This window comes from Pseudoalteromonas luteoviolacea NCIMB 1942, assembly GCF_001625595.1.
In the GTDB taxonomy this organism is placed as follows: domain Bacteria; phylum Pseudomonadota; class Gammaproteobacteria; order Enterobacterales; family Alteromonadaceae; genus Pseudoalteromonas; species Pseudoalteromonas luteoviolacea_A.
This window is the reverse complement of record NZ_AUXT01000164.1, coordinates 1-46,263: the sequence shown is the minus strand read 5'-3', so window position 1 is coordinate 46,263 and position 46,263 is coordinate 1. Positions and strand designations below refer to the sequence as shown.

At 41.5% G+C, this 46,263-nt stretch carries 35 protein-coding genes, 1 other RNA gene and 1 CRISPR repeat array; of the genes, 4 read left to right on the top strand and 32 right to left on the bottom strand.

Annotated elements, in window-relative coordinates; genetic code table 11:
- Nucleotides 1-118: 118 nt before the first annotated feature.
- From N482_RS12885 to N482_RS12845, 9 genes are all read right to left on the bottom strand, one after another.
- Nucleotides 119-1,192, bottom strand: a complete 1,074-nt coding sequence (locus N482_RS12885; RefSeq protein WP_063377421.1) for a hypothetical protein — start codon at nucleotides 1,190-1,192, stop codon at nucleotides 119-121.
- A gap of 32 nt (nucleotides 1,193-1,224) precedes the next feature.
- Nucleotides 1,225-2,706 carry an antiviral reverse transcriptase Drt5 gene (gene drt5, locus N482_RS12880; protein WP_063377420.1) on the bottom strand — a complete coding sequence of 494 codons (1,482 nt, stop codon included), beginning with the start codon at nucleotides 2,704-2,706 and terminating at the stop codon, nucleotides 1,225-1,227.
- Between the two features lie 200 nt (nucleotides 2,707-2,906).
- A CRISPR array of direct repeats spans nucleotides 2,907-3,174; the repeat unit is 28 nt; unit sequence ATTTCCAGCTGCCTATGCGGCAGAACAC.
- 122 nt (nucleotides 3,175-3,296) lie between these two features.
- Nucleotides 3,297-3,887, bottom strand: a complete 591-nt coding sequence (cas6f, locus tag N482_RS12875; RefSeq protein WP_063377419.1) for a type I-F CRISPR-associated endoribonuclease Cas6/Csy4 — start codon at nucleotides 3,885-3,887, stop codon at nucleotides 3,297-3,299.
- A complete protein-coding gene (csy3, locus tag N482_RS12870) occupies nucleotides 3,884-4,906 on the bottom strand; it encodes a type I-F CRISPR-associated protein Csy3 (protein WP_063377418.1) in 1,023 nt (340 codons plus the stop codon). Before csy3 ends, cas6f begins: the two co-directional genes overlap by 4 nt.
- Entirely contained in the window at nucleotides 4,906-6,957 is a 2,052-nt protein-coding gene (locus tag N482_RS12865) for a type I-F CRISPR-associated protein Csy2 (RefSeq protein ID WP_063377417.1), read from the bottom strand. Before N482_RS12865 ends, csy3 begins: the two co-directional genes overlap by 1 nt.
- Before the next feature lie 3 nt (nucleotides 6,958-6,960).
- Nucleotides 6,961-8,139 (bottom strand): TniQ family protein, encoded by a 1,179-nt coding sequence (locus tag N482_RS12860; protein ID WP_063377416.1) that lies wholly within the window; start codon nucleotides 8,137-8,139, stop codon nucleotides 6,961-6,963.
- Between the two features lie 90 nt (nucleotides 8,140-8,229).
- Nucleotides 8,230-8,520, bottom strand: coding sequence for a hypothetical protein (locus N482_RS12855; RefSeq protein WP_063377415.1), 291 nt, complete (start codon nucleotides 8,518-8,520; stop codon nucleotides 8,230-8,232).
- Nucleotides 8,521-8,555: 35 nt separating this feature from the next.
- Nucleotides 8,556-12,614 carry an NACHT domain-containing protein gene (locus tag N482_RS25660; RefSeq protein ID WP_063377414.1) on the bottom strand — a complete coding sequence of 1,353 codons (4,059 nt, stop codon included), beginning with the start codon at nucleotides 12,612-12,614 and terminating at the stop codon, nucleotides 8,556-8,558.
- Between the two features lie 29 nt (nucleotides 12,615-12,643).
- Nucleotides 12,644-12,973 carry a helix-turn-helix domain-containing protein gene (locus tag N482_RS12845; RefSeq protein ID WP_063377413.1) on the bottom strand — a complete coding sequence of 110 codons (330 nt, stop codon included), beginning with the start codon at nucleotides 12,971-12,973 and terminating at the stop codon, nucleotides 12,644-12,646.
- 151 nt (nucleotides 12,974-13,124) lie between these two features.
- Here N482_RS12845 and N482_RS12840 point away from each other — a divergent pair, with 151 nt between their 5' ends.
- Entirely contained in the window at nucleotides 13,125-14,798 is a 1,674-nt protein-coding gene (locus tag N482_RS12840; protein WP_063377412.1) for a hypothetical protein, read from the top strand.
- 71 nt (nucleotides 14,799-14,869) lie between these two features.
- Here the strand turns inward: N482_RS12840 and N482_RS12835 are convergent, their stop codons facing one another.
- The 8 genes from N482_RS12835 to N482_RS12800 form a co-directional block, all read right to left on the bottom strand.
- Nucleotides 14,870-16,714, bottom strand: coding sequence for a hypothetical protein (locus tag N482_RS12835; protein ID WP_063377411.1), 1,845 nt, complete (start codon nucleotides 16,712-16,714; stop codon nucleotides 14,870-14,872).
- Between the two features lie 5 nt (nucleotides 16,715-16,719).
- The gene (locus N482_RS12830) at nucleotides 16,720-17,148 is read right to left on the bottom strand and encodes an ABC-three component system middle component 2 (RefSeq protein ID WP_063377410.1); all 429 of its coding nucleotides are present in this window, start codon (nucleotides 17,146-17,148) and stop codon (nucleotides 16,720-16,722) included.
- Nucleotides 17,141-18,157: an ABC-three component system protein gene (locus N482_RS12825; RefSeq protein WP_063377409.1), complete on the bottom strand. Its 1,017-nt coding sequence runs from the start codon at nucleotides 18,155-18,157 to the stop codon at nucleotides 17,141-17,143. Before N482_RS12825 ends, N482_RS12830 begins: the two co-directional genes overlap by 8 nt.
- 147 nt (nucleotides 18,158-18,304) lie before the next feature.
- Nucleotides 18,305-19,318 (bottom strand): TniB family NTP-binding protein, encoded by a 1,014-nt coding sequence (locus N482_RS12820; protein WP_063377408.1) that lies wholly within the window; start codon nucleotides 19,316-19,318, stop codon nucleotides 18,305-18,307.
- A 2-nt stretch (nucleotides 19,319-19,320) separates the two neighbouring features.
- On the bottom strand, nucleotides 19,321-21,162 hold the full coding sequence (locus N482_RS12815) for a Mu transposase C-terminal domain-containing protein (RefSeq protein WP_063377407.1): 1,842 nt from the start codon (nucleotides 21,160-21,162) through the stop codon (nucleotides 19,321-19,323).
- On the bottom strand, nucleotides 21,152-21,781 hold the full coding sequence (locus N482_RS12810; protein WP_063377406.1) for a TnsA endonuclease N-terminal domain-containing protein: 630 nt from the start codon (nucleotides 21,779-21,781) through the stop codon (nucleotides 21,152-21,154). The genes N482_RS12815 and N482_RS12810 overlap by 11 nt, the downstream gene beginning before the upstream one ends.
- A 131-nt stretch (nucleotides 21,782-21,912) precedes the next feature.
- Nucleotides 21,913-22,009: signal recognition particle sRNA small type (gene ffs, locus N482_RS12805), an RNA gene on the bottom strand.
- 147 nt (nucleotides 22,010-22,156) lie between these two features.
- Nucleotides 22,157-23,080: a DUF3014 domain-containing protein gene (locus N482_RS12800; RefSeq protein WP_063377405.1), complete on the bottom strand. Its 924-nt coding sequence runs from the start codon at nucleotides 23,078-23,080 to the stop codon at nucleotides 22,157-22,159.
- A 357-nt stretch (nucleotides 23,081-23,437) separates the two neighbouring features.
- On the opposite strand from N482_RS12800, the gene N482_RS12795 reads away from it, so the two are divergent.
- Nucleotides 23,438-24,583 (top strand): patatin-like phospholipase family protein, encoded by a 1,146-nt coding sequence (locus N482_RS12795; protein WP_063377404.1) that lies wholly within the window; start codon nucleotides 23,438-23,440, stop codon nucleotides 24,581-24,583.
- Here the strand turns inward: N482_RS12795 and N482_RS12790 are convergent.
- Nucleotides 24,580-26,592: a cation:proton antiporter gene (locus N482_RS12790; RefSeq protein ID WP_231100862.1), complete on the bottom strand. Its 2,013-nt coding sequence runs from the start codon at nucleotides 26,590-26,592 to the stop codon at nucleotides 24,580-24,582. The two genes, N482_RS12795 and N482_RS12790, sit on opposite strands and share 4 nt — an antisense overlap.
- 181 nt (nucleotides 26,593-26,773) lie before the next feature.
- Here N482_RS12790 and N482_RS12785 point away from each other — a divergent pair, with 181 nt between their 5' ends.
- Complete coding sequence (locus N482_RS12785; protein ID WP_063377403.1) at nucleotides 26,774-27,670, top strand: GGDEF domain-containing protein; 897 nt, start codon at nucleotides 26,774-26,776, stop codon at nucleotides 27,668-27,670.
- Between the two features lie 47 nt (nucleotides 27,671-27,717).
- Here the strand turns inward: N482_RS12785 and N482_RS12780 are convergent, their stop codons facing one another.
- Both N482_RS12780 and tilS read right to left on the bottom strand, forming a co-directional pair.
- The gene (locus N482_RS12780) at nucleotides 27,718-28,053 is read right to left on the bottom strand and encodes a hypothetical protein (RefSeq protein WP_063377402.1); all 336 of its coding nucleotides are present in this window, start codon (nucleotides 28,051-28,053) and stop codon (nucleotides 27,718-27,720) included.
- Nucleotides 28,040-29,365: a tRNA lysidine(34) synthetase TilS gene (tilS, locus tag N482_RS12775; RefSeq protein WP_063377401.1), complete on the bottom strand. Its 1,326-nt coding sequence runs from the start codon at nucleotides 29,363-29,365 to the stop codon at nucleotides 28,040-28,042. The genes N482_RS12780 and tilS overlap by 14 nt, the downstream gene beginning before the upstream one ends.
- A gap of 713 nt (nucleotides 29,366-30,078) precedes the next feature.
- Between tilS and accA the strand changes: the two genes are divergently transcribed.
- Nucleotides 30,079-31,038, top strand: coding sequence for an acetyl-CoA carboxylase carboxyl transferase subunit alpha (gene accA, locus N482_RS12770; RefSeq protein WP_063377400.1), 960 nt, complete (start codon nucleotides 30,079-30,081; stop codon nucleotides 31,036-31,038).
- 97 nt (nucleotides 31,039-31,135) lie between these two features.
- On the opposite strand, the gene dnaE is transcribed toward accA, so the two are convergent.
- The 12 genes from dnaE to N482_RS12710 form a co-directional block, all read right to left on the bottom strand.
- On the bottom strand, nucleotides 31,136-34,627 hold the full coding sequence (dnaE, locus tag N482_RS12765; RefSeq protein ID WP_063377399.1) for a DNA polymerase III subunit alpha: 3,492 nt from the start codon (nucleotides 34,625-34,627) through the stop codon (nucleotides 31,136-31,138).
- 2 nt (nucleotides 34,628-34,629) lie between these two features.
- Nucleotides 34,630-35,223: a ribonuclease HII gene (rnhB, locus tag N482_RS12760; protein WP_063377398.1), complete on the bottom strand. Its 594-nt coding sequence runs from the start codon at nucleotides 35,221-35,223 to the stop codon at nucleotides 34,630-34,632.
- Nucleotides 35,213-36,367 (bottom strand): lipid-A-disaccharide synthase, encoded by a 1,155-nt coding sequence (lpxB, locus tag N482_RS12755; protein ID WP_063377397.1) that lies wholly within the window; start codon nucleotides 36,365-36,367, stop codon nucleotides 35,213-35,215. Before lpxB ends, rnhB begins: the two co-directional genes overlap by 11 nt.
- Nucleotides 36,368-36,488: 121 nt before the next feature.
- On the bottom strand, nucleotides 36,489-37,259 hold the full coding sequence (lpxA, locus tag N482_RS12750) for an acyl-ACP--UDP-N-acetylglucosamine O-acyltransferase (RefSeq protein WP_063377396.1): 771 nt from the start codon (nucleotides 37,257-37,259) through the stop codon (nucleotides 36,489-36,491).
- Nucleotides 37,260-37,261: 2 nt separating this feature from the next.
- Nucleotides 37,262-37,714, bottom strand: coding sequence for a 3-hydroxyacyl-ACP dehydratase FabZ (gene fabZ / locus N482_RS12745; RefSeq protein ID WP_063377395.1), 453 nt, complete (start codon nucleotides 37,712-37,714; stop codon nucleotides 37,262-37,264).
- 11 nt (nucleotides 37,715-37,725) lie between these two features.
- Nucleotides 37,726-38,766 (bottom strand): UDP-3-O-(3-hydroxymyristoyl)glucosamine N-acyltransferase, encoded by a 1,041-nt coding sequence (gene lpxD, locus N482_RS12740; protein WP_063377394.1) that lies wholly within the window; start codon nucleotides 38,764-38,766, stop codon nucleotides 37,726-37,728.
- Nucleotides 38,766-39,284 (bottom strand): OmpH family outer membrane protein, encoded by a 519-nt coding sequence (locus tag N482_RS12735; RefSeq protein WP_063377393.1) that lies wholly within the window; start codon nucleotides 39,282-39,284, stop codon nucleotides 38,766-38,768. Before N482_RS12735 ends, lpxD begins: the two co-directional genes overlap by 1 nt.
- 10 nt (nucleotides 39,285-39,294) lie before the next feature.
- Nucleotides 39,295-41,766: an outer membrane protein assembly factor BamA gene (gene bamA, locus N482_RS12730; protein WP_063377392.1), complete on the bottom strand. Its 2,472-nt coding sequence runs from the start codon at nucleotides 41,764-41,766 to the stop codon at nucleotides 39,295-39,297.
- 71 nt (nucleotides 41,767-41,837) lie between these two features.
- Nucleotides 41,838-43,190, bottom strand: a complete 1,353-nt coding sequence (gene rseP, locus N482_RS12725) for an RIP metalloprotease RseP (RefSeq protein WP_063377391.1) — start codon at nucleotides 43,188-43,190, stop codon at nucleotides 41,838-41,840.
- Between the two features lie 2 nt (nucleotides 43,191-43,192).
- Nucleotides 43,193-44,398, bottom strand: coding sequence for a 1-deoxy-D-xylulose-5-phosphate reductoisomerase (gene ispC / locus N482_RS12720; protein WP_196763596.1), 1,206 nt, complete (start codon nucleotides 44,396-44,398; stop codon nucleotides 43,193-43,195).
- Nucleotides 44,395-45,261: a phosphatidate cytidylyltransferase gene (locus N482_RS12715; RefSeq protein WP_063377390.1), complete on the bottom strand. Its 867-nt coding sequence runs from the start codon at nucleotides 45,259-45,261 to the stop codon at nucleotides 44,395-44,397. The genes ispC and N482_RS12715 overlap by 4 nt, the downstream gene beginning before the upstream one ends.
- An 11-nt stretch (nucleotides 45,262-45,272) precedes the next feature.
- Nucleotides 45,273-46,046: an isoprenyl transferase gene (locus N482_RS12710; protein WP_063377389.1), complete on the bottom strand. Its 774-nt coding sequence runs from the start codon at nucleotides 46,044-46,046 to the stop codon at nucleotides 45,273-45,275.
- Nucleotides 46,047-46,263 lie beyond the last annotated feature (217 nt).

Sequence of the window (46,263 nt, the reverse complement as noted above, 5' to 3'; positions counted from 1 at the left end):
GGCAAACCCGGGGCGATTCAATACACCAATTTGATATAACTGCTGAATTTCTCATTTTGTTCACTTTATAAGTTACGGAGCCTGGGTTTCAATATGTTTATTTGACTATAAACTGTACTTAAGGAGTCGCTAATCTTTTATACTCTTCATCTACAGAGGTTCTTAAGGTAAGCATATACTCATTGTCATTATTTTTTGAACGGTAGGCTTTTCTTTGAGGATGTTCTGGATTTTCCATCCAAAAAGTAAGCCGTTTAAACAACTTTCTACCACCTCCAAACTTTTTCCCCCACATGAGTGAAAATTCATATTGAAGCCGCTCGAAGTAGTCTTTTTCTGTCTCCGTTGATTTAATCAGCATCAAATTGGCGACTTCTCTTATAGCTTTATCCATAGTTGCTAAATACCACGCCTGCCCAGTATCATTATTAGCTAGACTTATCCACTGTTGGAGTAAAGCCAAATCCCATGCCGCATTTCTCACATCTAACACCGATTGGGACTTCAACATTTTCGGAATTCTCTTGTGACTGAAATAAATAGCCATGAAGTAAAACCCTGGAGCACAGAACACATACTCTTCAAACATCCAATCTAGCAACATAACCACAGCTTCGTAGTCATTTTTACATTGTGCACGGATACATAATGCTTTCTTGATAACCACAATATTAAATTCAAAACCTTTGACTCGATACGACTCATCGAAGCTTATCAGCTCACCACTTTCAAACGTTGGGACTATGGTTTTGGGAATGCTTGATATCTTATTCAAACAAATATCAAGATAGTAATTTGCGTCAATATTATCAGCCGAGCGAAAATAACTAAGATCCAAATCAGCAGCTTTCACAGAGGTTCTCTCTATATATTCATGATAAGAAAGCCCCGGTTCTGATGTAATTTTAGCCGCATTGAAAAAAGCTTGGAGTCCAGCTGCTAGCCTATGACACCGACTTTGCTCGAAATTATCAGAAAGTTGTATACCTTTAGCGAGATCTATAAGGTAAGAAACGATGTTCCTATCTAACAAGCAACTCACTCTCTGTCCTGGATTTAAAAGATAATTTTCAAGTTTGTACGTTTCTTCAGACTCTATTGCATAGGGATTCATTAATACTTTTGCATCCACTAAAAGTGACTCGACTTTTTTAAATTCGTAAAGCCTTTCATGAAAAATAATTGCTTCCATTTTCATCCTTATTCACAAATATCTTTTAATAATCAAGGAAGCTCCCTTACAGAAGATGCAACTAGAAAATTCATTTGGGAAACATTGCTAAAATACTTTAACAAGTGATTCCTATTGTTGCGACTCATCCCTCTGGTGCCCACCGCTGAAGACCATGCTAGCCAATCGGCTCTTCCTAAACGTAAGTATTGTTCTCGTATATCAGGCAGTCCAAACCTTTGCTCGGCAGACTCTAACACTTTACTTTTTGATATATCGCTAGCGTAGTTATGTTCGAGTAACTTTATTAAAATCGAACCTATCTCGGGGGTTTCCGACAAATGTTCTTCTGCAATTTTTCCGAACCAAAATAATTGCTCCTCAGTGACCACTTCAGAGTTGTCTAAATGACTCTCCATAACCTGAGCTAAGCCACTTTTGTCATCGATGTTCTTACAGAAATAAAATACTTTTTTACTTAAGTTAGGAAATTTTTCAAAGAAAACTGTCAAGTACTCAAGAACATCCTCACCTTTTTCGCTCATGAATGTGAGTATCAGTTCAGCATCCATTTCCTCTAAGTCAGGAGTGTGGAGTAAGGAGTAGAGATATTCTTCTTGTTCGGGCGCGAGTGTAAGCTCTTCCTCAATTTCAACCTCTTCTTCTCCATTGTAGGTTTCAACTAATTCCGTTCGAACATGCAGCAACTGCTTTCTCACTTCTTCAATTTGCTCATCTACATCTGACAACGCGACTTTACCCTGTTTAGTTTTTGAATTATTGAAGCTTAACCCCTTTTCACCTGCTAAGTGCTGAATCAATAAAAAGTCATGCTGTATCATTTTTTCTGCGTCGGAAAAAATATAAATATCATCCATAAACCGTAATGTCAGCTCTGATTTCAAAAGCCTAGAGTTATCAATGAATTTCAAAAACTCAGCGCCGATCACCTTACATGGGTGGATTCCTTGAGGGAGACAATCTACGCTACGACCAGAATTTATTTCCCTCAAAAACTGGCCTATACCTTCTACATCAGACTGATCTCGACCATTATCAAACCACTTGACTAAGTCATGATGATAAATTGAGTTAAAATACGAGGCTATATCGAGTTTTAAGCCATATTCAAACTCACTGTTAGCCTTAGATACCGCCCTCTTAAATTTACGATAAGCGGTGCTTAAAGGGATAGGTTTTCCATCTTGAAAGCGATGCCCAAAACTTAATCTATTTTCAGAAAAATCTTTCCTAAATGACGATTTATTCCTGTATACCAGATCGTAAATGTAAAATTCTGCAACAGGGTCAAGCTTAAAAGTTCGTCTTAGATGCAAACCATGCTTCGCAGCATGACACCTTGCTTGAGGAAGAAAATGCTCTTTAGTAGAGCTTGAGTTAAGCACTTGCTGGTAGACATAATCACTGATCGCATTAGCATTATTCGTGATCACTATTTTGTTTGTATCTAGTGGGAACAAACCTTTGGAGAAGTCGTCTTTGAAATACTCTATTGTGTTGCTAATTGATGACATATCTTCCCTAATATTAATGGCTTGTTGATAGTAACTGATACCTGTCCTAGTTAACCCTTTTAGTCTAATCTCCGTCAACCTGAAAAGTAAAATATATGTTACTAGAACAAAAAGCCCCAGTAAATTCTGGGGCTTTTGAATTGGCCTCTGCCTTTTCGGCAGTTTTATGTCATACGATGTAGTTGTTTACTTCCAGGCCTAATTTCAGCTGCCTATGCGGCAGGTCACAAAAAACAATCTTATCGCTTTTCGACTACTCAATTTCCAGCTGCCTATGCGGCAGAACACGAGCAAAGACAATGGCGCTGATACTTTATTTCATTTCCAGCTGCCTATGCGGCAGAACACCGGTTGGTATGGGGTCTTTCGCTACTGGGTTGATTTCCAGCTGCCTATGCGGCAGAACACCGCAGCTTCTCCAAGCGTCATATTCAAAGCAAATTTCCAGCTGCCTATGCGGCAGAACACTATTAAAATTAGCTTAAAACTTCATAAGTTCCATACGATTATCCTAACTTTTAACGAATAACCTTTGTTTTACCGACGGCTCGTAACTCTCTGATATACAACACTCCTAAAGCTATTGAGATTTAAAAGGTTAACAACGGTACACTGCCTTTGTATTCTTTGTTTGTTGCAAAGCCATAGCTGTTATACGTGTTTTGTATTGAATTTGTTGGCTCTAACCTTAGATGCAGTACAAAGTCGTTTTGATTGCTTTTGCTGGCAATGGGAATTTTATGAAATGTGCTAATCTCTGTATCGTTCGGCACGTACTGTGGAATGTACTCCTCACCACGTGCTTCGGCTCTGCGTTTTGCGCGTTCCATTCGGCGGCGCTTTTCACCCATAAACAATTTACCTAAGCTTTGGTCGCGGATAATCTGTACTTCAGGGGCATCGACTGGTACTGGCTTTATAGCTGACATTTCAAATAGTTTGTCGTGGGCCATCATTTCAAAGTAGTTTTGCTGACTTAGGTTTTTAAGTGCGGCTTTATCTTCACTTACAAAAGCTATCTGATTACCTAAGTGTTTGTCGGTCCATTCAGGGAAGCTTACACCAATGTTGCTGCTTCGCTTGTTCATAAAACCGTGCAATATGCCAATGCAGCGGCCTGCTAATAGGGTTACATCACAATTTTCTGGTAGGTAAGTAATGGTAAAATAAGCTCGGCTCATTCTTTGGTCCTTTGGAATAACCCGCCTTTGATTAAAACGGCTGCTATATAGTGAATATGGCTGGCTTGCTCTTGGTTTTTTAGGCCGTTTTGCTCCATTTCTTTTACATATAGCGCCACTTTTTTTAGCAGTGAATAAAAGTCTAAACTGTTGCTTGGTGCACGTCTGGCAATCACGTTTTTGTAATCTGCGCCGTATTCGTGAATTCTTAACCGCTTACTTGCGTCTTCATCGTACCAGTCATCAATCATTTGAATGGCCGCCCCCACCTTTTGAGAATGAAAGCAGGCTGCGTCTTTACCCGCTACTTGGGTGTAAGCGTAGGTTCTTGCTACGTCATCGTTTTCTGCAAATGACTGGCTTGGGTAAATCTCTTGCCCAAAGTAGGTGTCGAGCTTGGCGGTTACTTCTAAAAAGCAAAAGCTATATGGGTCTTCTAGCCCTGTTTGGATCACTTCTGTGAGTGTATGCAACGCATCTTCAGCCTCGCTCCATTTACCATCCCAGCGTAAACGGTTCGCTTTGGTGAGGCTGATAGGGTCAAATCCTTCTCCAACTATCTCTAAGTCCACATTGGGTGATGTTTTGTTTCGCCATAGCCACTCACACATAAGAATGTTTTTGGCATAGCGTTTTGCCAACTCCCCAAAGCCACCATGTTGCTTATAGGTGCTCATAAACCGTGTAAGCCAGTAACTTACTTTTGGCTCACCACATACGTTAGGCTCTAGGCTATTTGCTTCGACTCTGAGCGAAAACCGGCAATAGAGTTGCTGTACCGTAGGTGGTACGTAGCAAAGCTCTATGGTGTGCGGGTTACCAAAGGCCAAGTCTTGTGGCGCTAGCTCTTTGGGTGTGGCTTCATTTTTATAGGCTTCGGCGAAGCCTGACTTTTGTCCACGAATTTTTTGTCGTTCAATTTGTAGTGGTTCAAAATCGCTTTCAGGTGTTTTATAAAAAAATACCGCCTTACCTGGCGAGAGTGAGCGGGTGTATGAGAGCTGGCGCGGGAGTTTCATTAGTCGTACTCAAACTTGGCTTTTTTCATAAGCATAGATGCTTTTTTGCAATGCATGGCCCAAAACCCGTGATTAAAAAAATGCCGAGCACCAGATAGCCGAACTGTGACCGCATCTACACATTCAAGCAACCCAATAACAGGTTCAACATAGCAATGTAACTTCGTGATTGAGCCTTGCCTTGACTGTGGTTCTTCAAGGGCTAAGTAACCCAGTGCCGCTGATCGCATAGTGGGCCGCAGCGCTAACTGCTCAGCCAATTCTTCAAAACTGCTCACTTCAACCAATGTGGGATATAGCCACGAACCACCTTTAGGCAGCGAGCGGATACGCTCATACAATGCCAGTGGCTTTGCATAAACTTGGCACCAATCAACTTGATCATATAACGATGGCGGATGAAGCGTCCCACCCGCATAGCGCGATGGAAATGCTGCTTTTAGCAAGTTTTCAGACAAGTCGTGAGCAACAGCTTGATTGTCAGTTTGCACCCTAAATACCAAATCAAAACATATATCACACTTAGGTATTTGCATAATTGCCGAACGCAGTGGCACACGCTTTTGACCGTCTTTTTTGAGTTTATTAGGCTCTGGCAACTGCTTATTGTTGTGCAATTGATAAGAGCGAACATACGCAGCCACACCAATCACATGTATGCCACCGCCTAACAGCTTTTGCAGCTTGCGTTGAAATTGATGCCCCAAACCTTCAAGCGCGGTGATTGAAGGCATACCCATAAGGTAAGGGTTCGGCATTGCCTCGGCGTTGTAGACACGTAAATTCTGACAATGCACGTACTGAATATGCTCCACCTCAAACTCGTCCTCTTGATTATTTTGATGCGATAGCACATAGCTAAGTTGCGTTTTTAAACTAGGCATTAGTTCTGGGTGATAAGCATAACGTTTTAAGTATTTAAGCCCGCTCATTTGCTTGTTGAGCTCTTGGCTTAAAGCAAGCTCTAATTGTTTGTATTCTTGCGTGGCTAAAAGCTTTACTAGCTCAGAGTCTGAGTCATTTATCGCTTCGCTTTGCGCCAACTTTATGAGTTTTTCTAACCATCCATAAAGTGCTGTTCGTAACGCCTTAGTTGCAGCAATACGTGCTAAGCGCTTTTGCCTAAGCGTATTAAACGGCTTTGACTTTGATAGCACCAGCAAAGCCTCACTCACTGTTTTACTATTTAATGCCGACACATTAAAAAGCCGTTGCTCGTCTTGGCTGTAGTAGTTGTTAACGGTTGTCGCACTGTAAGTTTTAGCAAAGTACTTAAGCACGTTCATTCTGCCTCCCAGTGCGCTTGGCAGCTCTCCCACATTTGCAGGTCGATTGTGTTCAATGATCCCGCGTTTAAGCAAACCGCTGCGCGTTGCCACTTGCATCGCAGCTAAAACGGCATGGCTCACAACGGGCGATACACTCAAGTAGTCATGCTCTATTGGAATAAGCAACTGAGGGGTGTAATTACTAATTTTCTCAGGTACATCTTCACAGGGGAGCTGCGCGGCTATTTGCTCACACACTGCTATAACATCCCTTTTTAGTAACCCTAGCGCTCTAAACTGTGCTACCCAAAAACTCTCTTGTTTTACAAGCAGCTGAGCCAAACTCACATATTCACCACGCCAAACAAAGCCTGTTAAAAACAACTTAGCATGATTGATTTTAGCGCTGTCGTGCGACCAGCCAAATTGCGTTGGGTAGCTTCTACTACTGACTACCTTAAGCCCATCATCAACTACTTGCGCCAATAGCCTTTGGTGGCTAACTCGAATATCAGGGTATTTTAAATTATGAGTGTGATACCACTTAACTTCATCAATACAGGTTTTAAGGTGTTTTTCATCACGCAGTGCGGCTTTGGCGGCACTCACACTCGTTAAGTCTTTAATGTCTTTTCGCTTGTAAGTGAGATTAATTAAAATCACCAACGCTTGAGGCTCACTCCCTGTAATATCAATATATTCAGAGTATGGTGCAAATGCAGCTCGTAGCGTTTGGGTAAGCTCTTTACTTGGGGTATTTTGAAGTAGTGTGTGCAGTTCCATTGATCACCATGGTGGTACAAATTGTTGTTGGTTATTAGGTATGTTTGGTGCAAAAGACTGTTGTAATTCAATAATCTGTCTGAGGTAAAATACATTATCGCTCGGATTTAAAAACGCATTCTTTTTAGGTGGCTGAGCAGCTGCTAAAAAGCCCTCTTCGTATAACCTAAACACTTGCTCGGTACTTGTACCAAGAATTACGGCGGCATCGAGCATAGAGAGTAGTAGATCACCTAAGTTTGGGTGTTTTTTCTTTGGGTTTTGCTCAACGAGCTTGGCTAAAAATGCAATGATGGCCAACTGCACCATGTTGTAGCCTTGCGAGCCAGCGCACGCCAGTTTGCTGTCTTTAAGCAAGCTACCGAATACATCATTAAATGGGGTGTGATTAAACGGCCTAAGCTGTTTTACTTTTGCAAGTTCGGCGGTGTTACTTAGTTCACCCTCAAATCCACGGGGCCAGTTAGAAAAGTAACTAACAAACAGCTCGCTAAACTCATCGTCATCATAGCTGATTGATTGCCATTGGCTAAGCCAAGTCATAAGCCCAACAAGTTTTGCGTCAGCATTACTAGTCAGGGCACTTGCCAGCCTCAAGTCTGCTTGACTCGCCTTTGGTCCTGGCTTGATTGCAGTACCACACTCACACTCTAAAAACGCCTCAGACACTCTGTAATCAATTTCAGCATTACATTGCTCACATATTCTAGTTAACTGCTGACTATGCTTATGACAAACTTTATAGGCTCTTAAGTGCCAAAGATAAGGTATATACGCTTCTTGCTTTAAACATTCGGTGCAAACAGGAATGCTAGACTTGCGAAGCAACTGACGAGGCACCAATAATCCACCACGAGAAACCGCCGTGATAGCGCCAAACTGTGTATTACTGCGAAGCCAACATAAGTTAAGCAGCTCAGACGCTTCAACCCCTGCTAACTGCGCAACCAACCGCAATGCCCGAACACGGAAGTTACTCGACTGCGATGCCTTATACACATCAACCGATTGCAGCTCGTTTGGAAAAGCTCCCTCAAGCTCATGATCTTGCGTTACCAGCCAATCCCACAAAATATCGGCCATATCAGCAAAACCAAGATAGCCATTGTCTTGAGACAAACGAAGCAAATAGCTTTCAATGGTTTCATCAGGGTATGGAGTTGTTTGAGAAAGGAGTTGCATTTCAAACCTAACCTAAGGAATCCTTAGTTTAGGTTTAGCTGAATACTTATTTATTGCAAGTTGAAATGTCACTTTAATTAAGAAAATAAGTTACTTGTGTTCTCGCCACTCTATCAATGCTGATTGAACATCATATGCCTGTCTAAACCCTTTAATACATCGGCTTTCAAAGTGCTTAGGATTGTACCGAATACTATCCGCGAGCTCATCGATATATTTTTTACCATTTCTTGCGTAAATAGAGGCTTCTGTATTTGATAACTTAACTTCTAATGTAAAAACCCCGACCGTTCCAGCTATAACAGATATAAAGTGCTCATCACCACATCGAAATAAGAGCCAAGACATATGCTCTTCGTCTAAAATCTCTAGTTGCTTCATCGCTTTATTATTTTTTCCTGATTGTTACACAGTAACTATTTGCTTGATTTACTAACATCCAACACAAAAATATCGATAAATGTCTTTAAGTTCTCGGATAGCGACTTGGTAAGCTCATCTTTTAGCTCTTGACTTGAATTAATATTATGACGTTTTAAACCCGCAACTTTTTCATTTGGTCCAAACCATATCACAACATATATTCCTTGCTCACAGGCGTCTGGGTGAATTGTGTAGCGTTCCACTAATTGAGTGTTGATTGCAGTGTATATTTCTTTGTGCCATTGGCCTTTGGCCTCAATCACCAATAACTTTCTCTGGCCGTTTATCATTTTTGAAGCGGATAAATCAATTCTATTTTGATCTTTAGTTTGGTCCTCAGTTTCAAGGTTGATATTGTGTTTTTCAAGTCTTGGTTTCAAGTACTCTGCAATAATCTCTACACAACGTACCTCATCATGGTGCACAACTGTATCGCTTGAGATTGTTTTGTAAAACCGGTTTGCGGTATTGTACTCACCACCATTAATATCTTTTTGATAGCATTTAAGTTCGTGTAATACCAGTTTTCTTAGCCCCTCAACAGTAACCACATCACATTTACTTAAGACGTTCACAACATTTTCTGGCGTTGGCGGTGTAAATTCCAGCAGAGCCTTGTTGCGTAAATGATATACTTGCATATTTTTCAAACTTTGATGCAAATCTGCAAAACGTTCATCTTTTAGAAACTTTTCAATAAAGTCCAAGGCCCTAGTATGCGAATCAGCACTTATACACCTGAGAGAGTCAACGAGATAGCGATAAGCTTTTTCTTCTTTTGGGCTATCAGAGCCCCAACCACTTGGTAAGGGTACTTTGGGCCAACTTTCAAAAAATGCATTAAAAAGCTCATACACTTTGTCGCTTGTTAGCATTGGCCAACCATCATCAAACCGGCGACTCAAACTTCCAGAAATGCTTTTAAATAGAAAGATAGAATCTTTATCCGTAACTAGTGCATCAAAAAAGGGTTTCACAACATTAATTTCTAGAAAGAAAAATGCCCTCACATACCAAAATTTACATTGCTCAAGCTCATTGTCAGTCAATTTAGATGAGTTTTGACGCGCTGCCCAATCGGTACTGCGACTGAAAATTAGTTGATTCAACTCAATTCGGTTTCCGTGCTGAGCCACTAAGTCAAACAATATATCCTGTGTATAAATACTTTGGTCTATATAACAGCTTAACCACTTAAAAGGTAAAGATGCTCTGAACTCGCTGAATGTATCATCATGTCGCAGTACTTCTATTTCTGGATGCTCACGCTTAAAATCTCGAAGTTGAGGCTCGATATAATCACGTAAATATGCCTCTTTTGACGGTAAATCAGGAAATAATAACCTATCAATTTCTCTCTTTAAATATTCCCTTTCTTTATCGGATACTGCACTATGATGCATGCTCAAGTCCGTTCTTACGGTAGTAAGTACCTGATTAGGAATAGAGTCTAAACAACCTTGCTCTCTCACTGTTTGAATACAAAAAGCATATAAGACTATCTCAAGATTAAATCTAACCGACGTTGCTGCAAGCTTTTTTAGAGGTGGAATGTGTGGGGCAAGTGAAGCAAGACAATTCCGAATCGAATTGTGAACCACTTGCTCGTTACCAAATTCAATTTGTATTTGATTTGGCTCATTAAGAAAATAATATGCAAAGTTCCATAACAATCTAAAATGTTGACCGCTCGCAATCAGCTCTTGATTATCAGCAATGTATTTAATTGTTTTTAAACGCTCTGCATTTTTACGTTTTTCATATGCTCCATGCTTTCTCTCCGACTTACCGTTACGCTTTCTAACATCTCGCTTAAACTGTTGCTCAGCTCTTTTACTCTCAGCCCACTTTGCCATAAACTTAGTATTTTCATTAGCTTGCCTACGCATTTTTTGCCGAAAATTATCGTCTCTTCGCTTATCTTTTTTCCATCGAAAATGGTGCCGAACAATAAAAATCGACCATAGCTCTGCATTGTTCGTTTCAAATGCATGATCAATTAAAAAGTCCACATCCTCTGCATATAAATGCAACCCTGAGTGTAAGCCTGACTGCGAATCCAATTTACTCTGAAGTGCGTAGCATTCCTTAGCACTCGCCAATGGTTCAAACAAATAGATAAAAATACTTCTTCGCAAATCTGTGAGCTCCTTTAGAGCCTTGACTGACTGCGACTCATTCACGAAACAATTAGCGTGAAAATTTAAGTCTTTGACCCAACTCCAAATTCGTTTTGGGTCATATGGTGGGTTAGTTACCTCGAAGTAGTGATCGAGCAATCGACCTACAATCTTACTGACACCTTCTCTGCAATAACACTCATAGAATTCTTTGCCGCAATTACATGCTAAGCCTTGTGTTAATGAATCAAGCAATCTTTCAGTTGTTTCTCGTTCAAATGACTTAATAAACAATTGGATATAATAACGGCTCGCATGTGTGAAACTAATAAAAGGCTTTTCTCTATCTGTAGGATATGACTGCGCACAAGCTTTAAGGTAACGCAATAAAAAATCAAAGCTAATTGCTTTAACTCCAACAACTGAAATCCCTTTTACGATAACCTCCAATTGCGAATGCCCCTTCGCAGTTATTAGCCTTTCAAATAAACTCATGTAATCAAAGTTAGGAGAGGAACATAGGCACCGAATAGCAAGTGATTTTGAATTCAAATCTTCATCAGAATCTAGTACTATCTTAGTAAGTTCAGAGGTCAATAAATCAACAACTGTCGAGTTTTTGATAATTTCAAGAACAAGGTCTCTTAAATCCCCGCCACTATTTGACTTTAACAAGGGTCTTAAATGTTCCGCCATCCCAATATCAAAGAAGTCTACGGTGCTAAACTGTCGCCAAAAATCACTTCTTCTAAAATATGGATCTCTAGCTTCCACCTGCTGTAGCCTAGTTAAAAGGTATCTTTTCGATGATGGTGCAAGTTGTGAGGGATCTCCATTAGCCAAAATAGCATATGGATCGAGTTCAATAAGCTCTCTTTGTATGGACTGACTCCCCAAAGTTGCCATCCACCCAACCATTCCCCTAAGCTCATCTCTAACATATCCGTTAGCAGCAATAACACTCAAACATACTCTCAGAGTCAGCGGTTCATGATCATCAGTAATTTTTTGAACAAGATGCCTTGCAGCACAATATTCTGAAATCACCTTATGTACTGGCATGTGCTGATCCATATTGTCTGAGGGCTTAAACAACTTTGAATCGATAATGTGTTTAATGTTCTCTTGATGCGCATGCAAAGAGTTAATATTAGGGAATAGCTTTTCCTCAGCGTGGCCACTCACACTTATACCTTCAGAACCTGAAAGTAAAATGCCAGCAAAGATTTCACTCGTAATACTAATTTTTTTAGAAAGAGGTAAACTTGATACCAAATGGTTATTTATTGATGGCCTAGACTCTTTAGCAAGACGTTCAACGGCTTTTTCAAAAATCGACTTTTTGTTTGCAAACTTTCGATTACTTTCGATGTACGCATTGGCAAACATGCTTAGAAACTGAGGGTTCGGTAACAGTACACCTAGATTAAAGCGTTGGACCTCATCATAAAACGCTGCAAAACTCTCGTTTGGCAAGTATGAGTAGAAGAGTAGCTGTTGTTCTGCCTCATTAAATTCACTTAGCCTCACTACCAAAGGCTGAGATTCAAAATACTCTTCAAATGCGTGTTGATGTCCATCACCCCATTCACTAGAACGACTGGAGATTACCAATTTTTTAGGCTTGAGTTCGTCGATTTTATCTAAAAGCTGGTAGATACCGCTGTGTTTAGTTTGTGCAAGTTCATCAAACGCATCAATGACGAGAACCTCTTCACAGTGAACTTGCTGCGAATTCACCAGTCTATTTGCTGAAACACGTTTTACTTTTAATTGGTTGGCCAAGCTTTTTAATAGCTCAGTTTTACCCGCACCAGGCTCTGCTAATACGACGATGTAATCAGCTGCTTTAACTAACTCATCCTCAGTGTACGTATTTGAGTCACTGGTAAGCGTACGTTTAATATATAGATCTGAGGTGCCATTATTCACCAATAAATAACTCTCATTGTTGTAGTTTTTTATTTGTCCGTCTCAGACTTTGACTCTAGTACCGTACGCTTAAAAATATCAAGCAACTTAACACGCTCAGCTTGTTCAACATTATTCCACACACAAATTAATTCAGCCAAATCATCTTCTTCACAATAAAAATAAGCCACAGGCACCCCCAACTCATCAGCAATACGCTTCATGGTTGTAAAGTCAGGTGCATGCTTACCTTTTTCGTACTGGTTCATTCTTGCGCTGGCCGTGTTGGGCTCCATACCTAAAGCAAGACCAAGCTTCTGCTGGGTGTAACCAGCAGCTTTTCTGGCTTCTTTTAGGCGTAAGGGCGTTGGTGATTCCATGAGTACCTTAGCTACTAACTTCAATAGCTAAGATTCTCTTAGTATAGCGCCCACTTTGGTACTAAGGAATACTTAGTTTTAGCTTATATACTTCCTTATACTTTTTTTGCTATATTTTTCATCAAATTATAGTGGGCACAAGGAATGAATAATGCTCGTATATGCACTCAACGAAAATAAACAGTTGGTCCATATTAGTGATGTAAAAAATGGCAAGGCTTGTAATTGTGTATGTCCTGAGTGCGAAAACAATCTTATTGCCCGTAATGCTGGACATGTAAAAGCACATTCTTTTGCTCATGAGGTTAAGGAATTAGAAAAAAGAGAATGCCGTATGACGGCTCTGCACCTGTTTGCTCAACGGTTTGTTAAAGCGCAGTCATCAATTCTTCTACCTAGTCACGAAGTTGTTATTCAAAATCAAAAATTTATACAACCACCTAAAAGCATCAAAATAAACAGCGCCGAATTAGAGCTGAGCTTAGATAAATTTAGAATTGATGTTGCCTTATTCACTGAAATTGGCCCTATTTACATCGAAATTAAAGTGAGAAGTGCCTGCACTGAAGAAAAATTAAACTTTTTCAAATCAAATGGGCTGATGTCAATGGAGTATGATTTAGCTCCATACATTGGCACCAGTTTTGAGGTGGTAGAAGAAGCTTTATTAAACCCTGAAACAATTGCTGAGTGGATTTACCCTTGGATCGATACCGAGTTTGTAAGAGCGACGCTTAAAGCAATAGAAGCACAAAAAGAAGCCGAGGAACGTAAAAGAAGGGCTGAACGTCTCAAAAAAGAGCAAGAAGCTGCCGCAGCACTCAAAGCCGCTGAAGAAAGAAAAAAACATGAAGAACAAGAGCGTAAGGACCGCCGCGATAAACTTATTCATGCAATTGAAAACAGCCTAAAAACGGCTGAGTTACACGGCCATATTAAGCTTCCAAGCTATTCATATATGTTTAAAGCTTCCATCAATGGACAACGTTTTACCTTAAAAGCAGTCCCTTATGAGGGTAAGTTCGCGAGAGTCCAAAATATTCGAATCTCTAAGATAGCAAAGACCTATGTAAGAGCTAACTGTGATCTGATAAAAAAGAACAACGAAACGAGAGAATTCAGCATAATATTCAGCTTAACTTCTAAAAAACCCAGAATAAAGCTGAAGACTCATGAAAAAGCTATCTGGGCCAAGCCTAATGAGCTTGCGTTCGACTATAAGTGGCTATCCGTACCGACTGATGAACACCGAAATGACTGGGCAGAACATGAAGCGATTAAGCTACAGCTGCAAGAGTTCAGCAAACATGACGTGAAAGATAGAATTGAATTAGCAGCTAGCTATTACGCTAATCATGCTAGGTCCGGTTACTCATATGAAGATTATACACAATGGCAAAGTTGGTTACGTAAAAACAAGAATGTTCTTTCACCTAGTTTAGATGTCACGGCTTACCCAAAATATAAATCACTATCTAATAGCTTCGGGGCACAATACCAGCTTTGGTGTTTTGGTCGTTGGCATATATTACTACTAGCCGAAATAGCGGAGATAGTTGACCAAACAAATATTGGAAGCCCAATAAACCCAAATTGGGTTTTTAAAAAACTCGTTGCTAAGTACCCATTGACTAACGAGTATCATGAGCTTCGTAATTTAGCTGATGCCGTAGGAGTGCTCGGCGAAGTCAAAAGACTTATGGACCCAATAGAAATAATATATAGCACGTTAAATTATTTCACCGCTAAAGGTGCTATTTACTCCAATAAAATAGAGTTGAGTCGCAACTACAATCTGAGAATACATGTGCAGCCCTTCGGATAACTGGCACCCATGCACTTCCTAAAAAAGTAATTATCAATCAAAAAGTTAAATAAAAAATTGAGAATTTCTTCTTAAAGCAGCCCTGCTCTTTGCTGGGTTGTCGCATTTTCTCCGTAGAATGTATCAACACTAATACTACCACTTAAAAATTCTGGTAGATCAATATTCTCAACTACAATAAATTGACCTATATCGCTTATGCTTTCGATAAATTTCAAGAAGTAGTAACTAATTCTCGTTTTAACCAGTTCTCTTTCATCTTTGTCTAAGTCTCCATGTTTACTCGAGAGAGGGTCTCTGTATGTAACTAATGGTGAGTCTAAAATAACTATTCCTGGGTGATAAAGATTATTTAGTCTACAGTGCATTAACAAAGCAACTTTAAATACTGAATGCAGTATCGCTCTAACACCCTTACCGTTAGAGTCTCTTGGAGACCCATCGATAATTACATCAAATTTCTTAGGATCAAACTCTACTTTGTGCAACCCTGGAAAGTTTATTGATTTAAGTATGCGACTATATATTTCACAGAAGCTATGAACCGCTTTTGAGCTTGGATAAAAGTCCTCAGATTTATACTGTTTTGGTGCTTTTGAAAGATCTGCATCTTGAAGCCTTTTTTGAAAACCGTTTATACGTTCACGTAACTTCAAATCTGCTTGAATCGTAGATCGTTCTTTCCTCAACTCCGATAAACCATCACCTTCAATATTAAGTTGTGGCGTACACCTCTCAACTTCATTATCCAAGAACTCTAGCCTGACTTTTAATTCTTTTACTTTATTGCTCAAAGAATTCGACTGACGCTCAAGGTCACTTGTTGTCTCATTAAGAGCATAGAGCTTAGATTTAATCTTATTTACCTCTGCACTTGATGCTTTAGCTAACATATTAATATCGTGCAAATCATCAATAATAGCCTTTGATGCTTTACCACAATATTCACATTCCCTAACGGGATTTATGCTCAAAAGAAAAGCAGCTTCTTCTTGAGAATCCAACCTATCCATATCATTAATATACAAGCTTTTTAATGTCTCAAAATTGATTAAGTTCGCATGTATTGAGTTCAATCGTTCAGAGTGTTCCATCAGCTCTTGCCCAGCAAATTTCTTCTCAGCGACTTTATCTGATAGCCGCTCCTGAGCGCTATTTATACGATTTTTAAATTTTTCTATTGTATCTTCTAGCCGGTGCGTGCGAACAGATAAAGAATCATTACTTTCATCAGGAAAATTCAAATCTTGCTTTAAAGACTCAATAACTTCTTCTAAAACTTGCACTTGGCCTTTCTTTTCGCTAACAAACTCCTTTCCTCGAGTTATAGTTTTTACCTCGGAATCGTCTGTACCGGTTAATATATATTTGAATACATATTTATTTTTACTGTTTTCACTAGTATCGCCAGCCACTATTGGAGAGTCTGTGCTTATAATCTTTTGCTCTCCAGATAGGATAATTCTTGAAAGCAACCTTATAGTAAGTTGTGACTTTTCTCCCCAGAGGTTTGCTAACAAATTTGGTCGACTTAAATTCTGAAAGTAAAAATCACTAATATTTTTTACTTTAGCTGTAGTAGTATTACTGCGAAAGAAGCTATAGAAGTTGGCATCATCTTTTCTGTCTATATGCCCACTGTATACTTCAAAAGTATCGGACGGCCATTTCCTAAATAAAGTAAATGCCTCTTCATCTAATAAAATCTGCATTGAGATCTCGTTATAGAAACTACTTTGGGGCTGCACTTGTCTCAAGTCTTTTTTACCGAGCATATAATCTATCGCTTCTATCAAAAGCGATTTACCAGTATTAGATGCACCATGAACAAAATGAACTTGATTGGCAAAATTCACGGACGATGTATTTTCGTCACCAATAAATATAATCTTTTTTATTCTCAACCCAGTATCCATTCAACTCACCTATTGTTCAACTCTCGATCTAAGCGTTCAAATCCATAATTATTAACTTCTTTTGCCAGCCATTTAGATCTATCTTTAATTTCTAATGAGTAGTTTGCTTTCATAAGCTCTAAAAAAGGCTCAGCCTCTTCGCTTGCGAAATAATACACACCCGTATCTGTGAGTTTTAAATCTATAAGTCCAAAACGCTTCATGAGATCAACTCCAGAGCGAACAGTTTTTCTGCGAGAATTCAATTCGCCAATTCGATTTGGCGTTTGTGGGTGGAGGCTTTGTGGCCCACCAAAATCGGATGAATTAACAAGGATATAATCTACCTTAATTAACTGTTCAAAATCTAAATTTTTAGGGAAGAATGTATTCAAAAAACTAACAGCTCTAACCCCTGCTTCCAACGCACTGTTGAATATAGGTCTTTCACTCATCCGTGAATCTCCATTTCAGCCGTTTCTCATTAACAAACTGATGACAATACCCTTGTTTTACATCAATTTTACCATGAATGGCTAACTTGCCTGAAGGTTGTAATTTGCCCGCCTCAACAAGGACATTACACATACGTTCAAACGCACCTGTATTCCTGATTCGGAACATAGGTCGGATACCTTTAAAAACCTCATTTTCAAATTGAAGTAACACATCATTTACAGTGTTATCTCTATAAAAAGCTCTAAAGGCTTCCGCACTATAAAAGCGCTCTCTTTGTTCCATAAAGTCTTCTTCAAAATCAGTATGGCCTGAGAGGTCACTAGATGAAGCATAAGTTCTTTTATCATAATCACTGTATACGCCCAATATTTGGCTTACATATACGAACTCATTTTCATGAACTTTTGAAGGCACTGTACAAGTTGGAGCACTTGGTAACTCGCCACCAAATTCATCGACGAGGATGTGTTTGAAAGATTGATCTAATAGGATTTTATCCAAGTCTATAATCTGCACCTTTGAAAAGTCATATGAGTTTATTAATACTTCCAAATCACTAGTCAAGGGCACGTTATCATTTTTGATTATATTAGACTTGCAATACATATCCCACGTTGTAATTAACTGTGCTTTCAATTGACTCGGGTTTTGTATCCAACTTTTCAGGTTTTTATTAATGCCTTTTGGAGCAACAAAAAAGTAATTTTCTGGTAGCGTAAATTTTCCCATATGGGCGAAATATAATATTTTACCTAATTCCAACATTCCCTGATCTGTCGGTAAACTCCTGACATATTGCTTACATTGATAATTGTCCCACCTCCCTTCATGCCTTTCAAATGAATAAAACCCTACAACATCACGGCCGAGGTCACCAGCTCCTCCATATCTCATTGCAGAAACATATTCCCGCTCAATCTGGCAATCAACCCACTTCCTAACCAATTGTTCTAATTGAATATTATCTAGAGCTAAAACATGACGTTCGTAATCAAAAGAATTCATTCAAGATCCAAAAACACATTCATAAACATAACTTAACAAAATTTTCATAAAACGCCAAAGGTCTTAAATATATAATTATTATATAAAAACGGTTCTTTTTACTGTTTTAAAAGGGGATCAGCCAAAAGAGAGCAAATAAAAACATATTCACTTCTTCAACAACTGCACCAACGGCACTTTCTTACAAAACTGGGTATCTATAAATGGGTCTTCATCTTGAGGCCCATCGGGTTTAAACATGGAATACTGTTCTACCTCACAGCCTTGAATTTCATTAACACTCATCTCAAATACATTGTCGAGCTCTGGCCGCCATGCCTTAAACGCAGAACTTAAACATTGCTTGTTGAGCGTTACAGCGTCACTTATTAGCGCTTCGGTAAGCGCTGAGTCTAAGAAGTTTTTCAGCTTTCTAAGGCAGCCATTTGAAATGGCAAAAAGCGATAATGCAATATCCAAATCCTCAAAACGGGGCTTGTCTGAAAATGGCAGTCGATTTGCAAACCCTTTAAGCACACGAATAAACAATTGAAGTTCTTCTTTTTTTGAGATTTTAAAGTAAGGAATAAAGCGACGAATAAAAATACGTGATGACCACTGAGGCTCATCGGCTATTTGGTCTATCCAAGGCATACCGACTAGTACAATGGAGATCCCTGCTTTTTCATTGATGTATTTAAACTGGTTCGCGATGTCTCGGCGCTTTTTACCTAGGTTGTTTTCAACAAGCTCTTGAAACTCATCAATAATAATTAGCTCCGTACCTGAGCGTTTTAGTTGCTCAACTAAACTTTCAGCCAGCGCTATCTCATTGCCATGTTTAAGTCGTTTGCTAGATTTAGCACCAAACTGTCCAAGGTCGTGCAGCAACTGCTTTAAGGTTGATTCAATTGAAGGGTTACTCGGTATGCGGCTCAACAGTACAGGGACTTTGCGCCGACCATCAGCAAAGTGCGGTGGGTTATTATAATAGTAATGTTTAATCAACGCAGATTTACCACAGCCAGTATCACCACTTAGCATCATACACGGCTTTTCACCTACAAGGTCATGGTGCAAACGTAGTTTGTCGAAATCATTTATGATGGTCTTTGGTATGGTGTATTCAATAAACACCGCTTTGAAATGATTGAGTTTTGCCTTTTTAGCCTCAGTCAGCATAACTAAAATGCCTCTAGATCTGAGACAAAATCATCCCAGTTATCATCGTCTTTTTTAGGCTTTGTATCAGCGGGGCTTGGTTTTGCTTGCTTTGCCTCAGGTATTGCCGCAATAGATTTAACTTGAGTATTATCTATGCCCTGCGCCCTAGCAATTGCTTTGGTGCCAGTAACCTTAGTTTTTGCCCTTACATTTTTAAGCTGTCGCGCCTCTTCTTTCACTCGCTCATCAATAAATTGCCGCGCCTTGGCAAGCCCCAGTAGATCTACTTTGCCTTGAATGTAGTCTCTGTGAAACTTAAGGTGGATTTTATGCCTGATCAGCGACAAACCCATTGTGTAACCCTCTGAGTCAATGCTTGGCACTTTTATATAGTGCTCTAACGCATCTAGGTAGACATATACATACGACAGGTCATCTGGGTTTATTTTTACTTTAACCTTTATGCTCTTTTTGGGACTGTATCGCTTGCGATATGAAGATAGTTCGTCACTGTCATAGTTAATATGTAGATTCTTAATTCCTCCCTTGCGCAATGTTTTCTCTTTCGCCATGCACATAACAACATCAAGCTTGTCTGTATCTTGTTCTGTTAGCTGAGCAGGAGGCAGTGCAGCAAACCCTTTGTTCCAGTCTTCATAGGGAATATATCGAAACCTTGCATCTGGCGTTTTGTGATATACATCAACAATCCACTTATGAAACAACATTGTAAAGGTGCCAAAACGCAATATGGCATCTTTTTTTGGATTATAATCATGTCTTGCGAGCATGTTTGAGAATGTTTTACCGGGAAATGGCGACAGCATCATTTCGTTAATAGTTTTAAAAAACTGCTCAACGAAGGGCTTAAGCCAAGGTTTTCCTACTGGGTTGTAGCTAATATTTATTCCAACCTCTTCACACGCAAGCTCTAATGACTGGCACCAAAATTCGGCACCATTATCAACCACTAAAGTTTCTATCTTCCCACAGCATGGCCATTCATTTACGACTTCTGGATAGGTACTTTTAAGATAGCTTTTAGGCTTCATCGCATGACTTATCGCTCTGCGTACAGCATCATAACCAGGGCTCTGAAAACCAAGGTAAAAGCCAACAACACAGTGACTATAAACATCAATAAGCAAAGTTAAAGTTGGTCTTCCCAGTGGTACATCTAGCTCATCATCCAATAAAATGAGATCCAGTGGTGTATGGTCTATTTCCACACGTTCAAGCACTCTTGTAGGCCTTTTATGGCTCATCACTTTGTTGTATTCAATATCGGCCAAGCGTTTACCATAGCGCTCAACCATCACTTCATATTGAGGTAAGTTATCAATACGGTTTTTAAACGTTTTATAGGTGAGTGGTTTTAGTGGCTCACCTAACACTTTCTCATTTTCTAAAACGATTTGGTCGCAATAAAAACGGTGTGCTGATGCTGCATTCGGGATCTCTTTAGTCAGATAGCGCGTTAGGGCAAGTTCAAAGAACTTGTCTGTATCGGTGCGTGCTTGGCGGTTGCCCTTGCGATGGTGCTTTGGGATCAAAGCATGAATGTCTTCTTCGCCTTTAATATAGTCAGCATGCCACCCAGCAACCGTGCGCCATTTTGGTTTTTCTTGCCCCGCAAATTCGGGCATTTCAGCAATTAGTGGCGCTAAGTTTTTTTGTGTCCAACCTCCGATTAAACGTTGCTTAAGCCACTTGATATACTTAAGCCGAGCAAATGTTGCATCTTGCACCTCCTTTGGTAATGACTCTAAATCGCGAGGTTGGGGGGTAGGCTCTTCGAGCTTGGCAGCTTCCGCTAACTTTTGCGGTGTTTCCTCAAAGTTAAACTCGTCTTCAAACTCCATCAGCCCAAATCACCGACTCTAACGTAAGCTCTGTATTTAAGTCTGAATTAACACTACCTAAAGACAATAACCGATATACAGAGGCAAGTACCTCACCGATGGAGGCTTTTAGGGTCATTGCCAAGTCTTGAATGGAAAGTTTTCGCCACTGATTAAGTAGCTGAATAATGGAAAGCTGAAGGTCGGTTAATGACTGAAAGCCAGAGTAACGATGAAGCAACTTTAAATTATCTAAGGTTGGATAAACACGAATTTGTTTATCAGTAACTAATATGAGCTCAATACCAATGAGTTCTTTGGCAACTAACTGCTTTTGCGCAAAACGTGCTCTAAATTCAGGATTTGCGATTTTACTGTAAGGCTTAACTTCAATATATTTTTGCGGCTTCTCATGATGCGTAATCAAAAAATCAGGCGTGTAACGACAAATTCTGCCATCAAACTCATATTCAAACCCTAACGGTTGTGCTTCAAAGGTTTTTATTTCACGAGAGTATTCAAAGTGAAAGCATGCATCGAACTCTAAGGATGATTCTACTAAGCAAGTGGCTTTGTTCTTTTGACTTGCAAACTTGTAGAGGTTTTTAACTCTGGAGTGCTTTAGTTTACGCCTGATCATAACCATCACCGAACATGTGAGATGATTTAAAAGTAGGCTATGCAGGGTTATATTTCAATTTTTATGCGGGGTTATACTACAAATTTGCAGACTTATGCTTCAAACAACAACAGATAGATTTTGGGTGGTAGTCTTACCAGCCACATCCCGGCACACAAGTCATCCGCTGTGGCTGCTTCCTTCCGGACCTGACCAGGTTCACGAACTATTGTTGCGAGAGGACCAATAAGACCACCATTGAGGGCCTTGTTTGGCGCGGGTTGAATTATGGCGATTTTCTTACGGGGATGCAAGCGAAAACTAAAAAAGCTTGCTCGTTTGCTGTTTGTTTAAGCAATGGAGCAAGCTTTTGATTAATTGGGTATTAAATTTGTACTAGTTGACCAAAGCGCGCTGGAATGCCTGCAGGCGCTTCTTGGCTTTTTTCATGTTCTCAGGCCCCATACGCAAAAATAACTTTTGTGCATCAGACAACTGCTCCCACTCAGCGTATGCGTACTTATAAGTAACTGACTCTTGTATAAGTGGTAGGCTAGATTCAGGAATAGGCGTTTCAAGCAACTCACCCAGTGCTTCTTGTAGTGTGTAATCAAACTCACTGCCGTTGTAGCCGATTTCCTCATACGCTTCGCTGATAAGCGGCTTATACTGCTCATATAGGCGTACTAACTGTGCTGTGCTCATTGAATTAAGCATATTTACATAAGGTGTGTAGCGCTCAAAGCTATTAGGATCTGTCACAATAATATCGTCTTCAATTACCATGAAGTTGTCAGCTGGCTTGCTCACAGGGAAGTGTTTCTTAGCAATCTTACCCTGTGCTAGGTTGTCGATAAATACCACGCTGCGCCTAACCATGTCTTCAGTCACTAGCAGCTCCATTGCTTGTTTGCTGAGGTAGCTTGCCACGCTGTCTCGTACACTTGTATCACTGTCATCTAAAGTCGGTAAAACTAGCTCTACTGGCTCAACGGGTCTTGCCTCAGGCTGTGCGTTTACCACTGGCTCTTCGACAACAGGCTCTGAGGGCTCAACTTGATTTGTGCTTTCGTCAACAACAACCTCTTCTTGCTGTGGTGTAGACTCGGTGCGGGCCGTATTGACCACCGTTTTAGGGGTTTCTTCAGGCACTACGACATCCTGTCGAAATTTTGTATTCTCTGCGGGCTTACTTTCTTTGTTCGCTAATACAAATACAGCAACAATAATTAATGCAACTGCGGCAATAGCCGCCACAAGAAGTTGACTGTTAGAAGGCTTTTTATTTGTCCTTGGCTCTGCTGAACTGTGCTCTGACATGGAGACTCCGTAAAATTCGCTTAAATAACTTGGCAGCCAAAAATTCCTCGCTGCACGATGCAATTAAAACACAAACTAAAAGATATCTCATCTGCGTTAACGCGCATTAATGAGAGTTTATCTCAAACTCGCATCTCTTTGCTGACAATTACATGAACATCTGAGCAAACAAGAGCCAAACCAACAAAAACAAACAAATGTACAACACGTTTTCACACGGCACTGTATGGGCGAGTTTTTGTAACTGGCTGATATTTATAAAAGATGCAAAATACACTTTTGTCTTAAATTGAGTATAGTATAAGTAAGCGGGTTATTTTTTGTTACGATTTCTGCTTAGTAAATGAAAGGACGTGTATGAATAAGGCACAGAGTAAAATTGGCCAGCCACACATCGCTCTCCTATTAACTGGTGGTGGTGCTAGGGCCGCATATCAAGTCGGTGTACTCAAAGCAATTGCCCTGAGCTTGCCACGCAGCGCGCCCCTCCCTTTTAAAATTATAAATGGGACCTCAGCCGGTGCTATCAATTCGACTGGCCTTGCGTGTTACTCTTCCAACATGCATTTAGCGATAAGAAAAATAGAATGGATATGGAAGAGTTTTCATACCGACATGGTATATAAAAGTTCCTTGCTTGGTGCATTTGGGCACTTGTTCAATAATGTGATGCGCAGCTTTCAGGCAGATTACATTAATCATCCACCCGCGAGTCTTTTGGATAACACACCACTGCGTCACCTACTTGCAGAAGTACTAGACTTGGCTCGTATCGACCGAAATATTCACCGCGGATTTTTAGATGCGCTTTCTGTCACTGTATCGAGTTACTCTAGCGGTAAATCAGTGGCTTTTTATCAAGCCAAAGATGCAAAACCGTGGCAACGAGCCAAACGCGAAGGCGTACAAACACACCTTACACTCGACCACTTAATGGCTTCCAGTGCCATCCCAATGGTATTCCCGAGTGTACGGGTAAAGCATAACTACTATGGTGATGGCTCAATTCACCAGCTTTCTCCGCTAAGTCCATCTATCCACCTAGGTGCCAGCAAAATATTTATTATTGGTGTTGAGCAGCCTAAAGCTCATACCCCACTGGGGTATGAAGCACATTTTCCAGGTATGTCAGTTGTTGCAGGCCATCTGTTAGATAGTATTTTTAGTGATACCCTACAGTCAGATCTTGAACGGCTTGAGCGTGTAAATCGCACAGTTAGCTTATTGCCAGCCAAAGAAAAACACAAAGAGCTAAAACGTGTTGATACTTTAGTGGTTAACCCATCAATGAACTTCAATGAACTCGCGCTCGATTTTTATGATGACTTACCCATTGCCGTCAAATTGTTGCTACGAACAATCGGGGTTAAGAAACACTCTCAATCCAGTTTGACCAGTTACCTGCTTTTTGAGAAGAGTTACACACAAGAGCTTATTAAAATTGGCTATGAAGACGGTTTAGCTAGGCTCGATGAAATACGTGCTTTTTTAGAAATAGATTAAGGTAAACCATCAAGAATGAATTGCTCCGCCCGCTCTACCCTTCGCGGTTTGCCCTTGAGTAATAAAACATCGCTTGCCATCAACATAATGCCTTCATCTGGCATGGAGATCTCTGTCCCATCTCGTCGCAATGCTTTTACTACAACTTTGTGCCGAACAAGTTGCAGCTCGGAAATCGTCTTATCCACCGCATAAGCGTCCTCAGGAAGCGCAATGGCATGCAAGTATTCTAAGCGGTCAGACACAAAGCTAGACTGGCTATTACCATACTCATGCAATTCATGACTGTTTCCAGTGAAGAACCCATGCAGATACTCATAGCGATTTTGCCTTTCCTTACTCACTCGTTTAAATATACGTCTCATAGGGACGCCCGACATATACAAAACATGCGACACTAACATGAGGCTGGCCTCTAGAGACTCTGGAACCACTTCGGTGACGCCAAGCTGCTTCAAGTCTTCTAAATGCGTATCGTCTTGCATACGCACCAAAATTTTAACCTCTGGTGCAAAGTGTTTTATCGCGTCTATCACTATTTGGCTTTGCTCAAAGTCATCCATCGTCACAATCACTAACCGCGCTTTACTTACACACGCTGATTTCAAAATAGCTTTTTGCGCCGCGTGACCAAATATGACGGGCTCACCTGCCGTCTGCGCCTCTTGCACAATAATCGGGTTGCGCTCAATGGCCACGTAGGGGATCGCCTCAGGTTTCAAAAAGCGGGCAATTGTTTGCCCTACCCGCGCGTAACCAAAAATCACCACATGATCTTTTATCGTCGGATCTTTAAATCCTGAATTTGAGATATCTGATTTGTGCTCAGTGTCTAGTTTAAACAATGCCAACAATCGATCTGTCTGGCCAATTAAATAGGGCGTTAACGCCATTGAAATAACACCTAATGCCAGTAAAAAAGAAGCCACATTAGGTTCAAGTAAGTGATGCTTGCCTGCCAGTGCCACCAGTACGAAACCAAATTCTCCCATTTGCCATAGCATCACCCCTGAAGCAAACGCATCTTTTTTCCGCTCACCCATAAGCTGAGCACTAACATAAACAATGACTAGTTTGGTCACCAGCAGCAGAGCCATTGCTCCTAAGATATAAAAAAATGAATTGATTACATAACCAACATCTAACTGCATGCCAACAGTCACAAAGAATAACCCCATCAAAATATCTCTAAATGGCCTTATTTCTGCCTCCAATTGATGGCGGTATTGGCTTTCTCCCAACATCATGCCCGCTAAAAACGCTCCCAGTGCCATGGACAGCCCAAAAGCGTAAGTAAGTGCCCCAGCACACAAAGCAACAACCAAAGTCGTCAATACAAAAAGCTCATCAGTCCTAGCAAGCGCGACTTCATTAAATACTTTAGGTAGCACCCATTTTCCAATAGCCCATAACAACATACATACAAATGCACCCTTTGCGAGTGCCAATATCAGTGCCCCAACTAAAACTTGATTGTCGGTTTGTGCCATCAAAGGGAAGATAATCAGCATAGGAACTACGGCAATGTCTTGAAATAACAGCACCCCAATAGCGAGTTGCCCTTTGCGAAGGTTCAACATGCCGTTTTCTTTCATTATTTTCACGACTACCGCAGTTGAAGAAAGCGCAACAATGCAAGCAATGATCAATGATTCAGACCAAGCGTGCCCCACCTTGAATAAAATAATGGTAACTAAAAAAATAGTGAGAATAACCTGTGTACTGCCGAGGCCAAAAACCACACTGCGCATTGCCATGAGCTTGGGAATAGAGAATTCCAAACCAAGACTGAACAACAAAAATACGATTCCCAATTCAGCAATTAAATGGATCTCATGACTGTTGTCCATCCACCCATAACCACTCGCTACTAGCCCAGTTAGTAAATAGGCTAAAATCGGCGGCAAACCTACGCGCTTAAAGGACCAAACAAGTAAAACTGCACACAATAGCAGCGCTACAAAACCTGCAAAGTGCCCATGTAAAGCATTAACAATTGCAATGAGCACTTTTTCTGAAAAAAGCCCGGCAAAATTTTGCTGCAAACGGCCTCCTAGGTGTCAAAGATTCGTTATAGATTATTTTTCATTCAACTTAACTATAGCAAGCAACTGTTTTTCAGCCAGTTTAATTTATTGGCATGAAACTAGCTTATCTGTTTGGGAATGTTGTAATTAGGGGAATTACCAAATGGAAAATGTCCATATTTTGGCGCAACGAACGCCTTCGCGCGGTGACTACATACCGTTTGCGACGGACCAATATGTTTCACAAGCGCCAGAACAACCAAATACGCTCGTCGAAAAACTGCAAACCACATTAGAGGTGAACGGCATATTAGATATATTTGCAGGTTACGTTAAACGCATCACAGATCTTGCTGGGCTTCAGTTTCACTCGAGCCAAGGTTTGTTTCAAATGCATCAAAGCGACAACCAGCTCAAACCCTATACGTTCGACCTTGAACTCAACGGACAGCATTTAGGCCAACTCGTGTATTTTAGTAAATATAGCTTAAGTGGGACTATCAGAGCACGCTTAATGCAGCTGCATACCTGTTTGCTTTATCCGCTCAGAAATGCGCTGATGTATCACCGTGTACTGCAACTTGCAACCAAAGATACACTGACGGGCCTATATAATCGCAGCCAGTTTAATGAGTATTTGGAAACCAAACTCGAGCGCAGCCGTCGCCATCATCGTAATTTTAGTTTGATGTTGTTGGACTTAGACAACTTCAAACAAGTTAATGACAAATATGGACATAAAAAAGGCGACGAAGTACTAATTGAGTTTGCCAATATCTTAACGTCGAGTATCCGAGCCACAGACGCAGTATTTAGATTTGGTGGTGATGAGTTTGCCGTCCTTATCGACGACCCAGCATTTACCACAAACAAAGTAATCGCGGAACGTATCATGGAGCGAGTAAACGGGTGCAATTTACTGGCAAAACACGATGTAACAACCAGTATTGGGTTTACCCTTGCATCAAGCCAAGATTGCTCAAACGAAATATTTGCCAGAGCTGATGGCGGACTATACAAAGCCAAAGAAGCGGGAAGGAATTGTGCACGCGCAGTGTAATCAACTTATTGGTACTTACCATCCCCTAATGGTCAGTACCACTGTGATTAGCGGTTTTTAACTTTAAACAACCAAAGTAATATGGCAAAACCGCAAAAAAAGCCGTTAATCACCCATCCTAGCGCCCAAAAGTCAGGTAATTCACTAAATAATATTGATAGCATTGGCGCAGCCAACCCCAAAATGAAAAAGTGCCCGCCTTTACCGTGCCAATACGCCAATAGCAACACAGCTGACAACGCGCCGACACTCAATGCGAGTAATAGATTAGTGAGATGAAAGGCAGAGCTCAAAGCCAAGAGTACAAATCCGAAACAACAAATCACTATTGCGATAGGGGCTTTACTGGCCAAAGATAGACTAATTGCATTATTTTTTTTCATTAATTACTTTCCAATAGACGCCCTGCTCACTAGCAAACTCCTCGCTGACAAAACGACCGACGGCCGCAACGAAAGTTTCGTTATAGTAAATCAAAGGCACGCGTTCTCGCTCCCATGTGGGCACTTTTAAATCCTTCAACCAGTGCTTAATTGTGTTTCGTCCGGGTTTTCCAAGCGGTTTCACTTTGTCATTTAAACAATTAAACCTCAGTGAAACATGCTCGGTTGGCTGTGGCTTTCTTACTCCCTTACCTTCACATAAAATAAGTGTGAACCCGCAAGCAATCGTAACAGGGTCAATCATACTCAAGTTCTTAACCTCTACCATTGCTGGCAAGTTTTTATCAAGCCAATACAACCTACCCTGATAAAGCTTCACGCTACCTTGCGCTAATTGAATATTTACTTGTGCATCTCTACGGGCACTTATGGACTGGCGTAAAATTTGCTCCAATTGCTTTTTTGAAGGCATTTCAACGTTACGCTTCGAAAGCCATGCCCGCACTACATTGCTTTGTCGCAAAGCTGAGAGTTGCTTCAAATCGGCGACGACTAAACACGCTTCATGTGTGCAACGCGCCAAATCACTTTCTGATATCTCGTCAATCAACTCCTGCTGTGCCTGCAATATCGAAATAGACCTCAATACACTTGGCACAAACCCTTTAAACCTTGATTTTAAAAGGGGCAAAACTTGATTACGTAAAAAGTTTCGGTCAAATACATCACGGAGATTTGATTCATCTTCGATATGTTGTAACCCAAAGGTTTTAGCAAACGCTTCAATGTCTTGGCGCTCAATGTGAATTAACGGCCTCACACAGTAGCGTCCGCTTGACAACATGGTTGCTGTTTTCATCGCCCCTAAACCTTGAAGTCCAGAGCCTCTTTTCAGGCGAATCAAAAATGTCTCCACCTGATCATCTGCATGCTGACCAAGCAACAGCGTAGAGCCATACAACGCGTGCTCATCAAGTGCTTTATAGCGCGCTTCTCTCGCTTGTGCCTCAAGGCTGACGCGCGACTTTGGTTGTATTGTCACCATCGCAGCGTGAAATGAGATCGATAAACTTTGACAGAGTTGTTCACAAAACTGCTGCCACTGTAGCGCATTTTCCGACAGCCCATGATTCACATAAACAGCTTTTATAGGGAGAGCATCAAATCGACTTGCGTACTGGTGGCATAAGTGCAGTAACACAACAGAGTCCACGCCACCTGACAACGCCACCGTAAAGCCCTGTTGGATGCGATGACTACAATGTTGTTCAAGCATTGCTGCAAATTGCTTGTAAACGCTGGTAAACTCCATACTTCCCCCCAATTTAGATCCTGTGGCGTTATACCCTATCAAGCAAAATTTGCAAAGAGAATTGCCAAAATCATGTGTTTACTTTGAAGTAGATCAGGCACTACTAACTATTTTACTAAAATCACTCTACACTTGGGCAAAGTATATTGGCGTATCTTGGTGTTTTACAGGGATTATTACTGTAATTTAAAAAAACGGTTGGTCAGTTTTACGAGCTTTACTCAAAAAGTAAGAAAAACAGTCTGAATAAAACCTACATTTCGACGTCTTGATTTTCACTTGCCATTTATTTTTAGCGACCGAAATTTTCATTATTTACTAAAACAAAACAAACCCAAAATTAATTGACATCTGCTCCAAAATCTAGGTAAATCGCTTCTTATGTATAAAAAGTCGCATTATCTTGCTGGTCTGTTTTCAAGATGCAGCTTGGGGCAGTATAATGTGAAGAAAATTGTATGTGATGACAGAGAATTAGCCTTCACGAAGGAAAAAACAGTTGTAAGATGAAGAAGAATTTTGCTGCGAAAGTTCGCGAACTTCTCCAAAATCTGAGTTAAATAAGCAATACTAGCACTTAGTTAAGACTGCTTTTAGCAAAACAGGCTAAGCGATTAAAGACGTTGCAGATAACTGAATCTTGGCATTTTAAACCTGTACTCTCTACATTAGACCGAGACAAACTTTAAAAAAATTATCAGATAGGTTAGAAAATGAGCTTAAATTATTTAGAATTTGAACTTCCAGTAGCTGAATTAGAGCAAAAAATAAAAGAGCTACAAGCTGTTAGTCGCTCAGGTTCGTTGGACCTAAGTCTGGAAGATGAAATCAGCAAGCTAAAAGAGAAAAGTGTACAGCTTACTGAAAAAATTTACTCAGAACTAAACCCATGGCAATTGCTACAACTAGCACGTCACCCTGTGCGTCCTCACGCAAGTGACTACATTAAGCGCATTTTTACAGAATTCGACGAGTTTGCAGGCGATCGCGCATTTGCAAACGATCCAGCTATCATTGGTGGTACAGCACGACTAGATGGCAAGCCTGTCATGGTTATCGGTCAAGAAAAGGGCCGCGACACAGCAGAAAAAATTAAACGTAACTTCGGTATGCCTAGACCTGAAGGGTACCGTAAAGCAAAGCGCTTAATGGAAATGGCTGAGCGCTTCAAAATGCCGATTATTACTCTAATTGATACACAAGGTGCATACCCAGGTATCGGCGCAGAAGAGCGCGGGCAAAGTGAAGCAATTGCCATGAACTTAAAGGTAATGGCGTCATTAAAAGTACCTACAATCTGTAGCGTAATTGGTGAAGGCGGCTCAGGTGGTGCATTGGCTATCGGTGTTGGTGACCGCGTAAACATGCTTCGTTACAGTACTTACTCTGTAATCACACCTGAAGGTTGTGCATCAATCCTTTGGAAGAGCGCTGAAAAAGCACCACTTGCAGCTGAAGCAATGGGTGTATCTGCACAGCGTATTAAAGATAACAACCTTATTAACGAAATCGTGCCAGAGCCGCTTGGTGGCGCGCACCGTGATTACGATGCAGCAGCTAGTAGCCTGAAATCTCAGCTTTTAAAAGATCTGTCTGATCTCTCTGCGCTAAGCCAAGAAGAAATGCTAGAGCAAAGATATCAACGTCTAATGTCATTCGGTTACTGCAACTAAGCCGTACCAGATACTAAAAAAGGCCACCAAGTACAGCTTGGTGGCCTTTTTGTTTGTACTTAGGCCCAACCAATAATTAGGCTAAGAAAAAAGGGATCTAGTCAAAGATTAATTCAACATCTTGCCCCGTTAACTTCTTTAACGAGCGTATCAATTCATCGCTAGGTGTAACACACCACTGCATACCTAACGTGAGCTCTGCTGTGGCATCCGGACGTTGATATTCAATAACAACTTGGCATGTGCCAAATTTATACGGCTCTAATACACGCTTTAAATTCTCACCAAAACTCGTATCCATTTGTGTCATATTAAGCGTCATCTTCAATGCACTTATACGCTTTTCACGAGCTTGCGCAATGGTGTTCACTTCCCGAGCAGTCATTGAAATGCCGCCTGAGAAGTTATCAAAGGCAACATGTCCCGAAATAACGAGAACTTGGTTAACTTGCAGCAATTCCTCATACGTTTCGAACTGTTCAGGGAAGAAACGCACATCAACACGCGCACTCTTGTCATCAAGGGTGATCAACCCCCAGCGATTGCCCTTTTTATTTATTAGGGTCCGCGCATTGATCACCAACCCTGCGGCAGTCGACTGTACATCACGATTGGTCGGCTGTAAGTCAACCAATTTACCCGAGGTATAGTTTTTCAACTCTTTTCGATATTGATTTATCGGGTGACCGGTCAGATATAAACCTAAGGTTTCTTTTTCACCGTCCAACCACTCGTTATCACTCAGCGGAGTTGCTTTAACAAATGCATTTGCCACATCTTCTGGCTCAACGGCCAATAAACCAAACAAGTCAGATTGACCTAACTGCTCAGCTTTATGATGCTGCTCTGCTGACTTCATAGCATCCTTTAAGCTAGCAAGCAGCGTCGCACGGCCACCTTGAGTTGTTTCTGGCCCCAGCTTGTCTAGCGCACCTGCATAAATTAGTTTTTCAATAACGCGGCGATTTAAACGTTTAAGGTCAACCCGAGCACAAAAGTCGAAGAGATCTTTAAATTCTCCGCCTTGTTCACGTGCTTCTAAAATGGCTTCAACAGGGCCTTCACCAACCCCCTTTATAGCACCGATACCGTAGACGATCTCACCTTGCAGGTTCACCGTAAACTTGTACACACCCGCATTCACGTCTGGTGGCAACAGCGTCAGCTTCATGTTCTCACATTCATCCACCAATGTTACGATCTTATCAGTGTTGTCCATATCAGCGGACATTACCGCAGCCATGAATTCTGCGGGAAAGTGCGTTTTCATCCACAGTGTTTGATAAGACACCAGTGCATACGCAGCCGAGTGTGATTTGTTGAAACCGTAACCCGCAAACTTTTCTACAAGATCGAAGATCTTCATCGCAAGTTCGCCGTCAACACCGTTGTTAATCGAACCTTCCTCGAAGGTCGATCGTTGTTTCGCCATTTCCTCAGGTTTTTTCTTACCCATTGCTCGACGAAGCAAGTCTGCGCCACCCAAGCTATATCCAGCTAAGACCTGCGCTATCTGCATTACCTGCTCTTGATACAGGATGATCCCGTAGGTTGGCTCAAGTATTGGTGCTAGACTTTCGTGTTGGTATTGTGCATCTGGGAATGAGATCTCTTCACGACCATGTTTACGGTCGATGAAGTTATCTACCATGCCTGATTGCAAAGGACCTGGGCGGAAAAGTGCAACCAGAGCGATCATATCTTCAAAACAGTCCGGCTTCAGACGCCTGATAAGATCTTTCATACCTCGCGATTCAAGCTGGAATACAGCAGTAGTTTCAGCTCTCAGTAAAACCTCAAAGCTGGCATGATCATCAAGTGGAATAGCGTTGATATCAACAAACGGCTTTTGTTCTCGAGCTAAACGCTCGTTGGCCATATCCAACGCCCACTGCAAGATAGTCAGTGTTCTTAAACCTAAGAAGTCAAACTTAACTAAGCCGGCGGTTTCAACATCATTCTTATCAAACTGAGTAACAGGGAACTTACCCTCTTCGTCACAATACAATGCGGCAAAGTCGGTAATACTGGTAGGCGAGATTACAACCCCCCCCGCGTGTTTACCGGCGTTACGTGTACAGCCTTCTAGAATACGGCATTTATCTATAAGCTCTTTAACTTCATCATCGCCATCGTATGCCTCTGGCAGACGCGGCTCTACCTCGAAGGCTTTGGCCAAAGTCATTCCTGGATCGCCTGGAACGAGTTTAGATATACGATCGACAAAGCCGTAAGGATGACCTAGAACTCGTCCAACATCTCGAATAACCGCTTTTGCCGCCATGGTTCCAAATGTGATGATCTGAGACACAGCTTGGCGGCCATAGAGTTTCGCAACGTGGTCAATTACCTCATCACGTCTGTCCATACAAAAATCGACGTCAAAGTCGGGCATCGATACACGTTCTGGGTTTAAGAATCGCTCGAATAGCAGATCAAATTCTAGCGGGTCAAGATCGGTGATCTTAAGCGCATATGCCACTAAAGAGCCTGCACCTGATCCTCGACCAGGGCCAACTGGAATGTTGTTATCCTTACTCCACTGGATGAACTCCATTACGATTAAGAAGTAACCTGGGAATCCCATTTGGTTGATTACTTCAAGCTCAATTCTTAACCGATCGTCATATTCAACCCGTTTAACTTTTCTGTCTTCTTCGTCAGGAAATAGAAACTGCAAACGCTCTTCAAGACCATCCTCAGATACTTTGACTAAGAATTCATCAATCTTTAGGTCACCCGTTGGGTAATCTGGCAGAAAGTAGGTGCCTAGTTGCACCGTAACATTACAACGCTTGGCAATTTCAACCGTATTCTCAAGTGCTTCTGGTATATCACTGAACAATTCATGCATTTGCTCAGGCGTTTTTAAATACTGCTCTTTAGAAAAGCGCTTAGGCCTATTTTTATCCTCGAGTGCATATCCATCATGGATTGCTACTCGGATCTCGTGAGCTTCGAAGTCTTCTTCATTCAAAAATACAACTTCGTTAGTTGCTACAACTGGCAAGTTACGTTTCGTTGCCAACGCAACCGCGGCATGAAGATACTCTTCTTCATGTTCTCGCCCAGTACGATGCAATTCTAGATAATAGTGATCAGCAAAGTGCTCTTCATAAAATGCCAAAGTTTCTGCAATGAGCTGCGGGTTACCTTTGAGAAGAGCCTTACCTACATCGCCATCTTTTGCGCCTGAAAGGATGATCAAGCCTTCTTTGAATTTAACGAGCCACTCTTTATCTACTACTGGGCGATGAAAAACATGACCACGCAAAAAAGCCTCAGATATAAGCAGGGTCAGGTTTTTATAACCTTCGTTATTTTTCGCTAAAACAGCAATTCGGCAGGGTTCTTCTGGAAAGTGTTCACTTTTAAGCCAAAGGTCAGCACCGACTAAAGGTTTAATCCCCGCACCATGTGCTCCACCATAAAACCTCACTAAACCGCATAAGTTCATTTGATCTGTGATGGCAAATGCTGGCATTTCCAGCTCTTGAGCGCGAGCAATAATGGGCTTGGTTTTCGCCAAACCATCTACCATAGAAAAGTCACTATGAACACGTAAATGTACGAAATTAGGCGTTGGCATAATTAAGATTGCTCCGCGAGAACACGCTGAACTGGTTTAAAGCTTTTGCGATGAAAAGGTGTGATACCGTGCTGTGCGAGCGCTTCGAAGTGTGCCTTTGTTGGATAGCCTTTATGGCCTGCAAAACCAAACTCAGGGAACTGGGCGTCCAACTCAATCATCTCATTGTCTCTTGTAACTTTAGCCAATATTGAAGCCGCACTGATCTCAGCTACCAAGCTATCCCCTTTAACAACAGCTTGTGCTGGGACCGTGAGCTCTGGCAATCGATTACCATCTACAAATACAAATTCCGCAGGTACCTCTAACCCCTCTACTGCACGTTTCATCGCCAGCATTGTTGCGTGCAGAATATTGAGTTCATCAATTTCTTCAACACTCGCTCGCGCAATGCAGTAACAAAGGGCTTTTTCTTTAATCTCTTCAGCCAAGGCATTGCGCCTTTTTTCTGTCAACTTTTTAGAATCCGCCAAACCTTCAATAGGCTTGGTTGGGTCTAGTATCACTGCGGCGGTAACAACATCTCCCACCAATGGGCCACGGCCTACTTCATCTACACCTGCGATATGTTTAAAATCAGGTCTTTCAATTTGCATCAATTACCTCCGCAACTGCAATTGCAGCCTGTTCACTGGCATTCAAACGGATATTTTTATGAATGTCATAAAAACGCTCAATCAACGCTGTATTGTCTTCTCGTAATAGCGGAAGTAAAGCATCTGTTAGCGCATCTGGGTTGCATTCTTCTTGCAGAAATTCGGGGACCAAAGGTGCGTCCGCTAGTAAATTTGGCAAAGAAAAATACTTAATATTAAAGGTAAAGAAGGTGCTAAAAATCTTATAACTCAGTGTCTTAAGACGATAACCTACCACCATAGGCTTTTTATATAGCATTGCTTCTAAAGTTGCTGTCCCTGACGCTAGCAGTACGGCATCCGCCGTATTCATTGCCAATGAAGATTGACCGTCAAGTAAAATCGGCCTGAGATCCGGTGCGACTTTATTTAAAATTTGATTAAATTGCTTCTGACGCTTTTCGTTCACCAAAGGAACGACAATCTTTAAGTTCGGGATTTTATCCACCAATTGCTTAGCTGTTTGAAGGTAAGTTTCACTCAATAAACCCACTTCAGAACCACGGCTACCAGGTAAAAGTGCCAAAACAGTGTCAGACTCATCTAAACCAATCTTGGCGCGCGCAGCCTGTTGGTCTGACTCTAATGGGATCTCATCTGCCAATGTATGACCGACAAAAGTACAAGGTACGTCATGCTTATCATAAAAGGCTTTTTCGAATGGCAGCAACGAAAGCACTAAGTTTGTCGCTTCAGCAATGGTATGAATTCGCTTTGGACGCCACGCCCACACCGATGGACTCACATACTGAATAGTCTTAATACCTGCTGCTTTGAGCGGTTTTTCTACACGCAAGTTGAAATCAGGGGCATCGATACCAATAAATACATCAGGCGGATAATCGATAAAATAGTTCACCAACTCTTTTCTGATTTTTAATAAGCTTGGTAACCGCCCTAAGACTTCAATAAGCCCCATAACGGCCAGCTCTTCCATATCGAATAAGCTCTTACAGCCTGCCGCTTGCATTTTTGGCCCTGCAATACCTACAAATTCGGCGTTAGGATATCGCTTTTTGAGCGCTTTTATTAATCCTGCGCCTAAGATGTCGCCAGACAACTCGCCTGCAACAATGCCAATGGTAATTGATTTTTCGTTTGCCATTTTTGTTCTTCTGGAAAATAAAAAAACGCCATACTAAGTATGGCGTCATTATATCAGAACCCGCTTTTTGTTATTTGCCTAATTACCCATAGGTTTTGACAAGACAAAAAGCTAATCTGTATTAGCGTACTAAACCGCGTTCAGAGTTCGCTATAAAGTCCAACATCTGTTGTACAGCAGGGAACTTCTGTGCTTCTTCTTGCAATGATGCAATTGCTTCATCAAGCTTTAAGCCTTTACGGAACAGCGTTTTATATGCTCTACGCGTCGCCATAATTTCATCAGACTCGAAACCACGACGCTTTAAGCCTTCAGTATTAATTGCAACTGGACGTGCTGGTGTGCCTGTAGTGGTCACAAATGGCGGTACATCCTGATTGACACCAGAATACATGCCTATAAATGCGTGCGAGCCAACTTTACAGAATTGGTGAACACCGGAATTACCAGCAAGGATCACCCAGTCACCAACATGCACATGCCCTGCAACACTTGCATTGTTGGCAAAAATTACATTGCTGCCAATCACTGCATCGTGCGCGACGTGCGTATAAGCCATAAATAAATTATTACTACCAATGATTGTCACGCCCTTATCTTGGATCGTGCCACGATGTATCGTTGCACACTCTCTAATAACGTTGTTATCACCAATAATAAGTTTTGTTGGTTCATCCTTGTACTTTTTATCTTGACAGGCCTCGCCTACTGACGCGAATTGAAAAATGTGATTACCAGAACCGATTTCACTCGGCCCTTTAATAACGACATGTGACTCAATTTTACAGTCATCACCAATAACTACATCGTTGCCGACGTAACTATATGGTCCTACAGAGACGTTCTTTCCTAATTTAGCACCTGGCTCAATAATTGCGGTAGGATGGATCACGCTTAAAACTCTCTTCTAGCACACATTAATTCGGCATTACATACTACATTGCCGTCAACTTTCGCCTCACCGGAGAATTTCCAAATGTTGCGACGCTCTTTAACAAACTGCACATGTAAGTGCATTGTATCTCCTGGAACAACTGGCTGCTTGAACCTAGCATTGTCAATGGCTGCAAATAAGTATAGCTCATTATCAGAGCGGTTTTCGACGGTTTTAAAACCTAATAGGCCAGTTGCCTGAGCAAGTGCTTCAAGGATCATCACACCAGGGAAAATAGGCTGTTCAGGGAAGTGCCCTGTGAAAATAGGTTCATTCGCTGTAACATTCTTTATCGCATGAAGGTACTCACCCGGTTTGTAGTCGACAACTTTATCAACCAAAAGCATCGGGTAGCGATGTGGTAATAACTTTAAAATTTCCTGAATGTCAAAGCTGTTTAATTCGTTGGCCAAAATACCACCTTTTATTTATCCGTATGTTGTAACTGCTCAGTTAAGCTTTCTAGCGCTTTAATTCGCGCTTTAAAATCAGAAAGATTACGTAAGTGGGCAATGTTCTTGCGCCATTCTTTATTCGTTGTATGTGGCATGCCTGAAGAGTAAATGCCAGGCTTGGTAATCCCCTTTGTGACCATACTCATACCAGTAATAATTACACCATCACACACTTCGTTGTGACCATTTATAGCCACCATACCGCCCATTTGGCAGTACTTTCCTATTTTAGCACTACCAGCTAGTACAGAGCATCCCGCAATTGCAGTGCCATAGCCAATTTCTACGTTATGGGCAATCTGTATTTGATTGTCTAGTATGACGTTGTCATGAATGATCGTGTCATCGATAGCACCGCGATCAATAGACGTGCATGCACCAACTTCTACTCGATCACCAATAATGACGGTGCCAATCTGAGGAATTTTAACCCACTCTCCAGATTCATTAGCATAGCCGAACCCGTCACTGCCAATTACTGTGCCGGATTGGAACAAGCACTGTTCACCAATCACTACTTCATGATAGATGGTTACATTCGCCCAAAGTTTGGTATTTGCGCCAATGCGAGCATTTTTACCAATAAAACAACCTGCGCCGATTTCCACGTTGTCGCCAATAACAGCACCTGACTCAATCACTGCGTTAGCGGCAACTTTTACGTTTTCGCCTAATATTGCGTCTTCGTCTATACATGCACTGGGGTGGGTAGTACTTGCAGCACTTGGCGTCGTATCCATATATTGCGCTAACTTCGCGTACGCGACATACGGGTTATCACAGATAAGTTTATTACCTGTGAAATACTCAGCCTCATCTGCTGACAAGATTACAGCACCAGCTTGTGTCGACTCTAATTGACTGCGGTACTTTTTGTTTGCCAAAAACGCAATGTCTTGGCCCTTGGCACTCACCAAGGTCGCGATTTTCACTATTGGCTGATTGGCATCCCCCTCTAAAGAGGCACCCAAATAATCAGCCAAATGTGACAACGTGTATTGTTTCGTCATTATTTTTTGCTAACTACTTCAACAATTTCATTTGATAGATCGCTAACTTTATCAGGGTTGAAGTAAATTGTCGTTTCTTTTACTCGAACTTCGTCAAAGTTTCCTTTTTTAGCAACATCTTGAATTGCATCAAAGATTAGTTTTTGGACTTTAGCCAATTCTTGGTTTTGACGTTGTTTAATCTCTTGCTCTAAAGGACGCCCTTTTTCCGCAAGTGTTTTTTGCATTTGCTGAATTTTGTCACGCAGTGCAGTTTTCTGCTCTTCGCTCATCGTCGCGCTTTCGCGTTTGAATTTTTCAGCTTCAAAACGAATATCGCCTTGTAGTTTTTCAAGTTCTTGGCGACGCTCAGCAAATTCATTTTTTAACGTTTGCTCAATCTTAGCCATTTGAGGTAGCTGAGAGTAAATATTCTGCATGTCGATTAAGCCCACTTTATGAGCGAATGCATTAACCGAGTTACCCATTAACAATGCTGCTAAAATACCCATAGCAGATGTTTTAAAAATCTTTTTCACAATAAACTCCTTAGAAAGTATTGCTGATATTGAAGCTGATGTTTTGAGTGTCATCATCGTCTTCTTTTTTCAGCGGATACGCAAAACTAATTAACATTGGCCCCATTGGTGATATCCATTGAATAGATAAACCCGTTGAAACCCTAAAACGGCCAGGGTCAGAATAATCTGATAATTGTTTGTATTGATCTTCTGGCAAGTTTGTATAACGACTTACGTCGAATTCAGTGTCCCATACGTTAGCTGCATCTACAAAGAAGCTAGTACGCACTGAACTTGTATTTTCTTCATCTAGGAAAGGTGTCGGTACAATCATCTCTGCACCTAATACCGCTTTGGCATTACCACCGATACGACCAAGAGGTACTAACTGGTCAAACTGAGGGTCACCACCGATAGTGCCGGTTGTTGTGCCGTCTGGTAACGGCGTACCAGGTAAGCTCAGAGGTCGACGTTGAACAGCTTGAGGTAAGATAGTGTTTCTCTCGAAACCTCTCAGCTCCATTTCAGTGATGCGGTAGAATTCTTGGAACGGCAATACCTGTTCAAAGCCATTTTTCTCACCATAACCATTACCATAAGCCACTGCTGCTCGTGTCGAGAATACCCAACGGTGGTCATTACTAATTGGCCAATAGAAGCGAGAGTCGTAGCTCAGTTTAAAGTAATTCAAATCTGAGTTTGGTGTCGTAAAGTTAAAGTTTGCCGACTGGCGTGAACCATCCGTTGGGAACATGCCTCGGTTAACCGTAATACGAGACCAACCAATACCTAACTCAAATTTCGTAAAATCGAATCCATCGTCTGGGTTATTTGGATCTTCGAAAGTAAGTCTCATAACTCGCGTTTGCTCGTAGTCAGCGATGCGATCTAGATCCTCTTCAATCCAGCGGAAACTAAAGTTAAATCGGTTTACTGGGTTAATTGGAATACCAAAGTGAGTACCAATACCATAGCTACGTGAATCGTAATCTACTAGGCCAATTTCACCACCATCAAAGTTGTTGTAGAAAATACTACTACCTTGAGAAATACCATCAGGCGTGAAATATGGATCAGTATAAGAAACACTGTATCGTGTTGAAGCTCGCGATGTGTTGATGTTAAATGCAACTTGGTCGCCAGAACCTAGGAAGTTAGACTCACTCACACCGACATTGAACTGCAAGCCAGCATACGAACCGTACGCTACACCTGCTTGGAAACTACCAGCAGGCTGCTCTTTTACATTGAAATCGACATCAACTTGGTCATCGACACCAGGGATCGGCTTAACTTCAAACTCTACCTTTTCCATGTACGGTAAACGCTGGATTTGCAGTTTCGAACGCTCCAGACTCTGGTTCGACAGCCATGCACCTTCTAATTGGGTCATTTCCCTGCGCACAACATGGTCCGCGGTGTTTTGGTTGCCGTTTACTAAAATGCGACGAACGTAAACACGTTTTCCAGGATCAACAGATAAGGTTAAGTGTACTTCTTTGTTTTCATCGTCAATATCAGGAATTGTACGAACTTCGGCGTTAGCGTAACCAAATCTCGCTAAATAGCCTTTAATAAATTCTTCAGATGATGTTACCAATGAACCGTTGTACAGCTCACCAGATTTCAATGGAACAACGCTACGAATTAACTCTTCACGACCTAACAAATCACCAATGAAGTCGAAACCCTTGACAGTGTATTTCTCGCCCTCGGTGATATTGGCAGTAACATATACGGATTCGCGTTCCGGACTCACCGATACTTGAGTTGAATCAATGTTAAACCTTAGGTAACCCCTATCAAGATAATAACTTCGGATCTTTTCAAGATCGCCCTCAATCGTTTGCTTTTGGTAGCGGTCACTAGAGAGGAACTTCCACCACGGTAAATCTTGCTGAGACTCAACTAAGCGTAACAACTGCTCGTCTGAAAATAGTTCATTACCAACTAGGTTTATCTGACGAACTGATGCAGCGTCCCCCTCTTCAAAGTCAAATTTGAGCTTCACACGGTTACGTGGTAATTCAACAACGCTAACATCGATTTTCGCGTTATATTTACCAATACTATGGAAGAATTCTATCAAGCCTTTTTCGATGCCATCAATTACCGTGCGATCTAATGTTTCACCGGTACGGATATCTTTGTCATCCAAACTTTCCTGAAGTTGCTCATCTTTGATGTCTTTGTTACCGTCAAACTCAATAGAGGCAATTGTCGGACGCTCTTTAACCTTGAAAACTATCTGGTTACCTGCACGATAAGCAATAATATCGTCAAAGTGACCCGACGAAAATAATGCCTTAATCGTTTTTGAAACTGTGTAATTATCAACCTCATCGCCAACATTAATTGGGATATGAGTTAATGCCGCACCTAGTGCAACACGTTGTAACCCTTCAACTTTTAAATCTTCTACGATAAAGGAGTTTTGCCCTAAAGCGGCAAAACTGGCGCCAAGTAAACTCGTTACAGCTAAATGTTTTTTTATAGGCATTTTGTTATCTTTATCCTTTACAGCTTACGGCGTACTATACGCCACGTGCACTATCGCCCTTATTACAGAGCCTAGAGCCTCGATACGTCATTAAACAGTGCAAAACAAGTCAGAGCTAAGAGCATCATGGCTCCAAGCTTATAACCTAACTCTTGTGTCTTTTCAGAGACCGGTTTTTTTCGAATTAGTTCAATTAAGTAATACATCAAATGCCCACCATCCAACATCGGCAGTGGCAAAAGATTAAAAACACCCAAATTAACACTAATTAGTGCTAGAAAGCTTAAAAAGGCAACTAACCCGTAGCTAACACTGTCACCAGCACCTACGGCTATGCCAACTGGTCCACTTATATTTTGAACAGAGACTTGGCCAGTGAGCAGATTGCCAATCATATCGAAGCTCAGCGCAGTCAACGCATAGGTTTTCTGAACGCCAAGCACGATACTATCGAATACACCGTACTGTCTAGTCTCAATATAGCCTTCAGGCCAACTTTTCTGCTTGGGCACAACACCCAAATAGCCAATTACTTGACCATCTGAAATTTCTCTTCCATCAGGTGTCACATTAAGGCTAATCTCTTGCCCATTCCGTAATATTGTTATCACACTTTTCTGATAGGCAGCTTGTTGTACCAGCCCAACAAAATGAGTCCAACTCGTAATGTTTTGTTGGTTGAAAGACACAATCACATCATTTGCTTTTAAGTCTGCTCGCTGCGCAGCTGAATCTTCCGCGATAAGCGCTAACTCAGTTGTGATATCTGGTCTGTATGGATTAATGCCAATAGAAGCCAAAGGCGCAACATCTTTTTGATCTAGCTTCCAATTGCTAACATCTAAAGTACGTATCGCTATTTGGCCTTTTTCATCCACAACTTTAATTTCAAGCTGTTGCTCACCAAGCCCAGCCATAATGGCAAAGTTAACTTCTTGCCACGAACTTACTGCTTCGTCGCTGATACGTTTTATTGCATCTCCAGACTGAACACCAGCCCTTTGCGCTATCGATGATTCCGTGACTGAGCCCACAATGGGCTTCACATTTTGCACCCCAACTGAGTACATAATACCCAATGCTAAAATTGCGAATAGGAAATTAGCCGCTGGACCCGCTGCAGCAATAGCCATGCGAGCATATACAGATTTGCTGTCTAAGGTTTTATCAATGTCGTACTCATCCACGTCATCAACACGTGAGTCAAGCATTCTCACATAACCCCCTAAGGGGATCACTGAGATAGCATACTCAGTACCCATTTTGTCGTACCAAGTAAAAATAGGCTTACCAAAACCTATGGAGAAGCGCAGTACTTTAACACCCGCTTTTCTGGCAACCCAAAAATGTCCGTATTCATGTACAGCGACTAAGATACTTAACGCAAAAATAAATGAACCTAGATTCCAGAAAAAATCAAACATCGCTACCCCTGATTTGCAATCATCTGCTGCGCAAGCCGACGGGCTTGACTATCCATATCCAAAATTTCTTCCAATGATTCTAAATCTTTTAAGTTACTCTGCTCAAGTACCTGTTCATTCACTTTAAATATATCCATAAATCCTATGCGCTTTTCCAAAAACGCTGCAACGGATACTTCATTTGCCGCATTAAGCGCGGTTGTCGCTGCTTGTCCATGACGACAAGCATCAATAGCAAGTTTGAGGTTTGGATAACGGGTATAGTCTGGGTGCGTAAACGTGAAATCACGCATATCTGAAAAGTCTAGAGGCTTCACACCTGCGTCAATACGCTCTGGGTAAGCTAGGCCATATGCAATCGGTGTACGCATATCAGGTTGACCCATTTGAGCAATCACGGAGCCATCTTGGTATTGAACCATTGAATGGATCATACTCTGAGGATGTATTACCACTTCGATATCTTCAGCTTGGCAATCGAATAACCATTTGGCTTCAATGAACTCTAAACCTTTGTTCATCATCGTTGCAGAATCGACCGATATTTTCCGGCCCATTGACCAATTTGGATGCGCCACAGCTTCTTCTACGGTCACGGCTTTAAGGGAGTTGATGTCACGCGTTAAAAAAGGGCCACCCGATCCAGTTAGAAGAATTTTACGCACACCTACCGCATTGAAATTAGACTGTTCACCGCGCTGCACATCCACAGGCATACACTGAAAAATCGCATTATGTTCACTATCTATGGGCAATAAGGTCGCGCCGTGGCGCTTCACTTTGTCCATAAACAATTGACCAGACATTACCAGGGATTCTTTGTTTGCCAGTAACACTTTTTTACCGGCTTCTACAGCAGCCAAAGTCGGAAGCAACCCAGCAGCACCAACAATGGCTGACATCACAATATCTACGTCTTCGTGAGCCGAAATTTCACACATGGCGTCAGTGCCACTTAGCACTTCAATTGTAGTATTACTTAAATGCTCACGCAGCGAGGCCGCAGCATGCTTATCTTGCATAACAATATAACGCGGCTTGTGCTCAATCGCTTGCTGTAGTATCACCTCAACATTCGATCCCGCCACAAGCGCAAACACATCATATCGCTCTTTATTGCGCGCGATGACGTCTAGGGTTGAGGTACCAATCGAGCCACTCGCACCAAGAATAACTACCTGTTCTAACAAGCTTGACCCGACACTCATAGTGTTACCGTCCACGCGTAAAACAACGCAAACATGGGGGCAGCTGCTGTAAGGCTATCAATACGATCTAAAATCCCGCCATGGCCCGGTAGACAACTACCCGAATCTTTTAGCCCAGCTTCTCGCTTGAACATACTTTCAAGTAAGTCACCTATTGCAGAAAATAGCGCTATTACGACGGTAAGTGCACCATATAGCAACCACTGTTTATACTCTACACCTGAGCAATAGCAAAAAATCAATACGAAAACGACCGATGTCAGTAGACCGCCAATTAACCCCTCAATGGTTTTATTTGGACTAACATTGGGCATTAACTTTCGCTTACCTAAGTTTTTACCAGCAAAATAAGCACCAATATCGGCACTCCATACAATGCCTAGAACCACCATAATCAGCACAGAGCCAAACTGTTCAGACGCACCATATTCAGCGCTCCTAAGAACGTTTAGAGCCAACCACAGAGGAACGAGAGTCAAAAAACCTGCCACAGCTGGCATAACCAGCCCCTTGCTCCAGGCTCGCGCCATGTTAGGGTATCGAAGCACCAACAACGTTGCCACAATCCACCAAGCAGCTGCCAAGGTAAATAGATAATTAGCATCGGCCACCAATTTGCCTGACAGCCATAAACTCTCTATTGGCCAATGCACATGAAGCATCGCAATTAATGCAGCCGTAACTACAACATAACCAGCGCGATGTGCTCTTTTCTTTAATCCCATTAAAGACGCCCACTCCCATGCTCCTAACAGCACAATTGCGCCTGCAATCACACTAAAGAGTTTAAGTGGCGTATAAAATACCAAAAGTAGCGCAAGTGGAGCCAATACCACTGACGTCATAATACGTTGTTTTAACAAATTTTATACCTTTAACTTGTTGATTTGCTCTCGGCGAGTAGTTGTTGTATTTGTTCGCCTGTGCAACCAAAGCGCCTTTCTCTAGAAATATAGCAAGCAATCGCTTCTGAGAAAGCTTCTTCGTTAAAATCAGGCCAGAGTGTTTCTGTAAAATACAGCTCAGCATATGCAGCTTGCCATAACAAAAAGTTACTGATGCGATAATCTCCACCAGTACGAATCAACAAATCTAGAGGGCTTTGCTCTGCCATTGTTAACCTTTCAGACAATGCGTCTTCCGTGATATCTGCAACAGAGATATCTCCCTGTTGTACCTGTGTAGCAAGCGATTGAGCCGCGGTCACAATATCCCATCGTCCACCGTAGTTTGCTGCAACATTTAAGGTTAAACCCGTGTTATTTGCAGTAAGTGCATGAGCATCATGGACTTTAGCCTGTAAGCTTTCAGGGAATTTTGATATATCACCAATTATTTTTAGTTTTACATTATTTTTATGTAATTTCTTAACCTCTCTACTCAACACAAAGAGGAATAATTCCATTAAGGTACTAACTTCATCTTCAGGCCTGCGCCAGTTTTCACTGCTAAATGCAAACAGTGTTAAAGACTCGATGCCTAGCTTAGTACAAAATTGCACAGCGCTACGAACAGAGTCGACACCTTTTTTATGCCCATATGCTCTTGGGCGCTTACGTGCCTGAGCCCAGCGCCCATTCCCATCCATTATGATGGCAATATGCTTAGGTAATGATTGTTGTGAAATCGCGTCAGCGTTTAAAGCCATAGTACTATTTTAAATAAAAAAAACGCCGCCTAGTATAGCGCAGACAACGCTGCAAACCTAATAAAATTCTTTTTGTTCAATTATCAAGCGCGAGTGCCTGCAATATAAACAGATTTTTACCCTATATAGAAATATAGGGCGACTAGCGACATTTAGCGCTGCGTGAGCAAGTCATAAGGCAGCAAAAAGCCGCTAAAAAGCTGTCTCTTGATCACAA

Coding starts and splice junctions, on each gene's coding strand:
- N482_RS12885 (WP_063377421.1), bottom strand. CDS start 1,192: ATGGAAGCAATTATTTTTCATGAAAGGCTTTACGAATTTAAAAAAGTC.
- drt5 (WP_063377420.1), bottom strand. CDS start 2,706: ATGTCATCAATTAGCAACACAATAGAGTATTTCAAAGACGACTTCTCC.
- cas6f (WP_063377419.1), bottom strand. CDS start 3,887: ATGAGCCGAGCTTATTTTACCATTACTTACCTACCAGAAAATTGTGAT.
- csy3 (WP_063377418.1), bottom strand. CDS start 4,906: ATGAAACTCCCGCGCCAGCTCTCATACACCCGCTCACTCTCGCCAGGT.
- N482_RS12865 (WP_063377417.1), bottom strand. CDS start 6,957: ATGGAACTGCACACACTACTTCAAAATACCCCAAGTAAAGAGCTTACC.
- N482_RS12860 (WP_063377416.1), bottom strand. CDS start 8,139: ATGCAACTCCTTTCTCAAACAACTCCATACCCTGATGAAACCATTGAA.
- N482_RS12855 (WP_063377415.1), bottom strand. CDS start 8,520: ATGAAGCAACTAGAGATTTTAGACGAAGAGCATATGTCTTGGCTCTTA.
- N482_RS12845 (WP_063377413.1), bottom strand. CDS start 12,973: ATGGAATCACCAACGCCCTTACGCCTAAAAGAAGCCAGAAAAGCTGCT.
- N482_RS12840 (WP_063377412.1), top strand. CDS start 13,125: ATGCTCGTATATGCACTCAACGAAAATAAACAGTTGGTCCATATTAGT.
- N482_RS12835 (WP_063377411.1), bottom strand. CDS start 16,714: ATGGATACTGGGTTGAGAATAAAAAAGATTATATTTATTGGTGACGAA.
- N482_RS12830 (WP_063377410.1), bottom strand. CDS start 17,148: ATGAGTGAAAGACCTATATTCAACAGTGCGTTGGAAGCAGGGGTTAGA.
- N482_RS12825 (WP_063377409.1), bottom strand. CDS start 18,157: ATGAATTCTTTTGATTACGAACGTCATGTTTTAGCTCTAGATAATATT.
- N482_RS12820 (WP_063377408.1), bottom strand. CDS start 19,318: ATGCTGACTGAGGCTAAAAAGGCAAAACTCAATCATTTCAAAGCGGTG.
- N482_RS12815 (WP_063377407.1), bottom strand. CDS start 21,162: ATGGAGTTTGAAGACGAGTTTAACTTTGAGGAAACACCGCAAAAGTTA.
- N482_RS12810 (WP_063377406.1), bottom strand. CDS start 21,781: ATGATCAGGCGTAAACTAAAGCACTCCAGAGTTAAAAACCTCTACAAG.
- N482_RS12800 (WP_063377405.1), bottom strand. CDS start 23,080: ATGTCAGAGCACAGTTCAGCAGAGCCAAGGACAAATAAAAAGCCTTCT.
- N482_RS12795 (WP_063377404.1), top strand. CDS start 23,438: ATGAATAAGGCACAGAGTAAAATTGGCCAGCCACACATCGCTCTCCTA.
- N482_RS12785 (WP_063377403.1), top strand. CDS start 26,774: ATGGAAAATGTCCATATTTTGGCGCAACGAACGCCTTCGCGCGGTGAC.
- N482_RS12780 (WP_063377402.1), bottom strand. CDS start 28,053: ATGAAAAAAAATAATGCAATTAGTCTATCTTTGGCCAGTAAAGCCCCT.
- tilS (WP_063377401.1), bottom strand. CDS start 29,365: ATGGAGTTTACCAGCGTTTACAAGCAATTTGCAGCAATGCTTGAACAA.
- accA (WP_063377400.1), top strand. CDS start 30,079: ATGAGCTTAAATTATTTAGAATTTGAACTTCCAGTAGCTGAATTAGAG.
- dnaE (WP_063377399.1), bottom strand. CDS start 34,627: ATGCCAACGCCTAATTTCGTACATTTACGTGTTCATAGTGACTTTTCT.
- rnhB (WP_063377398.1), bottom strand. CDS start 35,223: ATGCAAATTGAAAGACCTGATTTTAAACATATCGCAGGTGTAGATGAA.
- lpxB (WP_063377397.1), bottom strand. CDS start 36,367: ATGGCAAACGAAAAATCAATTACCATTGGCATTGTTGCAGGCGAGTTG.
- lpxD (WP_063377394.1), bottom strand. CDS start 38,766: ATGACGAAACAATACACGTTGTCACATTTGGCTGATTATTTGGGTGCC.
- bamA (WP_063377392.1), bottom strand. CDS start 41,766: ATGCCTATAAAAAAACATTTAGCTGTAACGAGTTTACTTGGCGCCAGT.
- rseP (WP_063377391.1), bottom strand. CDS start 43,190: ATGTTTGATTTTTTCTGGAATCTAGGTTCATTTATTTTTGCGTTAAGT.
- ispC (WP_196763596.1), bottom strand. CDS start 44,398: ATGAGTGTCGGGTCAAGCTTGTTAGAACAGGTAGTTATTCTTGGTGCG.
- N482_RS12710 (WP_063377389.1), bottom strand. CDS start 46,046: ATGGCTTTAAACGCTGACGCGATTTCACAACAATCATTACCTAAGCAT.